This window comes from Streptomyces sp. NPDC048290 (assembly GCF_040652095.1).
Classification (GTDB): Bacteria; Actinomycetota; Actinomycetes; order Streptomycetales; family Streptomycetaceae; genus Streptomyces.
Map to the genome: position 1 here is coordinate 55,023 of NZ_JBEZLM010000002.1, position 54,486 is coordinate 109,508.

Below are 54,486 nucleotides of genomic sequence, written 5' to 3' on the forward strand. Positions count from 1 at the left end.
AAGGGTTCCCCGGAGTGGTGGATCGCCAACGTCAAGCCCGGACGCGTGATGTTCGAGCTGTCGTACCCCAACGAGAAGATCGCCCGTGAGGCGCTGACCCGTGCGGCCCACAAGCTGCCGATGAAGTGCCGGATCGTCAAGCGCGAGGCAGGTGAAGCGTGATGTCGGTCGGTACCAAGGCGTCCGAGCTGCGCGAGCTGGGCAACGAGGAGCTTCTCGCGAAGCTCCGCGAGGCCAAGGAAGAGCTGTTCAACCTCCGCTTCCAGGCGGCGACCGGTCAGCTTGAGAACCACGGCCGTCTGAAGGCGGTCCGCAAGGACATCGCGCGGATCTACACCCTGATGCGCGAGCGTGAGCTGGGCATCGAAACGGTGGAGAGCGCCTGATGAGCGAGAACAACGTGACTGAGAACACCGCCCCTGAGGCGCGTGGCTTCCGCAAGACCCGTGAGGGTCTCGTCGTCAGCGACAAGATGGACAAGACCGTCGTCGTCGCCGTCGAGGACCGCGTCAAGCACGCGCTGTACGGCAAGGTCATCCGCCGTACGAACAAGCTCAAGGCGCACGACGAGCAGAACGCGGCCGGCGTCGGCGACCGGGTCCTCCTGATGGAGACCCGTCCGCTGTCGGCGACCAAGCGCTGGCGCATCGTCGAGATCCTCGAAAAGGCCAAGTAATCCCTGCGGGGTACATCCCGCAGGACAGTTCCGCCAGGCTCGGCAGGGACCGTGAAGCACTCGCGGTCCCTGCCGGGAACCGGCAGACGATCAGGAGATAGACGTGATCCAGCAGGAGTCGCGACTGCGTGTCGCCGACAACACGGGCGCGAAGGAGATCCTTTGCATCCGTGTCCTCGGTGGCTCCGGTCGCCGCTACGCGGGCATCGGTGACGTCATCGTCGCCACCGTCAAGGACGCGATCCCCGGCGGCAACGTGAAGAAGGGTGACGTCATCAAGGCGGTCATCGTTCGCACCGTCAAGGAGCGCCGCCGTCCGGACGGCTCGTACATCCGCTTCGACGAGAACGCCGCCGTCATTCTGAAGAACGACGGCGACCCTCGCGGCACCCGTATCTTCGGCCCGGTGGGCCGTGAGCTGCGCGAGAAGAAGTTCATGAAGATCATCTCGCTCGCGCCGGAGGTGCTGTAAGCATGAAGATCAAGAAGGGCGACCTGGTCCAGGTCATCACCGGCAAGGACAAGGGCAAGCAGGGCAAGGTCATCGCCGCTTACCCGCGCGACGAGCGTGTCCTGGTCGAGGGTGTCAACCGGGTCAAGAAGCACACCAAGGCCGGTCCCACGGCTCGTGGGTCCCAGGCCGGCGGCATCGTGACGACCGAGGCGCCGATCCACATCTCCAACGTCCAGCTGGTCGTGGAGAAGGACGGCAAGAAGGTCGTGACCCGCGTCGGCTACCGCTTCGACGACGAGGGCAACAAGATCCGCGTTGCCAAGCGGACGGGTGAGGACATCTGATGGCTACCACCACCACTCCGCGTCTCAAGACGAAGTACCGCGAGGAGATCGCGGGCAAGCTGCGTGACGAGTTCAAGTACGAGAACGTCATGCAGGTCCCCGGCCTCGTCAAGATCGTGGTCAACATGGGTGTCGGCGACGCCGCCCGTGACTCGAAGCTGATCGAGGGGGCCATCAAGGACCTCACCACGATCACCGGTCAGAAGCCGGCCGTCACCAAGGCCCGTAAGTCCATCGCGCAGTTCAAGCTGCGTGAGGGTCAGCCGATCGGTGCCCACGTCACGCTCCGTGGCGACCGCATGTGGGAGTTCCTGGACCGCACCCTGTCGCTCGCGCTGCCGCGCATCCGCGACTTCCGCGGTCTGTCCCCCAAGCAGTTCGACGGCCGTGGCAACTACACCTTCGGTCTCACCGAGCAGGTCATGTTCCACGAGATCGACCAGGACAAGATCGACCGCGTCCGGGGTATGGACATCACCGTGGTCACCACGGCGACCAACGACGCTGAGGGCCGCGCGCTCCTTCGTCACCTCGGCTTCCCCTTCAAGGAGGCGTGAGCGAGATGGCGAAGAAGGCTCTGATCGCTAAGGCTGCTCGCAAGCCCAAGTTCGGGGTGCGTGGCTACACCCGCTGCCAGCGCTGTGGCCGCCCCCACTCCGTGTACCGCAAGTTCGGCCTGTGCCGTGTGTGCCTTCGTGAGATGGCTCACCGCGGCGAGCTGCCGGGCGTGACCAAGAGCTCCTGGTAATCCCCGCCTTTTAGGGATACCTGGACCTCTCGGTAAGCAACCGGGACGGCAGAGGCCCTCCATTCCATGGCTTAGGCTGGGAGGGCTGGGCCTCTGCCGCCTCAGCACACACGCGGACAGCTGTCCGCTGGTAGTACTTGCTTACTACGCCGTAGGTCCCCGCGCCGCACCCGTCCCGTCTCCGAAGTACGGGGAGAGGGATGGCGCATATAGGAAACCCCGGCGAGAAAGGCCACAGGCCACTTCATGACCATGACTGATCCGATCGCAGACATGCTGACGCGTCTGCGGAATGCGAACTCGGCGTACCACGACTCGGTGTCGATGCCGCACTCCAAGATCAAGTCTCACATCGCGGAGATCCTCCAGCAGGAGGGCTTCATCACGGGCTGGAAGGTCGAGGACGCCGAGGTCGGCAAGAACCTCGTCCTGGAGCTGAAGTTCGGCCCCAACCGTGAGCGCTCCATCGCGGGGATCAAGCGCATCTCCAAGCCCGGTCTCCGGGTGTACGCGAAGTCCACCAACCTGCCGAAGGTGCTGGGCGGCCTCGGCGTGGCGATCATCTCCACGTCGCACGGGCTCCTCACCGACAAGCAGGCCGGCAAGAAGGGCGTGGGTGGGGAAGTCCTCGCCTACGTCTGGTAGCAGAAGGGAACGGAGGAAACAGCTATGTCGCGCATCGGCAAGCTCCCCATCGCGGTTCCCGCCGGCGTGGACGTCACCATCGACGGCCGTACGGTCAAGGTCAAGGGCCCCAAGGGCGAGCTGACCCACACCGTCGCCGCGCCGATCGATGTCGCCAAGGGCGAGGACGGCACCCTCTCGGTGACCCGCCCCAACGACGAGCGGCAGAACAAGGCCCTGCACGGCCTGTCCCGCACGCTGGTGGCGAACATGATCACCGGCGTGACCCAGGGTTACGTGAAGAAGCTCGAAATCAGTGGTGTCGGTTACCGCGTGACCGCCAAGGGCTCGAACCTCGAGTTCGCGCTCGGTTACAGCCACCCGATCGTCGTCGAGGCCCCCGAGGGCATCGCCTTCAAGGTCGAGGCCCCCACCCGGTTCTCGGTCGAGGGCATCGACAAGCAGAAGGTCGGCGAGGTCGCGGCCAACATCCGCAAGCTGCGCAAGCCCGACCCGTACAAGGCCAAGGGCGTCAAGTACGAGGGCGAAGTCATCCGCCGCAAGGTCGGAAAGGCGGGTAAGTAAGCCATGGCATACGGGCAGAAGATCCTCAAGGGCGACGCCTACAAGCGCGCCGCGATCAAGCGCCGTCACATCCGGATCCGCAAGCGGATCAACGGTACGGCGGAGCGTCCCCGTCTGGTCGTGACCCGCTCCAACCGCCACATCGTGGCGCAGGTGATCGACGACCTGAAGGGCCACACCGTGGCGTCGGCGTCCACGCTGGACACGTCGATCCGCGGGGGCGAGGGCGACAAGTCCGCGCAGGCCAAGCAGGTCGGCGCCCTGGTCGCCGAGCGTGCCAAGGCCGCCGGTGTCGAGGCTGTCGTGTTCGACCGTGGTGGCAACCAGTACGCCGGGCGCATCGCCGCCCTGGCGGACGCCGCCCGCGAAGCCGGGCTCAAGTTCTGAGCCGCTTGTAGCTAGCGGAAAGAGAGAGGTAATCCAATGGCTGGACCCCAGCGCCGCGGAAGCGGTGCCGGTGGCGGCGAGCGGCGGGACCGGAAGGGCCGTGACGGCGGCGCTGCTGCCGCCGAGAAGACCGCGTACGTTGAGCGCGTCGTCGCGATCAACCGCGTCGCCAAGGTTGTGAAGGGTGGTCGTCGCTTCAGCTTCACCGCGCTGGTCGTGGTGGGCGACGGTGACGGCACCGTGGGTGTCGGTTACGGCAAGGCCAAGGAGGTGCCGGCCGCCATCGCCAAGGGTGTGGAGGAGGCCAAGAAGCACTTCTTCAAGGTCCCCCGTATCCAGGGCACCATCCCGCACCCCATCCAGGGTGAGAAGGCGGCCGGTGTCGTCCTGCTCAAGCCCGCGTCCCCGGGTACCGGCGTGATCGCCGGTGGTCCGGTGCGTGCCGTGCTGGAGTGCGCCGGTATCCACGACGTGCTGTCGAAGTCGCTCGGCTCCGACAACGCGATCAACATCGTGCACGCGACCGTGGCGGCCCTCAAGGGCCTCCAGCGTCCCGAGGAGATCGCGGCCCGCCGTGGTCTGCCGCTGGAGGACGTGGCCCCCGCGGCTCTGCTGCGCGCACGTGCCGGGGCGGGTGTGTGATCATGGCTCAGCTCAAGATCACGCAGGTCAAGTCCTACATCGGCAGCAAGCAGAACCACCGTGACACCCTGCGTTCCCTTGGTCTCAAGGGGATCAACACGCAGGTCGTCAAGGAGGACCGCCCCGAGTTCCGCGGCATGGTGCGCCATGTCCGTCACCTCGTGACGGTCGAGGAGGTCGACTGATCATGGCGGAGCACAACCCGCTGAAGATCCACAACCTCCGTCCCGCCCCGGGTGCCAAGACCGCCAAGACCCGCGTGGGTCGCGGTGAGGCGTCCAAGGGTAAGACGGCCGGTCGTGGTACCAAGGGCACCAAGGCCCGCTACCAGGTTCCGGAGCGCTTCGAGGGCGGCCAGATGCCGCTGCACATGCGCCTCCCGAAGCTCAAGGGCTTCAAGAACCCGTTCAAGACCGAGTACCAGGTCGTGAACCTCGACAAGCTGGCCGCGCTCTACCCCGAGGGTGGCGAGGTCACGGTCGAGGGTCTGGTGGCCAAGGGTGCTGTGCGCAAGAACAGCCTCGTCAAGGTCCTCGGCCAGGGCGAGATCTCCGTGGCGCTCCAGGTGACGGTCGACGCCGTCTCCGGCTCCGCCAAGGAGAAGATCACCGCCGCCGGCGGTACCGTCACCGAGCTCGTCTGAACACCTCAGGCACCTCGATGACTTGAGCGATCCCGACCGGGGATACCCCACAAAAGGGGTATCCCCGGTTGGTCGTTCCAAGGGCGGTGGTGTCGCCGGTAAGGTGACCTACGCTGCCCACTTTCGCGGGGTCGTCGCCTCTCTGGGGCACCCTGAGCGGCGGTTGGCCGTTACATAAGTCGTTGTCGTATTGGACTCTCAAGACCGTCACCCTTGACGCAGACGCGCGGGGGTCGCAGGAGGCACCGTGCTCACCGCGTTCGCCCGAGCGTTTAAGACGCCCGACCTGCGCAAGAAGCTGCTCTTCACGCTCGGCATCATCGTGATCTACCGGATCGGTACACACATCCCGATCCCCGGTGTCGACTATCGCAATGTGCAGACCTGTCTGGACCAGGCCAGTGCCAATCAGGGTCTGTTCGGGCTGGTCAACATGTTCAGTGGTGGCGCGCTGCTCCAGATCACGATCTTCGCGCTCGGCATCATGCCGTACATCACGGCGAGCATCATTCTCCAGCTGCTGACGGTGGTGATCCCCCGCCTGGAGGCCCTGAAGAAGGAGGGCCAGGCCGGTACGGCGAAGATCACGCAGTACACCCGCTATCTGACCGTGGCGCTCGCCGTGCTCCAGGGCACCGGCCTGGTCGCCACCGCCCGCTCCGGCGCGCTGTTCAGCGGCTGCAACGTGGCCAGCGAGATCGTTCCCGACCAGTCCATCTTCGTGACCATCACCATGGTCATCACCATGACCGCCGGTACGGCCGTCGTCATGTGGCTCGGTGAGCTGGTCACCGACCGCGGCATCGGCAACGGCATGTCGATCCTGATGTTCATCTCGATCGCCGCCACGTTCCCGTCCGCGCTGTGGGCCATCAAGCAGCAGGGCTCCCTGGCCGACGGCTGGATCGAATTCGGCACCGTCATTCTCGTCGGCCTCTTCATGGTCGGCCTGGTGGTCTTCGTCGAGCAGGCGCAGCGCCGCATCCCGGTGCAGTACGCCAAGCGCATGATCGGCCGCCGCTCCTACGGTGGTACGTCCACCTACATCCCGCTCAAGGTGAACCAGGCCGGTGTGATCCCGGTCATCTTCGCCTCGTCGCTGCTGTACATCCCGGCCTTGATCGCGCAGTTCTCCAGCGGCACCTCCGGGTGGAAGACCTGGATCGAGGCGCACCTGGTCAAGGGTGACCACCCGTATTACATCGCCGCCTACTTCTTGCTGATCGTTTTCTTCGCGTTCTTCTACGTGGCCATCACGTTCAACCCCGAAGAAGTAGCCGACAACATGAAGAAGTATGGTGGCTTCATCCCGGGCATCCGGGCTGGCCGACCGACCGCTGAGTACCTGAGCTACGTACTCAACCGGATCACCTGGCCGGGCTCGCTGTATCTGGGCCTGATCGCTCTCGTGCCGACAATGGCGTTGGCTGGTTTCGGGGCAAACCAGAACTTCCCCTTCGGCGGGACCAGCATCCTGATCATCGTGGGTGTCGGCCTGGAGACGGTGAAGCAGATCGAGAGCCAGCTCCAGCAGCGCAATTACGAAGGGTTCCTCCGCTGATGCGAATCGTCCTCGTCGGGCCGCCGGGCGCTGGTAAGGGCACGCAGGCCACGCGTCTAGCCGAGACGCTGCGAGTGCCGCACATCTCCACCGGTGACCTGTTCCGCGCCAACATCAGCAAGCAGACCGAGCTCGGGAAACTCGCGAAGTCCTACATGGACGCCGGGAACCTCGTCCCCGACGAGGTGACCATCGCGATGGCCAAGGACCGTATGGAGCAGCCGGACGCCGAGGGCGGCTTCCTGCTGGACGGCTTCCCCCGCAATGTCTCGCAGGCCGAGGCGCTGGACGAGCTGCTCACGAGCGAGGGCATCGAGCTGGACGCGGTGCTGGATCTTGAGGCGCCGGAGGAGGAGGTCGTCAAGCGGATCGCCGGTCGGCGGATCTGCCGTAACGACTCCTCGCATGTGTTCCATGTGACATACAAGAAGCCGGCTGTCGAGGGCGTCTGCGATGTCTGCGGCGGTGAGCTGTACCAGCGGGACGACGATTCCGAGGACACCGTCCGCAAGCGGCTGGAGGTCTACCACACGCAGACCGAGCCGATCATCGACTACTACAAGGCTCAGGGGCTTGTGGTGACGATCTCGGCGATGGGCGCGGTGGATGAGGTGACCGGGAGGGCGCTTGAGGCGCTCAAGCGGGAGGACGCCGAACGCTAGCCTCCGGCGGTAGTACGTGCGCTTCGGCCGCGGTCTCTTTTGGGGGCCGCGGCTGTTGTGTGCGTGGGGGTGTTTTCGCGGGGGCGTGCTTGAGGGCGGGGCTCCCTCTGCCTGCTCTCTGCGCGGGTGCGGGCGGGGGTTTTAGGGGCGCGGGGAACTGCGCGACCAGCCACGATGTGCCCGCAGCCGCCGATGCACTGGAGCTCACCTGGGCCGGGGGGCGTGTCCGCGGGCCCGCGCTGGCGGGGTGCCGCTGCGCCCACCCGTGCCGCCCTGCGGCACGACTGCCCGCAGTTGGGGCGGGGGCGGGGAACTGCGTGAGTGGGCACGACGTGCCCGCGCTCGCCCCGGCGTCGTAGCTGGCCCGGGTCGCTAGGGGGCGGTGGGGGTGGGGTGGGTCGTATCGTGGGGGCTGTTCGTTTTTTGGGCTGGGAGGCCGTTGTTCTTATGGTGCAGATCAAGAATCCCGAGCAGATCGCCAAGATGCGGGCCGCGGGGCTGGTCGTGGCCGCCATTCACGCGGCCACTCGGGAGGCGGCTGTGCCGGGCGCCTCGACCAAGGATCTGGACGAGGTGGCGCGGAAGGTGCTCGCCGAGCACAACGCGACCTCGAATTTCCTGGGGTACGGCGGGTTCCCCGCCACCATCTGCACCTCGGCGAACGATGTCGTCGTGCATGGCATCCCGTCCGAGAGCGTGGTGCTGAAGGACGGGGACATCATCTCGATCGATGCCGGGGCGATCGTCGACGGGTGGCATGGGGATGCCGCTTTCACCGCCTTCGTGGGGGACGGTCACGCTCCGGAACTGGTCGAGCTGTCCCGGGTGACCGAGGAGTCCATGTGGGCCGGGATCGCCGCCATGAAGCAGGGGGCGCGGCTGGTCGACGTGTCCCGGGCCATCGAGACGTACATCCGGCGTCAGCCCAAGCCCGGTGGCGGGCGGTACGGGATCATCGAGGACTACGGCGGCCACGGCATCGGCACCCAGATGCACATGGACCCGCATCTGCTGAACTACGTCGACCGGCGGCGCGGCAAGGGACCGAAGCTGGTCCCCGGGTTCTGCCTGGCCATCGAGCCGATGGTGTCGCTCGGCACCCCGAAGACCAAGGTGCTGGAGGACGACTGGACCGTCATCACGACGGACGGCACCTGGTCCTCGCACTGGGAGCACTCCGTCGCGCTGACGGAGGACGGACCGCTGGTGCTCACCGCTCCCGACGGGGGCAAGGCCAAGCTCGCCGAGTACGGGGTCACGGCCGCGCCCGATCCGCTGGCATAAGGATCTCCGTCTTCGGGCAGACTTCTGCGATTCGTCTTTACGGGTGTGCGTGGCGTAGACTGACTCGTCGGCTCTCGTGCGCCCGCATGTCCGTATGCGCCCCTCAGGAAACTCGGGGGAGAAGCGCAGGAGTCGATCAAGGTAGTCGATTCCGAAGGGCGAAGCGTGGCCAAGAAGCAAGGTGCCATCGAGATCGAGGGCACTGTCGTCGAGTCTCTGCCTAACGCGATGTTCAAGGTCGAGCTCCAGAACGGCCACCAGGTCCTGGCACACATCAGCGGCAAGATGCGTATGCACTACATCCGCATCCTCCCTGACGACCGGGTCGTGGTGGAGCTGTCTCCGTACGACCTGACGCGTGGCCGGATCGTCTACCGGTACAAGTAGATCTTGCCCACGCCCCGTGAGCTTTCGCGGGGCCGCCGGCAACTGACCCGGAGAACCTCAATCCCATGAAGGTCAAGCCGAGCGTCAAGAAGATCTGCGACAAGTGCAGGGTGATCCGCCGTCACGGCCGGGTCATGGTCATCTGCGAGAACCCGCGCCACAAGCAGCGCCAGGGCTGATCTCAGCGACCATCCCCTCTGCCTTCATCGCAGAGACTTCGCGCGACGCGAGCTGAATATGTTCATACGCAGGACCCGAGCCGTCACAGACGGCTTGGTACCCCCGGCTCGGAGGCCGGGGACCCAGTCCGTACCAAATTCCCGGTCCCTTGGTGGAGCGGGGAGGACGGCGGGTGGGAGCCGGTTCTGCGGAAGACCTCCGACGATCACCAGGAGCCATTGAATGGCACGCGTTTCCGGTGTTGACATCCCGCGCGAAAAGCGCGTGGAGGTCGCCCTCACCTATGTGTTCGGCATCGGCCGGACCCTCTCGCAGGAGACGCTGGCTGCGACCGGCGTCGACCCCGACACCCGCGTCCGCGACCTGAGCGAAGAGCAGCTCGTCGCGATCCGCGAGTACGTCGACAACAACATCAAGACCGAGGGTGACCTCCGTCGCGAGATCCAGGCCGACATCCGCCGCAAGGTGGAGATCGGCTGCTACCAGGGTCTCCGTCACCGTCGCGGTCTGCCCGTCCGCGGTCAGCGCACCAGCACCAACGCCCGCACCCGCAAGGGCCCGCGTCGCGCCATCGCCGGTAAGAAGAAGCCGGGCAAGAAGTAGTCCACAGCGGACTCGCCGTCCAGCGGTCTTCGCTGTAGGACCGACCACCTCCCGTAGGAGTACAGATGCCCCCCAAGGGTCGTCAGGGCGCTGCCAAGAAGGTGCGCCGCAAGGAAAAGAAGAACGTCGCTCACGGCCACGCGCACATCAAGAGCACGTTCAACAACACGATCGTCTCCATCACGGACCCGTCGGGCAACGTGATCTCCTGGGCCTCCGCCGGCCACGTCGGCTTCAAGGGCTCCCGGAAGTCCACGCCGTTCGCCGCGCAGATGGCCGCCGAGTCGGCTGCCCGCCGCGCCCAGGAGCACGGCATGCGCAAGGTCGATGTGTTCGTGAAGGGCCCGGGGTCCGGTCGTGAGACCGCGATCCGTTCCCTCCAGGCCACCGGTCTCGAGGTCGGCTCCATCCAGGACGTCACGCCCACCCCGCACAACGGGTGCCGTCCGCCGAAGCGCCGCCGCGTCTGATCCACCGGACGCGGTCGAGGTTGTCGGGCGGTACGGCTCTTTCGGCCGTATCGCCCGTACCCTTGTAGAACATCAGGGCGTCAAATAGCGGGCGCCCCTGACTGAAGGAACGAAAACATGCTGATCGCTCAGCGTCCCTCGTTGACCGAAGAGGTCGTCGACGAATTCCGCTCCCGGTTCGTGATCGAGCCGCTGGAGCCGGGCTTCGGCTACACCCTCGGCAACTCGCTCCGCCGGACCCTTCTCTCCTCGATCCCCGGTGCGGCTGTCACCAGCATCCGGATCGACGGCGTGCTGCACGAGTTCACCACCGTGCCGGGCGTCAAGGAGGATGTCACCGACCTGATCCTCAACATCAAGCAGCTGGTCGTGAGCAGTGAGCACGACGAGCCCGTGGTGATGTACCTGCGCAAGCAGGGTCCGGGTCTGGTCACCGCCGCCGACATCGCGCCCCCGGCCGGTGTCGAGGTGCACAACCCCGACCTCGTCCTCGCCACGCTGAACGGCAAGGGCAAGCTGGAGATGGAGCTGACGGTCGAGCGTGGCCGCGGTTATGTCTCCGCCGTGCAGAACAAGCAGGTCGGCCAGGAGATCGGCCGTATCCCGGTCGACTCGATCTACTCGCCGGTGCTGAAGGTCACGTACAAGGTCGAGGCCACGCGTGTCGAGCAGCGGACCGACTTCGACAAGCTGATCGTCGATGTCGAGACCAAGCAGGCGATGCGTCCCCGTGACGCCATGGCCTCCGCCGGTAAGACGCTGGTCGAGCTGTTCGGTCTCGCCCGTGAGCTGAACATCGACGCCGAGGGCATCGACATGGGTCCGTCCCCGACGGACGCGGCCCTCGCGGCGGATCTGGCGCTGCCGATCGAGGAGCTGGAGCTCACCGTCCGGTCGTACAACTGCCTCAAGCGTGAGGGCATCCACTCCGTGGGTGAGCTGGTCGCGCGGTCCGAGGCGGATCTGCTGGACATCCGGAACTTCGGTGCGAAGTCGATCGATGAGGTGAAGGCGAAGCTCGCGGGGATGGGGCTGGCGCTGAAGGACTCGCCTCCCGGGTTCGACCCGACGGCTGCGGCGGACGCGTTCGGTGCGGACGATGACGCCGATGCCGGGTTTGTGGAGACCGAGCAGTACTAGTTTTTTGGGTGCGGGTGCGCTGTGGCTTGTCGCGCAGTTCCCCGCGCCCCTTCCGGGAGCGCGCCCCCTTCGGGGGCTGCTTCCGGATCTTCGACGGGCGACCGCCCGCTCGGATACTGACTCCGGTACCTGACACGGCCGGGGCAGAGACACAGGAGAGACATCATGCCGAAGCCCACCAAGGGTGCCCGTATGGGCGGCAGCGCCGCGCACGAGAAGCTGCTCCTCGCGAACCTCGCGAAGGCGCTGTTCGAGCACGGTCGTATCACCACCACCGAGGCGAAGGCCCGCCGGCTGCGGCCCTACGCCGAGCGTCTGGTCACCAAGGCGAAGAAGGGCGACCTTCACAACCGCCGTCAGGTGCTCCAGGTGATCACGGACAAGAGCATCGTGCACACGCTCTTCACCGAGATCGGCCCGCGCTACGAGAACCGTCCGGGTGGCTACACCCGGATCACCAAGATCGGTAACCGTCGGGGCGACAACGCGCCCATGGCGGTCATCGAGCTGGTCGAGGCGCTGACCGTGCAGCAGGCCGCTGTCGGTGAGGCCGAGGCCGCCACCGTGCGTGCCGCCAAGGACGCCGAGCAGGCTCCGGCCGCCGAGGTCGTCGAGGACGCCAAGGTCGAGGACGCCAAGGTGGACGTGACCAAGGCGGACGACGAGGCTCCGGCCGAGGAGTCCAAGGACGCGTAAGTCTCGTGCCCGGTTCCGGGCGGTGTGTGGGTCCGCTTCCCTTCGGGGGCGGGCCCACTCTCTTTTGTGCTGGCGGAGAGAAGGAGCGTCGGGTGAGTGAGGATGTGCGGCCCGGATTCGTGCGGGTGCGGCTTGATCTGTCGTACGACGGGGCCGGGTTCCGGGGGTGGGCCAAGCAGGCCGGGGGGCAGCGGACCGTGCAGGGGGAGGTCGAGGACGCCCTGCGGACCGTCACCCGGACCCGGGAGGGCGGGTACGAGCTGACGGTGGCCGGGCGGACCGATGCCGGGGTGCACGCCCGGGGGCAGGTGGCGCATGTCGATCTGCCGGTCGAGGTGTGGGCGGAGCAGCGGGAGAAGCTGCTGAAGCGGCTGGCCGGGCGGCTGCCGAAGGATGTGCGGGTCTGGCGGGTCGCGGAGGCGGCGGAGGGGTTCGACGCGCGGTTCGCGGCGCTGTGGCGGCGCTATGTGTACCGGGTGGGGGACGCGGCGGGGGGCGTCGATCCGCTGCTGCGGGGCCATGTGCTGTGGCATGACTGGCCGCTGGACGTGGCGGTGATGGACGCCGCCGCGAAGACGCTGGTGGGGGAGCATGACTTCGCCGCGTACGCGAAGAAGCGGGAGGGGGCGTCGACCGTGCGGGAGATCCTCGACTTCGGTGTGCGGCGGCGGGCGGACGGGGTGGTGGAGATCGAGGTGCGGGCCGACGCGTTCTGCCACAACCAGGTGCGGTCGATGGTGGGCGCGCTGCTGTTCGTGGGGGACGGGCACCGGGGGGTGGAGTGGCCCCGGGCGGTGCTGGACGCGGGGGTGCGGGACAGTGCGGTGCATGTGGTGCGTCCGCAGGGGCTGACCTTGGAGGAGGTCGCGTATCCCGTGGATGAGCTGCTGGCGGGGCGGCAGCGGGAGGCTCGGCGGGTGCGGGGTGCGGTCCACTCGGTGAGCAGACCAGCACCCCTCGACGTCAGTCGCCCAGAACCTTCTTGAGGGTCGGCTCCAGGTACGGGACCAGACTCTTCGCGTAGCCGGCCGTGATGTGACTGGAGTCGAAGTACACGACCTGGTCGGCGATCACGGTCGGGCAGACGTTGTCGGCACAGAATGCGGGCAGGCTGTCGATGACGACGGCGCCGTGGCGTTCGGCCACCTTCTGTTCCATGGCGCGGAGCTTCGGGAACTCGATGGCCGCGTCCTGGCCGGGGTGGCAGGCCGAGACGTCGTCGATATGGGTGGCCAGGCAGTCCGGCACGTTCCGGCCGGGCTGCGGAGTGTCCGTGAGGTAGACGATCTGCGCACCGGACTCCTCGAACTGCTGGAACGCCTCCTCGGCGCCGGCCTCGGTCGCCTCCTGGCGGATGCGGTTGGTGACCAGGACGACATCCGGCTTCAGCTCCTTGAGCTCGGCGAAGGCCGTCTCACGCCATGTGTCGCACTCGGTGTACTCACGGTTCAGCTCGGGGTTCCTGATCGAGTAGACCTCGGGGGAGCAGCCGCCCTTGGCCATGGTCACGACCTTGGTGTCGAGCCGCTTGCCGATCTCGTGGAAGGCGTCGCCCCACTGCCAGGCGTGGGAGTCGCCGATGACGACCATGGTCTTCGTGCCCTCGGTGTCGCCGATGACACAGTTGTCCCGCATGACGAACTTCTCGACCTCGGTGTTGTCGATGCAGCCGAAGTGGGTCTTGTCGTCGGGTGACTTCGGCAGGGAGCCCTGTGCGACGGCGGAGAGCTGCTTCTGACCGAGGGAGTCCCGCACCGAGTCGGGTCCGCTGTAGCCGGTGGTGCCCGAGCCGGCGGCGACCGCCGAGCCGGAGATGTTCAGCGGGAGCACGGTGAGGGCGACGGCGGTGACCGCGGCGGTGCCCGCGATGGCCGTGCCACCGGCGAAGATGCCCTTCCAGGGGCGGGCCACCAACTGGGCGTTGGTCCGGAAGCGGCGCTCCACCAGGTAGAACATGGCGTAGGCCAGCAGCAGGGAGAGTACGGCGACGCGGAAGCGGTCCTGATACGTGAGTTCATGGCCGGTGATGTCTGGCCACAGGATCAGCACCGGCCAGTGCCACAGGTACCAGCCGTAGCTGACATTGGCGATGGAGTTGAAGACCGGGTTGTCCAGCAGTCGTTCCACGCCGAGCCGGGGTGCGGCGCAGCCACCGGCGATGATCATCGAGGCGCCCAGTACGGGTCCGGCGACGGCGTAGCCCGGCAGCGGGGTCTCCGCGGTGATGAGCAGTGCGGTGCCGAGGGTGGTGACCAGGCCCAGCCAGGACACCAGCGCGGCGAAGCCGCCGTTCATCCGGGCGAGCAGCGGGGCGCTGAGCGCGAGCAGGATGCCGAAGGCGAGTTCCCAGATGCGGGTGTGGGTGCCGAAGTAGGCGAGGGGCTGGTTGGACTGGGTCTGGGTGACGGACAGATACAGGGACCCGCCGATCACGCCCAGCAGGAGGACGACGACCAGGGCGCGGTTCTTGAAGAGGGCGCGGCTCAGCCAGACGGACACGAACAGGAAGAGCGGGGCCGCGAGATAGAACTGCTCCTCGATGCCCAGCGACCAGAAGTGCTGGTACGGGGACTGGGTGCCGTCGTTGGAGAAGTAGTCCGTGCCGGTCTCGACCAGCCGCCAGTTCATCACGCTCAGGGACGCGGCGAGGCCGTCCTCCATGGTGTCGCGGAAGCGCAGCGGGCTGGCGTATATCCAGGCCAGGGCGGCGGTGGCGATGATGACCACCGTCATCCCCGGCGCCAGCCGCCGAAAACGTCGGGCCCAGAACTTGGTCAGGGAGACGCGGCCCGTCTTGTCTATCTCCGCGAAGAGCTGGCTGCCGATCAGGAAGCCGCTCAGGACGAAGCTGACGTCGACGCCGCCGTGGATGTCGAGGATGCCGCAGTGCATGGCGACGACCATCATGATGGCGATGGCTCGCAGGCCCTGGATGTCGGGCCGGTATTTGCGCAGGCGCTCGCTCGGCACGGCTGTGGTGCGGTGGCGGGACATGCTTCTCCAGTGGCTGGCTGAGGTGGCGGTCCGTCAGTGGACGGTGAGACAGGCCGCGGCCGTGCCGCTGATCCGGACTCCCTGGGCGGGGATGCGGATGCCGCAGGCGAGGCGGAGCTGGGCGGGGAGTTCGTTGTCGGCGCCGACGTGGGCGTGGCAGCCGATGACGACCTGGCGCAGGATGGTCGCGCCGCCGATGACGGAGTCGTGGTCGACCACGGACTCATGGACGCGGGCGCCCTCCGCGACGGTGACACCGCCGCCGATGATGGAGCGGTCGATCACGGTGTGCGGGCCGATCCGGGCCCCCGCGCCGATGGTGGAGCCGCCGGTGATCCGGGCGGTGGGGTCGATGTCGGCGCTGGGGTGGATCAGGGCCTCGGCGGGCGGGCCGACCAGCGGCGAGGTCGCGATGCCGGTGACCAGGTCGGCGGAGCCGTGCACGAAGGCCAGCGGGGTGCCGAGGTCGCGCCAGTACTCGGTGGTGGTGTGGCCGTGGATGCGGCTGCCGTTCCGCACCAGCTGGGGGAAGGTCTCCTGCTCGACGGAGACCTCGCGGCCGGCCGGGATGGCGTCCAGGACGGAGCGGCGGAAGACGTAGCAGCCCGCGTTGACCTGGTCGGTGACGCACTCCTCGGGGGTCTTGGGCTTCTCCAGGAAGGAGAGGACCCGGCCCTCGTGGTCGGTGGGGACCAGACCGAAGGCGCGGGGGTCGGGGACCCGGGTGAGGTGCAGGGTGACATCCGCGTCATGGTCGCGGTGGGTGGCGAGGAGGGCGCGCAGGTCGACGCCGGAGAGGATGTCGCCGTTCAGGATGAGCACGGGCGCGTCGGGGTCGGTGCCGCGCAGCAGGTTCCCGGCGTTGCGGATCGCGCCGCCGGTGCCGAGGGGGATCTCCTCGACGGCGTAGGAGATCGCGAGGTCCTGGGTGAAGTCCTTGAACTCGGTCTCGAAGAGGGACGCGAGGTAGGAGGTGGCGAACACGACGTGTTCGACCCCGGCGTCCATCAGCTTGGCGATCTGGTGCCGGATGAAGGACGAGCCCGCGACGCTCAGCAGGGGCTTGGGGGTGTGGTTGGTCAGGGGCCGCAGCCGGGTTCCCTTGCCGCCCACCAGGATGATGGCTTCTTGCATGGTGTGATGCCTCGCTCGGTCAGCTAGCGGTGTCGGTCCCGGGCCCTGCGTAGTCGGAGGAGAAACAGGACTTGATGGCCTTCTCGGTCAGGGGCCGCCCGGCGAAGTCGAGCCGGGAGGCGACCTTGTCGTCGGGCTTGGTGTTGGGGTCGTCGTCGAAGTAGATCGACCACCAGTACACGCCGGACATCTGGCGCTCCTGGACGACCTGGCAGACGGCGGTGTACCAGTTCGCCTGCACTTCGGGGTTGACGTCCCGTTTGGTGTAGAAATCGCCGGGGGCCTTGTAGGCGCCGTCCATGGCGCCGATGCCCGCCTCGGCGATGGTGATCTTGGGCAGCGGGCCGGTGGCCTTCTTGTCCAGCCACTCCTGCCAGCCGTCGACCAGGGTCTGGACGGAGGCGTCGTCGTCGACCTTGACCGGGAAGTAGGCGTCGACGCCGAGGTGGGAGACCGGCATGGAGACCGGGCCCTGCACATAGGCGTCCCAGTTGGCGTCGTACGCCACATCGCCGGAGTAGATCGTCTCCGCCCGCTCGACGACGGCGTCCCAGCGTTCGTCGCCCTCCATCGAGTTCAGCTCGGTGCCGATCACGAAGCTGGCCGTCTTCTCGCTCTCGGCCGTCTTCAGATACGGGCCGACGAACTTCTCGTAGGAGCGGAACCAGGCGTCCCGGTCGGACGGCTCGATGTTGCCGCGCCAGTCGCCGGCCGGGACGTCGAGGGACGCCTCGTCCAGCAGCGGGCGGACGGTGGTGCGCAGCCCGGCGTCATGGAAGATCTTGAGGACGGCGGCCATCCGGTCGGGCGGCGGGGTCTTCGCGCTGGCCGAGATCTCGGTGGAGGCACGGCCGCCGGTGACGAAGGGGAAGCTCACGCTGACCGAGTTGGCGTGCAGGGAGACCAGGTAGTCGGCGTGCAGCCGGGCCTGCTTCTGGACGTACGCCAGATCGTGGTCGGCGTTGTCCTCCCAGTAGAGCTGGACGCCCCACTGCGGCATACCCTCCTTCCACTCCTTGGCGACCTTGGCCGGCGGGGTGTCCGGGTCGGCCGGTCCGGCGGCGGTGCCGTCGGCGCCGCCGCCGCCGGTGGCGGGGGCCTGCTCGCCGGTGACGAGACGGGGCAGCATCGAGCCCGACTCCCAGCGCAGCGGGTGGTCGCCGAGGACGAACGGGACGGCGACCACGGCGGTGACCACGGTCACGGGCAGCACGGAGAGCAGAGGCAAGCGGGTACGACTCATGAGGCTGGCGACTTCTTCCGGGTCAGGCAGGCTTGGCGATGACGACGAACTGGTTCTCCGCGCGGCGCAGGAACTTCAGCAGCCCCTTGAAGCCGCCGAGCCCTTCCAGCAGGGAGAACAGCGGCAGCAGCCCGAGTACCGCGATGGGCTCCCACCACTTGCGCCGGCCGTGCACCGAGGCGATGGCGTTGAGCCGCAGTCCCTCCCAGTACGCCCAGATCACATAGGCGAAGCTGATGGACCACAGCACGACCACGGACTGGGTGACGGGCGAGGTGTTCATGTCGTTGATGAGCCAGGCCGCCAGCAGGATGGCGCCGATGTGCTGGAGGGGTCCGAGGATCCAGCTGGTGACACAGATGGTCATGAACCAGCGGTAGCGGAACGGCACCTCGCGGTTGAAGCAGAGTGCGACCAGGCCCCAGGCCCAGCGTTCGCGCTGCTTGACGAAGTCCTTCATATTGGCGGGGGAGGCCCCGTAGCAGCGGCCGTTGAACCAGTCGCTGCGGCCCGGGTAGAGGCGGCAGAAGGTGAGCGCGAGCCGGGCGTCCTCGACGATCTCCTTGGGACCGAAGTCCCAGCCGATCTCCGCCTCGATGGAGGCGCGGATCACCAGCAGCTCGCCATGGACCCCGGCGGCCGGGGTGCCGAGACCGGTGAAGGCGCGGAACCGGGCGATGTCGTCGGCCGGGCGGATGGCGTCGGCGAACCAGGTGAACATCGACACCGCGTTCTCGCGCGGGTAGGTCAGGATGCCCTGCGCCATGTGCTTGACCTCGTCGGGCGTGGCCCGGCGCTGGCGGTTGATGAACTGGGCGAGGGAGGCGGCGGTGTCGGGGCCGACGCCGGTGTCGTCGTCCATGTGCAGCACCCAGACGTTCTCCAGCGCCTCGCCCTCCTCGATGCGCAGCTCATGGGCGTAGTTGTTGGCGCGGGCCTTGAAGCGGGTGCCGTTCGGGGTCTGGTACGCCTTGGGCACGGTGACCACCCGGATCAGCGGGCTGGTCGCGGCCAGCGCGTCGATCTCGGCGGCGGCCTCGCACCCCTCCTCGGTGAGGATGTCGACCCGCATATACGGGAACCACTCGGGGAGAGACTCCACATAGGAGATAACGGAACGTTTCAGCGCGGGGAAGGTGTCATGCCGCCCGATGGTCGGCACCAGGGTGATCAGGAAGTCCTGCTCCACCGGTGCGGGCGGGGTCATCAGATGCGCCTTGCGCAGCCGCCGCCGGATCAGCATGAAACCCTGCACCGAGACCAGCACACCCGGCACGGGCAGCGCCCAGCAGATGGTGATCAGCCAGGCCAGCGGTGAGTCTGTCGGCCGGTACGACCACAGGCTGAAGAACAGCAGGATCAGCAGCGGGACGAAGAACGACAGAATCCCCGGCTTCCACGCAGCAGTGCGCTTGGCCAGCTTCTGGTTGGACCGCGACTGCGGCACTCCCCCGTTCACCAGTGACGATGCCATGTCGACTGCGGAACTCCCCTGAGATCGGTGGTGCGTTGAGGCAGCGACAGATCTCGGCCATGGCACACCGGAGCGTGCCATGGCGCATTCAAGCGGGTTCCCTGCCCCCCAACGCCTTCTTTGGCGCACTCGGCCCGATACCGCCCAGAAGCCCCCCCAGGCGCCCAAAGCTCAGGCCGAACAAGAGCACGATACTCGCATGTGTGCGTGGGCAATGAAACGGTTGCGGGGAATCTGTGCGAAAAATTGGGTCAGCGGAACGCTTGGGACGTGATCACGCGGGAAGAGTAGTACGTCCGTTTCACGTCCTCAGTAGGGTTTTTGAGCCACGGCTCAGAGAGGTTCTGATACGAGAGTGACTGTCCCCACACTGTCCACAGCACCCATGGTGTTTCGGCCAGTGTGTCGGGCTGGGCCGCGCTGAGCGGGACATGGAAGGACTCCGTGACCGCCCGGGGACGGCGGTAGCGCTCCAGCCCCCGGTACCACACCCCGGTCCAGGCGCCGCCGCCGAACGGCCGGGCCGGGCTGTCGCTGTAGTCGTCGACGCCGACGACATCGACGTACCGCCCGCCCGGGTAGTAGGCGCGGGGCTCATGGCCGTAGGTGCCGTCCCAGGAGTTCGGCGCCCAGACGAAGATCAGATGGTGCAGCCCGCGCCGGTGCACCAGGAAGTCGTACGTCAGCCGCCACAGCCGGTGGAAGGCCGCCGGGTCCTGGCCCGCCCACCAGAAGCCACGGCCCGGTGTGGTGTTCATCTCGTGGTATGGCCGCAGCAGCACCGGGACGCCCTGGTCGGCGAGGTGACCGAGGTGGTCGGCGAGGAACGCGAGGTCGAGCAGGAGGGCCTGGTGCTCGGTGGTGCCGGGGGTGATCACCCGCCGGAACCAGTCCGGGTCGGTGGCGCCGGGGGAGTTGCGGTGCATGGTCTGCCGGAACCCCTTGACCGGGCTGCCCGGGTAGGGCTGGTGGAAGGAGAAGCCGACCAGTCCCGAGGGTCCGCCCCCGTTCTCCGGCAGCGGTGCCGCGGCGCCGCCCGAGGAGCAGTCCCGCCGGACGGCGGCCGACTGTGGCAGCCCCGCCCACACGCCCACCGCCAGGTCCATGGCGTCATTGGTGTAGCCCCACATCCGGCGGCAGGACGGCCAGGCCCGGGAGTAGGGGCGGGCCTCGCCCACCGCCCAGCCCGGCTGGTCGTAGCCCGGCCCGAGATCCAGCTCCACGAACCCGGGCAGCCGGCCGGTGATGTCCCGCACCTTGCGGTAGTAGTAGCCCGGCGGCTTGGTCCCCGCGTAGTCGCCGTACCGCTTGTTGTACCGCTCGTTGTGCAGCTCCACATGCTGGCCGATCACCGTGCGGCTCGGTCGGCCGCGCCGGGCCGCGTTCTCCGCCCCGGCCAGCAGCGCGTACACCCTGCGGGCCTCGGCGGTGGCCTTCGGGTCGCGCTCGCGCAGGTCGGTGGGGACCAGTGCGGGTCCGTCCGGTCCGTCGGGGTCGTCGTCGGGCCAGGCCCACACCGCCAGGGGCGCCGCCGCCAGTGCCGCCGCCGACAGCAAGCCCACCCGGCCTCGCATCCGCATACGTCCGCCCCCTTTGTCCCGTCCGCTGTACCGGGGTGATTGTCACCCGGAGAGGAGCGGGGGCGACGGGCGGGCCGGTCCCCTGCGGGGGCGGCGGGCGGGACGGTTCCCTGCGGTGGCGGTGGCGGTGGCGGTGGCGGTGGCGGTGGCGGTGGCGGTCAGTCGGTCGTCGCCGCCGCCGACGCCTGGGCCTCGCCCCGGCGGCGGATCTGGCGGAAGGCGAACTCCGCCAGGTCGTCCCCGGTGGTGAAGACCGCGGTGTCCTTGGTGGTCACGTCCTTGCCGTCGGTGAACCCGGCGACCGTGAAGTAGGCGTAGCGGCCGTACGCGTTCGTCGTGGAGCGGCAGACCGCGGCGTTGCAGAACTGGTCGACCCCGCCGCCCGCCAGCGCGCTGACGATGCTGTCCGCGTCGGACTGCCCCTTGGCCCGGGTCGCCTGGGCCGCGCTGTCGAAGACGGCCACCCCGACCGTCACCGCGACCCCGTCCTTGACGTACGAGACCCGCATCAGCCGGGTGCAGTCGTTGTCGTTGAGGACCTTGGTCAGAGTGCCCTGGGCGGCCGAGGCGCAGTTGCTGGTGTCGGCCGTCGGGCCCTTCTTGTAGACGGTGTCGCCCATGGTCAGCTGGGTGCCGGGGAACAGGCTCTCCACGCTCAGCGGGGCCTTGTCCTTGGCCTTGCTGGCGATGAATTCCTCGGGGTCCAGCGGGGGCGGCGCGCTGGTCGGCTCGAACGACGGGGCCGGGCCGGAGCCGCTCGGGATGTCCGTCGTGGAGGGCAGCGGGGAGCCGGCGCGGTTCGGCGCGTCGCCGTCCCCGTTCGCGGACACCACGGCCACCGCCACCGCCGTACCGATGGCGATGGTGGCGAGGGCGCCGCCGCCGATGAACAGCAGCCGGCGTCGCTTGTTGCGTGCCTCGGACGCCTCGGCGAGGGCAGCCCAGTCGGGCGTCCCGTCGTCGCCGCCGCTGGTCCACGGCTGCTGGGAATGCGGTTTCCAGGGGTCCCACTGGGACGGGGGTCCCCCCTGCCCGTAGCTCATGGGCGGCATCTTAGACGGGCCGGGCGAACGGCCGACCCGTGTCAACGAGCCCTGTGACACCGGGCGTTCGGGCGCCCGGCCACCGTTTACCACCGGCAAATGAGACATCTGGGGGTGGTTCGGGGAGCGGAATGGCGTATTTCATCGCGCTGTGTGCTTGCGCAGTGACGATACGCGGTGGTAATAGGGCTCCGGGGAGTGAGGCGACTCTCGTTTTGACCCTCAAAAGCGGCCCAGGTATCCTGCTGGTTCGTTGTGTATTGGCTTGCTCACTCTCACGGGACGGGCCCTTACACCGGTCCACCGGGCCGATGACCAGCGAACCCCACCACGCGGTATGCGTCGCCGCAGCGGGTCCAGGCTGTCGTGATCGTTTCGGTGACCTTGTCAGGACCATTCACTCGAAGCGAAGGCTACGAACCGTGCGTACGTACAGCCCCAAGCCCGGCGATGTGACGCGCCAGTGGCACGTCATCGACGCTCAGGACGTCGTCCTGGGCCGTCTCGCCTCCACCACAGCGGCCATTCTCCGCGGCAAGCACAAGCCGATCTACGCGCCGCATGTCGACACCGGTGACTTCGTCATCATCATCAACGCCGACAAGGTGCACCTGTCCGGCAACAAGCGGACCCAGAAGATGGCGTACCGCCACTCCGGCTACCCGGGTGGTCTGCGCTCCGTCCGCTACGACGAGCTGCTCGACAAGAACCCCGAGAAAGCCATCGAGAAGGCCGTCAAGGGCATGCTCCCCAAGAACACCCTGGGCCGTCAGATGCTCACCAAGCTGAAGGTCTACCGAGGCGAGAACCACCCGCACGCTGCGCAGCAGCCGGTTCCGTTCGAGATCACCCAGGTCGCGCAGTAGTTCCGGCCACCCCCTAAGACTGAACAGAATCTGAGGAGCATCGTGGCCGAGACCACTGCCGAGCAGCCGCTCGAAGAGCTTGACATCGACAGCTACACCACCGAGTCCGAGGTCGTCGTGGAGGGTGAGTACACCTCCGAGTCCCTCGCCTCCGCCTTCGGTGACCCCCAGCCCGCCGCGGGCCTGGGCCGCCGTAAGAACGCCATCGCCCGTGTCCGGATCATCCCGGGCACCGGCAAGTGGAAGATCAACGGTCGCACCCTTGAGGACTACTTCCCCAACAAGGTGCACCAGCAGGAAGTCAACGAGCCCTTCAAGGTGCTGGAGCTCGAAGGCCGCTACGACGTCGTCGCCCGCATCGCCGGTGGCGGTGTCTCCGGCCAGGCCGGCGCCCTGCGTCTCGGTGTCGCCCGCGCCCTGAACGAGGCCGACGTCGACAACAACCGCGGCGCGCTCAAGAAGGCCGGCTTCCTGCGCCGCGACGACCGTGCGGTCGAGCGCAAGAAGGCCGGTCTGAAGAAGGCCCGCAAGGCCCCGCAGTACAGCAAGCGCTAGTCCGCAGGCTGGCTGCTCGTACTCCGAACGCCCCGACGGCACGCCACAGTGCCGCCGGGGCGTTCGTTTTCTCACAGACGCAGGCGTATAACGGCACAAGACGTTCAAAGGCTTGTGTGATCGGATGGCCAGGCATCGCAGGTATGTCTGGGAGGTGGGAGACGCGTGCGCGGGCCGCACCCGCACGGCTTCCGGTACTGACGCTTCCTCAGGAGGACAAGTGGGACGACTCTTCGGGACGGACGGCGTACGGGGCGTCGCCAACGCGGATCTGACGGCCGAGATGGCGCTCGGGCTGTCGGTCGCGGCGGCTCACGTACTGGCCGAGGCGGGCACCTTCGCGGGCCACCGGGCGACGGCCGTGGTGGGACGCGACCCGCGCGCGTCCGGGGAGTTCCTGGAGGCCGCGGTGGTCGCGGGCCTGGCCAGCGCGGGTGTGGACGTGCTGCGGGTGGGGGTGCTGCCGACCCCGGCGGTCGCCTATCTGACCGGCGCGCTCGGCGCGGATCTGGGTGTCATGCTCTCGGCGAGTCACAACGCCATGCCCGACAACGGGATCAAGTTCTTCGCCCGCGGCGGCCACAAACTCCCCGACGAGATCGAGAACCGGATCGAGTCCGTCTACGAGGAGCATCGCACCGGCGCCCCCTGGGACCGCCCGACCGGCGCGGGCGTCGGCCGGGTCCGGGAGTACGTCGAGGGCTTCGACCAGTACGTCGCCCATCTGATCGGTGTCCTGCCGAACCGGCTCGACGGGCTGAAGATCGTCCTGGACGAGGCGCACGGCGCCGCGGCCCGGGTGTCGCCGGAGGCGTTCTCGCGGGCCGGGGCCGAGGTGATCACCCTCGGTGCCGAGCCGGACGGGCTGAACATCAACGACGGCTGCGGATCGACCCACCTCGACCAGCTGCGGGCCGCGGTCGTGGAGCACGGCGCCGATCTGGGCATCGCGCACGACGGGGACGCCGACCGGTGCCTCGCCGTGGACCATACGGGTGCGGAGATCGACGGGGACCAGATCCTCGCGGTGCTGGCGCTGGCCATGCGGGAGCGGGACGCGCTGCGGTCCGACACCGTGGTGGCGACCGTGATGTCCAATCTGGGCTTCAAGCTGGCCATGGAGCGCGAGGGGATCGCGGTCGTGCAGACCGGGGTCGGGGACCGCTATGTCCTTGAGGAGATGAAGGAGCACGGGTTCGCCCTCGGCGGCGAGCAGTCCGGGCACGTCATCATCCTCGACCACGCGACGACCGGCGACGGGACGCTGACCGGGCTGATGCTGGCGGCGCGGGTGGCGCAGAGCGGGGTGTCGCTGCGCGAGCTGGCCAAGGTGATGGAGCGGCTGCCGCAGGTGCTGGTCAATGTGCCGGACGTGGACAAGGCGCGGGTCGGGTCGTCCGGGGACGTGGCGGCGGCGGTGGCCGAGGCGGAGCGGGAGCTGGGGGTGAGCGGGCGGGTGCTGTTGCGGCCGTCCGGGACGGAGCCGCTGGTGCGGGTGATGGTGGAGGCGGAGGATATCGAGCAGGCTCGGTCTGTGGCGGGGCGGTTGGCTGATGCGGTGAAGTCTGCGCTTGGGTGAGACCAGGGGCGGGTTCGTTGTGGGGGGCTGTGGTTCGTTGCGGGGTGCGGGTTGTGTGTGGCTGGTCGCGCAGTTCCTCCCCCAGAGGGGGTACCCCCAGCGCCCCTGAGGAGTTGCCCGTGCGCCCCTGAAATCGGGCCCGGCGCTTTTTAGGTGCGTTTCGTTACCCGTCTTCTGGCCCAGAAGCATTTTTGGGCCAGGAGGGTTGTTGTGCCTGCCAGGGTGATGGCCAGGAGGTTCAGGAGGAGCTGTTCCGTGGAGCCCCAGGTCTGGGCGGGGTCGCCGTAGGCGAAGGCGACCGCGGCGTTGGCGGCGGCCGGGATCGTGGTGACCGAGATGGCGACGCCGACCAGGGCGCCGGACTTCGCCGAGGTCAGGGAGAGGGTGCCGGCGGCGCCCGCCAGGACCGCGACGACGAACGAGAACCAGTCGGGGGCGTAGACGAACCCGGTCTGGGGGCGGGCGCCCTCCAGTTGTTCGCGGGTGAACAGGCCGACCGCGTCCATGAAGACGCTGAAGCCGACCGTCACCGTCATGGCCACCACGAAGCCGACCAGCAGGGCGATCAGGGAGCGGGCGGCGAGCCGCGGCTCGCGCTGCACGATCGAGGTGGAGATCCCGGCCAGCGGGCCGAACTCCGGGCCGACGGCCATCGCGCCCACGATCAGGATCGCGTTGTCCAGCACCACACCACAGGCCGCGATCATCGTGGCCAGCGTCATGAACGCCAGATAGGTGATGGAGAGCGTGGACTCCTCGTGGGTGGCGTCGGTGAGGTGCTCCCACAGGACCGCGTCGGCGGCCTCGCCGGGGGCTTCCTCCTCGGCCTTGGTGCCCCGCTTGGACAGGGACAGGTCGATGTTCTCGACCGAGATCGAGCCGGTGTCCTCGATGCCCAGTTCCTGGAGGCCGGTGAGGAGTCCGTCACCGGCCTCGCGGGCGACGTCGCACATCACGACATCGCCGCGCGGGTTGCGGGCGGCGCCCTCCATCACCACGACATGGGTGGTGCCGACGGTGTTCTCGATCAGCCGGATGACGTCGGCGGTCCGGTCGGGCGGGGTGATCAGGCGCAGATGCAACAGCATGACGCCTTTTTAACAGGCGTCCCGCCGGGGCACTCACAGCTTGCGCAGGCTGAGACGCCGCACCTTGTGGTCGGGGCCCTTGCGGATGATGAGGGTGGCCCGGCCCCGGGTGGGCGCCACGTTCTCCATCAGATTGACCTTGTTGATGGTCCGCCAGGTGGTGCGGGCGTAGTCGAGCGCCTCCTCCTCGGAGACCTGGGTGTACTTGCGGAAGTACGAGGACGGGTTCTGGAAGGCGGTCGCGCGCAGCTTCGTGAAGCGGTTGAGGTACCAGCGCTCGATGTCCTCGGCGCGGGCGTCGACGTACACACTGAAGTCGAAGTAGTCGGCGAGGCCGACGCGGGTGCGGCCGTCCTTGCCGGGCAGGGCGGGCTGGAGGACGTTCAGGCCCTCGACGATCAGGATGTCCGGGCGGCGGACGACGAGCTTCTCACCGGGGACGATGTCGTACTTGAGGTGGGAGTAGACGGGGGCGGTGACCTCGTCCTTGCCCGCCTTGATGTCGGCGACGAAACGGGTCAGGGCGCGGCGGTCGTAGGACTCGGGGAAACCTTTCCGCGCCATCAGTCCCCGGGTCTCCAGCTCCTTGGTGGGTAGCAGGAAGCCGTCCGTGGTGACCAGCTCGACGCGCGGGTGCTCGGGCCAGCGGGACAGCAGGGCCTGGAGGAGCCGGGCGACGGTGGACTTGCCTACGGCGACGGACCCGGCGACCCCTATGACGAACGGGGTGCCGGACTGGGAGCCCTGTTCGCCGAGGAAGGTGTTGAGGGCGCCGCGCAGGCCGTCGGCGGCGCGGACGTAGAGGTTGAGCAGCCGGGAGAGCGGGAGGTAGATGTCCCGGACCTCGTCCAGGTCGATGACATCGCCGAGGCCGCGCAGCCGTTCGACCTCCTCGGCGGTGAGGGGCAGCGGCGTCTTGTCGCGCAGGGCGCTCCACTCGGCGCGGGTGAGGTCGACGTAGGGAGTCGCCTCCGGGCGCGGCCGGTGGGCGCTCCGGGGGGTCGAGGAGACCGGAGAGATCACAGTCCATTGTTACGGGAGTTTGAACGGGGGGTGGGGTGGGGTGCGTCACGTGGGTGAGCGAGGGGAGGAGGGGGAGGGGGGGAGGGGGGGCTGTGGATCGGCGGGGGCGTTCGTACCACCGTGGGAATTTCTGATTTCGGGCACGGTGTGGCCCTTTGGGGAGGGATGTCGATCGTAGGGTGCGGGGTATGTGCGGAATTGTGGGTTATGTGGGGCCGCAATCGGCTCTCGATGTGGTGATGGCCGGTCTGAAGCGGCTCGAATACCGGGGATACGACTCGGCGGGCGTCGCGATTCTCGCGGACGGGGGGCTCGCGGGCGCGAAGCGGGCCGGGAAGCTGGTGAACCTGGAGAAGGAACTCGCCGAGCGGCCGTTGCCGAGCGGGGCGACGGGGATCGGGCACACCCGGTGGGCCACGCACGGCGGGCCGACGGACGGGAACGCGCATCCGCATCTCGACAACGCCGGGCGGGTGGCGGTGGTCCACAACGGGATCATCGAGAACTTCGCCGCGCTCCGTGCCGAGCTGGCGGACCGGGGGCATGTGCTCACCTCCGAGACGGACACCGAGGTGGTGGCCCATCTGCTGGCCGAGGAGTTCTCCTCCTGCGCGGATCTGGCGGAGGCGATGCGGCTGGTGTGCGGGCGGCTGGCGGGGGCGTTCACCCTGGTGGCGGTCCACGCGGACGCGCCGGACGTGGTGGTGGGGGCGCGCCGGAACTCACCGCTGGTGGTCGGGGTGGGGGAGGGGGAGACGTTTCTCGCCTCGGATGTGGCCGCGTTCATCACGCACACCCGTGCGGCGATCGAGCTGGGCCAGGACCAGGTGGTGGAGCTGCGCCGGGACGGGGTGCGGGTGACCGGCTTCGACGGCCGCCCCGCCGAGGTCCGCTCGTACCACGTCGACTGGGACGCCTCCGCCGCGGAGAAGGGCGGCTACGACTACTTCATGCTCAAGGAGATCGCCGAGCAGCCGAAGGCGGTCGCCGACACGCTGCTCGGGCGGATCGACGCGGAGGGGTCGCTGACGCTGGACGAGGTGCGGATTCCTGCGGGGGATCTGCGGGAGATCGACAAGGTCGTCATCGTGGCGTGCGGGACGGCGTTCCATGCCGGGTTGATCGCGAAGTACGCGATCGAGCACTGGACGCGGATTCCGTGCGAGGTGGAATTGGCGAGTGAGTTCCGCTACCGCGATCCGATTCTCGGCGCGCGTTCCCTGGTGATCGCCATCTCCCAGTCCGGGGAGACGATGGACACGCTGATGGCGGTACGGCACGCGCGGGAACAGGGCTCGAAGGTACTGGCGATCTGCAACACGAACGGTTCGACGATTCCGCGGGAATCGGACGCGGTGCTGTATACGCACGCGGGGCCGGAAGTGGCGGTGGCGTCGACGAAGGCGTTCCTCACGCAATTGATCGCCTGCTATCTGGTCGCGCTGTATCTCGGCCAGGTGCGGGGCACGAAATGGGGCGACGAGATCCAGGACGTCGTCCGGGACCTGTCCCGGATCTCGGGCGCGGTGGAACGCGTCCTGGAGACGATGGAGCCGGTACGGGAACTGGCGCGCACGCTGGCCGACAAGAACACGGTGCTGTTCCTGGGGCGGCACGTGGGCTATCCGGTCGCCTTGGAAGGCGCGCTGAAGCTCAAGGAACTCGCCTATATGCACGCGGAGGGCTTCGCGGCGGGCGAGCTGAAGCATGGGCCGATCGCGCTGATCGAGGACGATGTGCCGGTGGTGGTCGTCGTCCCGTCCCCGCGTGGCCGCTCCGTCCTCCACGACAAGATCGTCTCCAACATCCAGGAGATCCGCGCGCGAGGCGCCCGGACGATCGTCATCGCGGAGGAGGGCGACGAGGCGGTGACGCCGTACGCCGACCACCTGATCCGCATTCCGGTGACGCCGGTGCTGTTGCAGCCTGTGGTGGCGGCGGTGCCGTTGCAGGTGTTCGCGTGCGAGTTGGCTACGGCGAGGGGGAACGAGGTGGATCAGCCTCGGAATCTGGCGAAGTCGGTGACGGTGGAGTAGGGGTCCGCCGGTTTGAGGGCGGTTATGAAGGTGGAGAAGGCTCCGGTCGGGAAGGTGAGGATGGCTCCGGCCGGGGTTTTCGAATCACGGATGGCTATATGGTCCGAGCGGGTCGCGATCTCGACACATGCATTGCCCGAGCCGCCGCCGGAGTAGGAGGACCTACGCCAGATGTCCAGTGCGGTCATGGTGTGCCTCAAAGTTCCTTCGTCAGCGTGTGGATGAAGTCGCGGGACCGATGAGGGCTGAGTGACGCATCCTCAAGTTTATGGAAAAGTGTTCGAAATTGATGGAGCTGGTCTTCGTCGTTGATGAATCCCGCCCTGAAGGGGGCGTCGCGGACGACGGTGTCGAGTTGAGGAACGGCTCCGCCCGCATAGCTCATCGCACTCCCGGCCCCGCCGAAGCCGTCCAGGTCGAATGGGATCACTCGCACGGTGATGTGGGGAGCCTCGGAGAAGCCCAGGATGCGCGAGAGTTGGCCGCGTGCAGCCGTGCGATCACTGACTCTGATGCGTAGTGCCGCTTCGTGGATGATCGCTATGTAGGGGGTTGGATCGGCTCGCTCGATGATGGTGCGGCGCTTCATGCGGTGCTGCACCCAGCGCTCGACCACGTTCTCGGAGATCGTCGGGTTGACGTAGGAGAAGAGGGCGTGAGCGTACGCCTCGGTTTGTAGCAGTCCTGGAATGTGGAGGATTTCCACGTCCTGGCGGTACTTCGCGTGGTGTTCCAGTTCGGCGAGATCCAGAAACTCTGTGTCCACTTGACCGCGATCCTCCTCCCACCAGCCCCGTGAGCGGTCCGTAGCCATGGCTACCAGCCCGCCGATCAACCCCTCGTCGGCGCAGCCGTAGATCGCCGCCATGCGTCGAAGCCGTTGCTCGCTCACCCCCGAGGTGGCCAACTCGATCTGGCTGATCTGTACCGAGTTCACTCCGAGGGACGCCGCTGCCTCCCGGGCGCTCAGGCCGGCGGCATCCCGCAGCCTGCGGAGTTCGGTCGCCAAACGCAGTTGTCGTGCCGTTGGCTCACGTTTGGTGGCCATCGCTGATCCCTCCTCCAACGCGCCTTCTTGCGCGGCTCGTTCGGAGTGAGATTACGCGATGGACTTGCGTCGCCTTAAATCTAAGCTCTACCGTTGGTGACGCAACGCCTACTCTGCGGATTCCCGGAGATGTCGGAAGTGCACCGCTCTGCCCTGCCCTAGGTGGACGCGGCGATGACACCGGCACGGCACCGATTCGGGTCCGCCACCCCCCACCCCGAACGGAGTTGCCCCATGCCCGAAATCGAACCCGAGCCATGGGAGTACTCGCTCACCCTCCCCAACGACCTCCGCGCCGTCACCGTCAGCCGCCGCACCCTCCGCCTGATCCTCACCGCACACGGACTGATCCACCTCACCGACCTCGCGGAACTCCTCGCCGCCGAACTGGTCTCCAATGCCGTCCGGCACACCAAAGGACCCGTGGTCATGGGCGTGCACTGGTCGGACGGGGTCCTGTGGATCGGAGCCTGGGACTGCGACCCCGCATCCCCACAACCCGCCTGCCCGGCGGAGCCACTCGCCGAGGACGGACGCGGCCTCGTCCTCATCTGGGCCTGCGCCGACGGCTGGGGCTGGCGCCCGGCCGAACGAAACGGCGGACCCGGCAAGGTCGTCTGGTGCGAACTGGCCGCGGCGGCGTGAACGATTTTTCGCCCCTCGAAAGGGTGAACGCACCCTGATCGCCTGGCACTTCAGCCCCTCGACCCACCAAGGTTGCACATATGGTCACATCAGCCCATGAAGGCATGCACCGGATCTTCCAGGAGCGGCCTGAGATCCTCACCCCCGTCTTCGACCTGCTGGGCATCGAATTACCCCAGAAGTCGACGGTGGAGGCGATCGTCTCCGACGCCACCGAGAACCGGCCGCTCGCCCGCTACGTCGACACCGTGCTGCGGGTCACACCCGCCGACGGCGACGCGTTTCTCCTGGCCGTCGAGTCACAGGAGAAGCGCAACCCCAAGAAGGAAGTGAGCTGGCCCTACTACGTCTCCTATCTCCAGTCCAAGTACGACCTGCCCGTCCTGCTGCTCGTCGTCTGCCGCGACCGCGCCACCGCCAAGTGGGCCACCGGCCCCTTCGCCTGCGAAGCCCGTGGCTGGACAGCCCAGCGGACCTACCCCCTGGTGGTCGGGCCGGACAACGTTCCGATGATCACCGATGAGCGCACGGCCGCCGAGAAACCGGCGATGGCGGCCTTCGCGGCGCTGACCCACGCCAACAACCCACGTGTCGAGGCCATACTGGAAGCGTTGGCCCGTGGCTCCAAGGGCCTGTCTCTTGAGGACTCCGACTTCATCGTCCAGTTCCTGGACGCCGCCCTGGGTAACTCTCCCGCCGGAGACAAATGGAGGAATTTCATGGGATTCATCAACTACTTCCCCGGCCGCGGCACCGTCATGGAGCGCGCCTACCTGGAGGGCAAGGAAGAAGGCAGGGAAGAGGGGATGGCCGAGGGCGCCGCCAAGGGTGTCCTCCGTGTCCTCGAAGTCCGGGGGCTCACCGTCTCCGACGACCTCCGCGCCCGTATCACCGCCTCCACCGACCTCCCCCTCCTCGCTCGCTGGCTCGACCTCGCCGGGACCGTCGAGACGGTGGAGGAGCTGTTCGAGACCGGGACGGACGGGTCGCCCGACGCCCCCTGACCAACCCCCCGGCGTTCACGCGGGCCGTCGTAAAGTGCCCGCGTGAGCATCATCGGAGTCGGGATCGACGTCGCCGAGATCGAGCGGTTCGGGGCGTCCTTGGCGCGGACTCCCGGGCTGGCCCGGCGGTTGTTCGTGGACAGTGAGCTGCTGTTGCCCAGTGGGGAGCGGCGCGGGGTCGCCTCGCTCGCGGCGCGGTTCGCGGCGAAGGAGGCGCTGGCCAAGGCGCTCGGCGCGCCCGCCGGGCTGCACTGGACGGACGCCGAGGTGTATGTCGAGGAGAGCGGACAGCCCCGGGTGCGGGTCAAGGGGACCGTGGCCGCCCGTGCCGCCGCGCTCGGTGTGCGGTCCTGGCATGTGTCGCTCAGTCATGACGCCGGTGTCGCGTCGGCCGTCGTCATCGCCGAGGGGTGATCCGTCCCACCCGGTGACGCGCTGCGCCGTCCGGCCGTTCACGAGAGACTCGACCGTATGCGTACTGCGTACAGCGTGGAGACCGTCAGGGCCGCCGAGCGGGAGTTGATGGCGCGGGTTCCCGAAGGGGCGCTCATGCAGCGGGCCGCCGCCGGGCTGGCCGTCGCGTGCGCGGAGTTCCTCGGGCGGGTCTACGGCAGCCGGGTCGCCCTGCTCATCGGCAGCGGGGACAACGGAGGGGACGCGCTGTACGCCGGGGCGCGGCTCGCCCGGCGTGGGGCTGGAGTCACCGCCGTACTGCTCTCGCCCGAACGGGTTCACCGGGCCGGGCTCGCCGCGCTGCGGCGCAGCGGTGGGCGGGTCGTCCATGGTGGCGACGGGGTCGCCGTCGTGGAGCGGGCTCAGCTCGTCGTGGACGGGATCGTCGGGATCGGGGGGAAAGGGGGGCTTCGGCATTCCGCCGTGCCGCTTGTCCAGGCCGCCGCTCGGTCCCGCGCCGGGGTCGTCGCCGTCGATCTGCCCAGCGGTATCGACGCCGATACCGGCGAGGTGCGTGGCAGCGCCGTCCGGGCCGATCTCACCGTCACCTTCGGGACGCACAAACCCGGGCTGCTGATCGATCCCGGGAGAGGGTACGCCGGGTCCGTGCGGCTCGTTGATATCGGGCTGGCGCAGACGCTCCCCGATGTGCCTCTTCTGGAGGCGCTTCAGCATCGGGACGTGCGGGGGCTGCTGCCGCTGCCTGGTGCCGAGAGTGACAAGTACCGGCGTGGGGTCGTCGGTGTGGCCGCCGGGTCCGGGCGGTATCCGGGGGCCGCCGTCCTCGCCGTCGCGGGCGCGTTGCGCGGCGGCGCCGGGGCCGTGCGGTATGTCGGGCCCGCCGCGGATGCTGTCATCGCGCGGTTCCCCGAGGCGCTCGTCTCCGATCGGGGGCCCGCGCACGCCGGGCGGGTGCAGGCGTGGGTCGTCGGGCCGGGCGTGGGGGAGGAGGCCGGGGCGGTCGGGGAGGTCGTCGCCGCCGATGTGCCCGTCCTCATCGACGCCGACGGGCTGCGGCTCGCCGACCCCGCCGCCGTACGGGCCCGCCGGGCGCCCACCCTGATGACCCCGCACGCCGGGGAGGCAGCGGCGCTGCTGGGCGTGGCCCGTGAGGAGGTCGAGGCGGCCCGGCTGGCGGCGGTCCGCGAACTCGCCGGGAAGTACGCGGCGACCGTGCTGCTCAAGGGGTCCACGACGCTGGTCGCCGACCCGGGCCGGGGAGCCGTCGCCGTACGGGTCAACTCCACCGGTACCGGATGGCTCGCCACCGCCGGGAGCGGGGACGTGCTGTCGGGGCTCGCCGGGTCGCTGCTCGCGGCGGGGCTCGACGCACGGGACGCCGGGAGCGTGGCCGCGTATCTGCACGGGCTCGCCGGACGGTTCGCGGCGGACGGGGCGCCGGCCGGGGCGCACGACGTGGCGGACGCCATCCCGGGGGCCTGGCGGGACGTACGGGAGTGAGCGGCCCCGCCCTTTGGTCGCCCCGATCCTGAGCCGCTCCGCCGCCGTACCCCCCTCTGAGACACTGGGACCGTCATGACTGTCTTCGCCGAGAACGCCGCCCCGCCCGACGCCCCCGCCCGCGCCCGTGCCGTCGTCGATCTGGACGCGCTGCGGGCCAATGTGCGTGCCCTGCGCGAGCGGGCGTCCGGCGCGCAGCTGATGGCTGTTGTGAAGTCGGACGCGTATGGGCACGGGGCCGTGCCGTGTGCCCGTGCCGCGCTGGACGCGGGGGCGACCTGGCTCGGCACCGCCACTCCGCAGGAGGCACTCGCTCTGCGCGCGGCCGGGCTGCCGGGGCGGATCATGTGCTGGCTCTGGACGCCCGGAGGGCCCTGGCGGGAGGCCATCGAGGCCGATCTCGATGTGTCCGTGAGCGGCATGTGGGCGCTTGAGGAGGTCGTCGCCGCGGCGCGTGCCGTGTCCCGGACCGCTCGGGTGCAGCTCAAGGCCGACACCGGGCTCGGGCGCAATGGCTGTCAGCCCGGCGAGGACTGGGCCGCGCTGGTGGACGCCGCCCTGCGCGCCCAGGCCGAGGGGCTCGTCCGGATCACCGGGCTCTGGTCCCACTTCGCCTGCGCCGACGAACCCGGGCACCCCTCCATCACCGCCCAGCTCACCCTCTTCCGCGCGATGCTCGCCGAGGCGGAGGCCCGAGGCGTGACCCCCGAGGTACGGCACATCGCCAACTCCCCGGCCACCCTCACCCTCCCCGAGACCCACTTCGACCTCGTACGCACCGGGATCGCCGTCTACGGCCTCTCGCCCAGCCCCGAGATCGGCACCCCCGCCGACTTCGGACTGCGGCCCGTGATGACGCTCACCGCGTCGGTCGCGCTGGTCAAGCAGGTGCCGGGCGGACACGGCGTCAGTTACGGGCACCACTACACCACCCCGGGCGCGACCACCCTCGGCCTCGTCCCCGTCGGATACGCCGACGGCATCCCCCGGCACGCCTCCGGCACCGGGCCCGTCCTGGTCGGCGGCAAGTGGCGGACCGTCGCCGGACGGATCGCCATGGACCAGTTCGTGGTCGACCTCGGCGGCGACGAACCCCCGCCCGGCGCCGAGGCCGTGCTGTTCGGACCGGGCGACCGGGGCGAACCCACCGCCGAGGACTGGGCCCAGGCCGCCGGGACCATCGCGTACGAGATCGTCACCCGGATCGGGACCCGGGTCCCGCGTATCCATGTACACGCGGATGGGAGCGGGGCGTGAGCGACGGGGGCGCCGGGACCAACTGGCGCAAGGCGACCGGCATCGCCGGGGCCGCCATAGGCGTGCTCGCGGCGGGCGCGGCGGCCGGGGTCGCGATAGAGCGGATGACCGTCGGACGCGGGATGCGGCAGCGGGCCCGGCTCGCGCTGGACTCCGCCGGACCCTACGGCGCCCTGCGCGGCACCCCCGGCCGGGCGTACGCCGACGACGGCACCGAGCTGTACTACGAGGTCGACGACGTCGAGAAGGAGGAGGGGGACTCCGGGCGGCGGCGCCGGCTGTTCGGCCGCAAGGCGCCCGCCCCCGTCACCGTCGTCTTCAGTCATGGCTACTGCCTCAACCAGGATTCCTGGCACTTCCAGCGGGCCGCGCTGCGCGGGGTCGTCCGCAGCGTGTACTGGGACCAGCGCAGCCACGGCCGCTCCGCGCGCGGCACCGCCCAGATCGAGCGGCGGGAGCCGGTCAGCATCGACCAGCTCGGCCGCGATCTGAAGGCGGTGCTCGACGACGCCGCCCCTGAGGGGCCGATCGTGCTGGTCGGGCACTCCATGGGCGGGATGACGATGATGGCGCTCGCCGCGCAGTTCCCCGAGCTGGTCAGGGACCGGGTGGTGGCCGTCGCCCTGGTCGGCACCTCCGCCGGGCGGCTCGGCGAGGTCACCTACGGGCTCCCGGCGGCCGGGGTCAACGCGGTACGGCGGGTGCTGCCGGGGGTGCTCAAGGCGCTCGGACAGCAGGCCGAGCTGGTGGAGCGGGGGCGGCGGGCGACCGCCGATCTGTTCGCCGGGATCATCAAGCGGTACTCGTTCGCCACCCGGGACGTCGACCCGGCCGTCGCCCGGTTCGCCGAGCGGATGATCGAGGCGACCCCCATCGACGTCGTCGCCGAGTTCTACCCGGCGTTCACCGAACACGACAAGAGCGAGGCGCTGGCCCTCTTCACCGACCTGCCGGTCCTGGTGCTGGCCGGGGTCCAGGATCTGATCACGCCCAGCGAGCACAGCGAGGCCATCGCCGACCGGCTGCCCGACGCCGAACTGGTCCTCGTCCCGGACGCCGGGCACCTGGTGATGCTGGAGCATCCCGAGGTGGTCACCGACCGTCTCGCCGACCTGCTCACCCGCGCGGGCGCCGTCCCCGCAGGGGCTACGGTGGGTGGCTATGGAAGCAGCAGCACCGCGCACCCCGGCTGACCACCGCGTCGAGCTGACCGTCACGTCCCCCGAGCGGATGCGGGAGCTGGGCCGCCGCCTCGCCGCCCTGCTGCGCGCCGGGGACCTGGTCATGCTCACCGGTGAGCTGGGCGCCGGGAAGACCACGCTGACCCGGGGGCTCGGCGAGGGTCTCGGTGTGCGTGGTGCGGTCACCTCGCCGACCTTCGTGATCGCCCGGGTGCATCCCTCGCTGGGCGACGGTCCGCCGCTGGTCCATGTCGACGCCTACCGGCTGGGCGGCGGGCTGGACGAGATGGAGGACCTCGACCTCGATGTCTCGCTGCCGGAGTCGGTGATCGTGGTGGAGTGGGGCGAGGGCAAGGTCGAGGAGCTGACCGACGACCGGCTCCATGTGCTGATCCACCGGGCCGCCGGGGACACCACGGACGAGATCCGCCGGGTCACTGTGAGAGGGGTCGGGGCGCGGTGGGGCGCGGTGGATCTGGAGCCGCTGGAGTCGCTGGGGGGCTGAGCCATGGGGCTGAGCCGTGCGGTGGGTCTGGGGTCGCCGACCGGCTGACCCGTGGGGTGGGTCTGGGGTCGCCGACCGGCTGAGCCGTGGGGTGGGTCTGGGGTCGCCGACCGGCTGAGCCGCAGCAAGCCCACCTGCCCCGTACACCTCGCCCGCCGTCCGGCGTACTTTCCGACAAGCCGTCGGGAAGATATTGCGCCGGGCCCGTTCGCCGTGGTCACATGGTATCCCGAGCGTAGTTAGGTTCACCTAACCAGTGACCGGCCGCGCTCACTGCCCGCCCCCGAACCTCAGGAGGCGTCCATGCCGGTCACGGAACCCACCCCGCAGCCCCAGCCGAGGCCCCGGCCCGCCGAGGTGGTGTCCATGGCGGAGCTGCTGGCGTCCTGCGCGGCGGCGGAGCTGATCTCCACCCCGCCGCCCGCCCCCGAACCGGCTGTCGCCCGCCCGCTCAGGCCGCAGGCCCCGTCCCCATCGCGAGCGGCGTGATGTCGATCCGCCCGTGCTGAAGCACCTCGCCCAGCGTCCAGGCGGTGGTGAGATGGCGGTAGGAGTCCGGTGGGGTCACTTCGAGCCGGGTCGGGTTCTTCTCCGCCTTCGTGGGCTCCCCGGTCGCCGGTACGACCGTCCAGTGCAGCACCGTGTACACGCTCTGGCCCGGCTTCAGGGTGAGCTGCGGGGTGCTGCCGGGGTCCCGTACGACCTGGGTGGTGACCTTGCCGCCGTGGGCGTTCAGGAGCTGGAGCCCGACATAGCCCTGGGTGCGGACGGATGTGTCGGTCTTGTTGGTGAGGATCACTGCGGCGTAGCGCTGGCCCGCGCCGGGGCTCAGGGCGTGCACGCGCACGGTCAGGGAGTCGGTGTCCGCCCAGCCGGGGCGGCTCGCCGCCAGTGAGGGGGCGGCGGCGAGGCCGGTGAGGGCCACCGCCGAGACGGTGGTGAGGGCGATCGGTATCGCCAGGCGCCGGGTGGCGCGCCTACCGTGCTGACCGCGATTGCTGCGATTGCCGCGCTTACCGCGCTTGCCGAGGAGCATGACCGTTCGTTCCCTTCCAGAGACCCGGTGCGGGTCTCTCCGAGGGGTAGGAGAACGTACGTACGGATATGGTTTCGGCCGATTCGCTCCCTTTACCGTACGGGGTGAGGAATTGACCCGCCATTGGTCATGCCTAGCCCCTTTGCGGGGGCGGAGCCGCTTCCTGGAGCCCGCTCAGCGGATCACGACCACCTTCGCGCCGATCGTCGCGAACTCCCACAGCGCGTCCCCGTCCTCCCGGGTCTCCCGGATGCCGCCCGTGCGCACCGCCGGGTCGGGCGCCGGGGTGGTGCCGTCGACCGCCGCGCTGAAGCCGATGGCGACGCCCTCGACCATGGTGAACCGCACCACGTGCTCGATCGGCGTGCCGTCGGAGCCGACCGCCCGGTTGGAGCGGGAGGTGACGGAGTAGGACCCGGGCTCCGGATCGACCATCGAGGGGGTGACCATGAACGACCGCTTGACCTTCTCGCCGGGGGCCACCAGCCACACCCGGTCGTCGTCCAGCGAGTACACGACCCGCTCCCCGCGCCCGCTGCCCCCCGGCAGCGCCGCCGGGTGCCGGGTGTCGCGCGCGGCCCTGGGGACGTCGGCGGAGGCGGACGCCTGCGGGCCCGGCAGGTGGGCGGGGGCGCTCGCCGACGCCTGGTAGGTGAGGAACCCGACCGTGCCCAGGGCCGCCGCGGTGAGCCCGAACACGATCCCCGAGCTGCTGCTTGTCACCGTCGCCCACCTCTGCGTAGTACGGAGTACGTGCCTCCGGGCGACCGTAACAGCCACCGGGCCGCCGACCGGGGCGGCGGTGCGCGCCTCGCGATCGCCGTACGCTGTTTGCGTGCTCTTGCTCGCTCTGGATACCGCCACCCCCGCCGTCACCGTCGCCCTGCACGACGGCACGGACGTCATCGCCTCGGCCGCCCAGGTCGACGCCCGCCGCCACGGCGAGCTGCTGCTGCCCACCGTGGACCGGGTGCTGGCCGAGGCCGGGCTCCGGCTGGACGCCGTCACCGCGATCGTCGTCGGCACCGGCCCCGGTCCGTACACCGGGCTTCGGGTCGGACTGATGACCGCCGACACCTTCGGCCTCGCCCTCGGCGTCCCCGTGCACGGACTGTGCACCCTCGACGGCCTGGCGTACGCCGCCGATCTGCCCGGCCCCTTCGTGGTGGCGACCGACGCCCGCCGCAAGGAGGTCTACTGGGCGCGCTACGCCGACTCCCGCACCCGGCTGACCGACCCCGCCGTCGACCGCCCCGCGGACATCGCCGAGCAGGTCGCCGGGCTGCCCGCGGTCGGCGCGGGCGCGCTGCTCTACCCGGAGACCTTCCCGGCCGTCCACGAGCCCGAGCACGTCTCCGCCGCCGCCCTCGCCGCGCTGGCCGCCGAGCGGCTCGCGGCGGGCGTGGAACTGCCCGAGCCCCGCCCGCTGTACCTGCGCCGCCCGGACGCCCAGGTCCCCAAGAACTACAAGGTGGTCACGCCGAAGTGACGACAGCGACGACACCGGCCGCCCCGACTGCACCGGGTCCCCGGCTGCGCGAGATGCGCTGGTGGGACATCGACCCGGTACTGGAGCTGGAGAAGGCACTCTTCCCGGAGGACGCGTGGTCGCGCGGGATGTTCTGGTCCGAGCTGGCGCACGCCCGGGGACCGGAGGCGACCCGCCGCTATCTGGTCGCCGAGGACGGCGGCGGACGGGTGGTCGGGTACGCCGGGCTGGTCAGCGGCGGTGAGCAGGCCGACGTGCAGACCATCGCGGTCGCCCGGGAGCTGTGGGGCAGCGGGCTCGGCGCCCGGCTGCTCACCGAGCTGCTGCGGGCCGCGACCGCCTTCGAGTGCGCCGAGGTGATGCTCGAATGCCGGGTCGACAACGTCCGCGCGCAGAAGCTGTACGAGCGGTTCGGCTTCGAGCCGATCGGCTTTAGGCGCGGCTACTACCAGCCGGGGAACGTGGACGCGCTGGTGATGCGGCTCAGCGACCCGGCGCGCTTGCTGAACGGACCGGCCGCGGGCGTCGACGCTCCGGAAGGTGCCGCCGATGTACGAGAAACCGCTGAACGCGAGACCGCTGAACGAGGAACCGAGAGCGATGGCTGACGAACCCCTGGTCCTGGGAATCGAGACCTCCTGCGACGAGACCGGTGTCGGCATCGTGCGCGGCACGACCCTGCTGGCCGACGCCGTCGCCTCCAGCGTCGACGAACACGCCCGCTTCGGCGGCGTCGTCCCCGAGGTCGCCTCGCGCGCCCACCTGGAGGCGATGGTCCCGACGATCCAGCGCGCCCTGAAGGACGCCGGGGTCACGGCGAAGGACCTGGACGGCATCGCGGTGACCGCCGGTCCCGGGCTCGCGGGCGCCCTGCTGGTCGGTGTGTCGGCGGCGAAGGCGTACGCCTACGCGCTCGGCAAGCCGCTCTACGGCGTCAACCATCTCGCCTCGCACATCTGCGTCGACCAGCTGGAACACGGACCGCTCCCGGAGCCGACCATGGCGCTGCTGGTCAGCGGCGGCCACTCCTCCCTGCTGCTCTCCTCCGACATCACCTCGGACGTCCGGCCGCTCGGCGCGACCATCGACGACGCGGCGGGCGAGGCGTTCGACAAGATCGCCCGGGTGCTGAACCTGGGCTTCCCCGGCGGCCCGGTCATCGACCGGTACGCCCGTGAGGGGGACCCGGACGCCATCGCCTTCCCGCGCGGACTCACCGGCCCGCGCGACGCGCCGTACGACTTCTCCTTCTCCGGGCTGAAGACGGCGGTGGCCCGCTGGATCGAGGCGAAGCGGGCGGCGGGGGAGGAGGTGCCGGTGCGGGACGTGTCGGCGTCCTTCCAGGAGGCGGTGGTCGACGTCCTGACCCGCAAGGCGGTGCGGGCCTGCAAGGACGAGGGCGTCGGGCATCTGATGATCGGCGGCGGAGTGGCCGCCAACTCCCGGCTGCGGGCGCTGGCACAGCATCGCTGCGAGGCGGCCGGCATCCAACTGCGGGTACCGCGCCCCAAGCTGTGCACGGACAACGGGGCGATGGTCGCGGCGCTGGGCGCGGAGATGGTGGCACGCGGCCGGTCGGCGTCCGACTGGGACCTGTCGGCGGACTCGTCGCTCCCGGTGACGGACCCGCACGTACCGGGCCACAGCCATACGCACGACCATGTGCACGAGGTCAGCAAGGAGAACCTCTACTCGTGACCGTGGCGCTGATGTGGGAGGCACGGGCGGAGCCGGGGCGGGGCGCGGACCTGCTGGAGTGGGTACGGGGGCAGCGCCCGGCCGGGCCCCAGCCGCTGCGCCGGGAGACGTTCGCCGCGCCCCAGGACCGGGTGCTGGTGGTGACCTGGTGGGACGCCCCGTACGACGCGGACCTCCCGGAACTGCCGGAACCGGCCGGGGAACTGGTGACCCGGGCGGTGCACCGCTGGCGTTTCGAGTCGGTGGACGTGGAGCACGACTGACTCCATGACCCTGCCTGAAGAGGTGACACCGTCTGACGGGGCGGCCCCGCCGGGAGCGGTGACCCCGTCTGAAGCCGTGACGCCGGACGCCCCCGCCGTCATACGCACGCCCCTGCTCACCCAGCAGTGGCTGGATCTCGCCTTCCTGCACTGGGCGGTGGAACCGTCCGCGGTGGCCCCGCTGCTGCCGCCGGGCACCACGCCGGACACCTACGAGGGGGCCACGTACGTCGGGCTGGTCGCATTCCGGATGCACCGGGTGGGCTGGTTCCGGCTGCCGGGAGTGCCGTATCTGGGGAGCTTCCCGGAGACCAATGTCCGGCTGTACTCGGTGGACGGTCACGGGCGCCGGGGGGTCGTGTTCCGCTCGATGGACGCGGCGCGGCTGATCCCGGTGGCGATGGGCCGGGCGGGGTTCCGGCTGCCGTACCTGTGGTCCCGGATGACGGTCCGGACGGACGGCGACACGGTCCGGTACACCAGCGAACGGCGCTGGCCGGGGCCGCGCGGGGCGTACTGCCGGATCGCGGTGCGGCGCGGGGAGCGGATCACCGACCCGACCGGTCTCGAACACTTCCTCACCGCGCGCTGGGGTATGCACAACGCCTTCTTCAACGGGGCCGCGTATCTGGCCAACGACCATCCGCGGTGGCCGCTGTACCGGGCGGAGTTGACGGAGTGCCGGGAGAACCTGATCGAGGCGGCGGGGCTCCCGGCGCCGCAGGGGCCGCCGGTGAGCGTGCTGTACTCGCCCGGGGTGCCGGTGCGGCTGGGGCGTCCGGGGCGGCGGACGGCGGGGATTCCCACGCCCTGAGCGTGGCCGAATCTGAGAATCACCGAAGAAAACCCTTACCGGCGGCGACCGTTGTAACAAATCGGACTTAGGTTCGTGTGTGTGACTTCACACGACAAGCGCGGGGACGCCGACGGGCAGACGGCTGACGGGGAGTCGGCCGGGACGGCTGACGGGAAGACAGCCGAGTCGGCCGAGTCGGCCGACGGGGAGACGGCCGATGGAGGGTCGGCCGAGACTCCTGACGGGGAGACGGGGGATGCCGCGCGACCGCGCCCGCGGCGGCGGACGACCCTGCTCAAGGCCGCGGGTGCCGCAGTCGCCGGAGTCATGGTCCTCGGTGCCGCCGCCGGTGGCTGGGTGTACTGGAAACTCAACGACAACATCACCAGCGTCGACATCAACAGCGCGCTGGGCGACGACCGCCCCGCCAAGCCGGTCGTCTCGCCGTCCTCCTCCTCCGCCGCCCCCCTCCCCGGCCAGGCCATGAACATCCTGGTGCTGGGCTCGGACTCGCGCACCGGCGCCGAGAACCAGCGCCTGGGCGGCGGCAGCGAGGGCAGCGCCCGCTCCGACACCGCGATGGTGTTCCACATCGACGCGGGCGGGACGTCCGGCCAGGTCGTCAGCATCCCCCGCGACACCCTCGTCACCCGTCCCGCCTGTCCGCTGCCGGACGGCGGCGAGAGCCCGGAGCGGCACGGGGTCATGTTCAACACGGCGTACGCGGTCGGCGGACCGGTGTGCGCCGTGAAGACGGTCGAGTCCTTCACCGGCGTCCGCATGGACCACTATCTGGAGATCGACTTCGCCGGGTTCGCGCGGCTGGTGGACGCGGTCGGGGGCGTCACCGTCACGCTCGACCAGGACATCGACGACGACAAGTCCCACCTCACGCTGGAGGCGGGCACCCACACCCTGGACGGCGAACAGGCCCTCGGTCTCGCCCGTACCCGCTACGGCCTGCCCGGCGGCAGCGACCTCGCCCGGATCGAACTCCAGCAGCGGTTGGTCAAGGCGCTGCTGACCCGGATATCCGACACGTCCCTGCTGACCGACCCGGCCAGGCTCTACGACGTCGCCATCACCGCCACCGCGAGCATCACCACCGACACCGGGCTGGACTCGCTTCCCGAGCTGGTCGGCTTCGCGCAGAGCCTGCGCGCGCTGGAGCCGGGCGCGATGGAGACGGTGACCCTGCCGGTGGTCCGGGCGCCGTCCGACCCCAACCGGGTGGTGGCGGACGAGCCGGAGGCGAGCGAGTTGTGGGCGTCCCTGCGCTGATCGCCCCCCGCCGGAAAATACTTCCGCGCGCGTGTCGATCGCCCGTCCTCCCGTTCGACGCACAGGGTGAGAGGCGGAAAAAAGGAACCCGCCCCCGACCCGAGAGCGAGCGTCACCATGCCGCGCTACATGTCCCTGATCCGGATCGACGAGAAGAACTCCCCCGAGGGTGGCCCGAGCAATGAGCTGATGGAGCGGATGGGGGTCCTGCTGGAGGAGATGACCAAGGCCGGGGTGATGCTGGACACCGGCGGTCTGCGCCCCACCGGCGAGGGCAGCCGGGTGCGCTGGGAGGGCGGGAAGATCTCCGTCACCGACGGCCCCTTCACCGAGACCAAGGAGGTCATCGGCGGTTACGCCCTGCTCCAGTGCAAGGACCGCGCCGAGGCCGTCGAGTGGGTCACCCGCTTCCTGAAGGTGCACGAGGACTACTGGACGGTGACCTGCGAGATCCGGGAGATCGAGGCGGGCTGACCGACCGGCCCGCAACCTGCTTGGCTCCCGGCGCCGCGCGGTGTTCGATGGGGGACTGTGAACGCACAGCCCCTGTCCGACCCGCGCGGCCCGGCCGGTCCCCGGGACGACCCGGACGGCTCCACCGCCGCCACCGGTGCCATCGAGACCGTCTTCCGGCTGGAGTCCCCGAGGATCATCGCCGCCGTCACCCGGATCGTCCGGGACATCGGCATAGCGGAGGAGATCGCCCAGGACGCCCTGGTCACCGCCCTGGAGCAGTGGCCGCGCGACGGAGTGCCGGACAACCCCGGCGCCTGGCTGACGACCACCGCCCGGCGCCGGGCGATCGACCTGGTGCGCCGCCGGGAGAACTACGCCCGCAAGCTGGCGGAGATCGGCCGCGACCTCACCGACACACCACCGCCGCCGGAGCCCGCCGACCCCGAGGACATCGACGACGACCTGCTGAGGCTGGTCTTCACCGCCTGCCACCCGGTCCTGGCGCCCGAGGCCCGGATCGCCCTCACCCTCAGGCTGCTCGGCGGGCTGACCACCGCCGAGATCGCCCGCGCCTTCCTGGTCCCGGAGCCGACCGTCGCGCAGCGGATCGTCCGCGCCAAACGCACCCTCGCCACCAGGAACATCGCCTTCGAGGTCCCCTACGGCCCCGACCGCGAGGCCCGGCTCGGCTCGGTCCTTGACGTCATCTACCTGATCTTCAACGAGGGGTACGCCGCCACCGCCGGGGACGACTGGCTGCGCCCGGCGCTGTGCGAGGACGCCCTGCGGCTGGCCCGGCAACTGGCCGCGCTGATGCCGAAGGAGTCCGAGGTGCACGGGCTGGCGGCGCTGCTGGAGTTCCAGTACGCGCGCACCGCCGCCCGCACCACGCCGGACGGCACCCCGGTCCTCCTCAAGGACCAGAACCGCCGCCGCTGGGACCGGCTGCTGATCGCCCGGGGTGTCCACGCCCTCACCCGGGCCGACGCCACCGCCACGGGTCCGCTGGGCCCGTACGCCCTCCAGGCCGCCATCGCCGCGTCCCACGCCCACGCGTACACCTACGAGGAGACCGACTGGCGGCGCATCGCCACGCTGTACGCCCTGCTGGCCGCCCGCACCCCGACGCCGGTCGTGGAACTCAACCGCGCGGTGGCCGTCTCGATGGCGGAGGGCCCGGCGCGGGCCCTGGAGATCGTCGACGCGCTCGCCGACACCCCGGCCCTCCGCGACTACCACCTGCTCCCCAGCGTCCGGGGCGACCTCCTCCAGCGCCTGGGCCGCCCGGAGGAGGCAAGAGCGGAATTCACCAGAGCGGCCACCCTGACATCCAACGAGAGAGAAAGAACCCTGCTGCTCAACAAGGCACGGGAGGTGTAAGGGCTTTTCAGCGGCGGACGTCCCCCCTCCACCGCCGGGTGCGACGAAGGCTTTTAGGGGCGCGGGGAACTGCGCGAACAGCCCCCACCCACCCGCACTCTCCCCCGTGCCTCGGCGGACGTCCCCCCATCCACCGCCGGGTACCGCCAAGGTTCCTAGGGGCGCTGGGGGTACCCCCTCTGGGGGAGGAACTGCGCGACAAGCCCCCACCCACCCGCACCCGCCACTCAACCCCACCCACCCCCCTCAGACGCGCCGCCCCAGCAACATCACGGGAGCCCCACCGGCTCGCGTGAGAAAAACCGTCGCCGCCCCCTCCCCCCGCGGCTTCACCATCCGCCGCAACTCCTCCGGCTCCACAGCCGACCCCCGCTTCTTCACCGTAAGATTCCCCACCCCCCGCTCCCGCAGCACCGCCTTCAGCCGCTTCACCCCGAACCCCATCCGATCCGTGATCTCATAAGCCGTCGCATAAGGCGTACGCACCAACTCATCCCCCGTCACATACGCGATCGTCGGATCGATCAACCCGCCCCCCACCTCCGCCGCGACCTCCGCCACCAGATGCGCCCGGATCACCGCCCCGTCGGGCTCGTACAGATACCGCCCCACCTCCCGCACCGCCGGATCGGGCAACCCCCGCCCCCGCAGCGTGAACTCCCCCGGCAGCAGCGTCGCCCGCACACCTCCCGCCCGCGGCCCCCCGAACCACAGCACCGCCTCCTTCACATCCCCCCCGTCCGAGACCCACTCCGCCTCCGCGGCCTCGGGCACGGCCTCGTGCGGAATCCCGGGCGCCACCTTCAGCACCCCGAACCGCGCCCTCCCCGCCGCCTCCACGGCCCACGACAAGGGCGGCGAGTACGCCTCGGGATCGAAGATCCGCCCCCGCCCCCCACGCCGCGCCGGGTCCACGAACACGGCGTCGTACGCCGCCACGTCGACCTCCCTGACATCCGCCTCCCGGACGTCGATCAGATCGGCCAGCCCCAGCGCCTCGGCATTGGCACGGGCGACGGCGACCGTACGGGGATCGCGGTCCACGGCGAGGACCCGCACCCCCGCGCGGGCGAGCGCGACGGCGTCCCCGCCGATCCCGCAGCACAGATCCGCCACCGAGGTCACCCCCAGCTCCCGCAGCCGCCGCGCCCGGTACGCGGCGACCGACGCCCGGGTCGACTGCTCGACCCCGTCCGGCGTGAAGTACATCCGCCCGGCGTCCTCCGCCCCGAACTTCGCCACCGCGCGCTGCCGCAGCCGCGCCTGGCCGAGTGCGGCGGAGACCAGCTCGGCGGGGTGGGTGCGGCGCAGCCGGGTGGCGAGGGCGAGTTCCCGCGCGGGATCGAAGTCCCGTACCTCGTCGAGCAGCGCACGGCCTTCGGGGGTGAGCAGGGGGGCGAGGGCGTCGGCGTCGTTCACCGGGTCATTGTGGGCCAGTCGGTGGACGGGCGCGCGCCCGGCGGCGGTGTCGCCGGGGCGGCCGGGGGCGCCGCTGGGAGAATCCGGCGCCATGGGAGAAGTAGGACAAAAAGATAAAAACAAGGCAATGAACAACACCCCACACCGACCGGCCGCCACCCCACACCGACCGGCCACCCCCGCCCGGCGACTGGCCGCCACCGCACTCGCACTCACCGCACTCGCATCCCTGGCCTCCGCCTGCGGCACCGCAGACCCGGACACGGCAGGCCGCCCGGCCCCCGGCCAACAGCACCCGGACCACCCGGACCACCCGGACCACCCGGACCCAGCGGAGCGCCAGCGCGCCGAACGCCAGGCGCAGATCGCCGCGGCCAGCCGCTGGGGCCTCAAGCAGCCCCCCCTGGTCGCGCCCGCGCCCCCCGCCCGCAAGCCGGTGATCACCACCCGGGACGGCTTCGAGGTCGACGGCCATGAGGCGGAGGACCTGCCGCCGGTCTTCACCACGATCCCGACCACCCAGAAGGTCGTCTTCCTCACCATCGACGACGGCGCCGACAAGGACCCGGAGTTCCTGCGGATGATGAGCGAGCTGAAGGTGCCGTACACGGCGTTCCTCAGCGACTACCTCGTCAAGGCGGACTACGGCCACTTCAAGGACATGCAGTCCCGGGGCGTCGGCCTGAACAACCACACCCTCGACCACCCCTATCTGCCGGGCCTGTCCTACGAGGAGCAGAAGCAGCAGATCTGCGGGATGCAGGACGTGATCGAGAAGCGCTACGGCAAGCGCCCGGTCCTGTTCCGCCCGCCGTTCGGCAACTACAACAAGGACACCCTGGTCGCGGCGAAGGCGTGCGGGATCGCGTACGCCCCGCTGTGGAACGAGGAGGTGTTCGTCGACCACTGGGAGTACCGCGAGTGGGACCGCGATCTGCACGCCGGTGACATCGTCCTCAGCCACTTCCGCGGCACCGACGACTGGGACGGCACCATGCCCGACATGATCCGGGTCTTCCTCGACAAGGTCACCGAGAAGGGCTACGCCGTGGCCCGCCTGGAGGACTACCTGTGAGGCACCGCCTGCTGGCCGCCGCGCTGCTGCTCCTGACGGTCTCGGCGGCCGGCTGCGGCCGGGGCCCGGGGCCGTCGGGGTGGGTGGAGTCGGCGGGCGGCGGCCCGGGAGCCGGCACCGGGACCCTGCCCCGGGTCCTGTCCCGCGTCCCCACCCAGGACAAGGTGGTCTTCCTGACGTACGACGACGGCGCCGAGCGCGATCCGCGGTTCGTGACGATGGTCCGGGACCGGCGGCTGCCGGTCAGCCTGTTCCTGACGGACAGCGTGGCGGGGCCGGGCTACGGCCACTTCGCCCGGCTGCGCGCGGTCGGCGCCGGCCTCCAGAACCACACCCTGGACCACGCCGCCCTGCGCGGACTCCCGTACGCCGGCCAGCGCGCCGAGATCTGCGGCCAGCAGAACAAACTCAAGTCCCGCTTCGGCATCCGCCCGGCCCTGCTGCGCCCCCCGTACGGCATGTACGACGACACGACCCTGAGGGCGGCCCGGGACTGCGGTGTCGAGGCGCTGATCCTGTGGCGGGCGACGGCGACCGACACCGACACCCACTTCACCACGGGCCCCCACCATCTGATGCCGGGCGACATCATCTCCGTCACCCCGGACGAGACCCCGGGCCCGACGCTGGTGTCCCGCACGACCAGACTCCTGAAGGAGATCCAGCAGCGCGGCCTGCGGGTGGGCCGCCTGGAGGACTACGTGTAGCCCCCCGGCCCCACCTCCGTATCCGATGTATCCGACGTATCCGATGTATCCGATGACGACGACGGCGGCAGCCGTCCCCACCGCTCAGCCGCCCTGGCCGACGCTGCCCATCGCGCCGACCCGCACCGAGGAGCCGGAGCCGTCCGTGACGGGCAGGGAGCCGCCGGGCCACTCGATCTGGTAGACCTTCGTCTCGTTCGGCGGGGTCACCACCAGCTTGCTGACCCCGACGCCGGAGCCGCCCGAGTCGTTCAGCGGGTAGAAGACGCCGAAGTAGGCGGACTCCCCGCCCCCCAGGACGGTCGGCTCCCCGGCGTCCCCGGTCCGCTCCGCGGACAGCGTGCCCGCGTCGGTCTCCAGGTCGACGCCCGCGAACCCGGAGAGCAGACAGTCGCTGCCGCTGATGTTGGCCATCTCCACGGAGACCGTGCCCTCGCCGTCGCCGTCGATGGTGGTGTCGGAGGCGGTGATCTCCAGCTCCTCCACCGTGCAGTTGGTGACCCCGGCGTTGCCCTCGGTGTCGGTGGAACCGGAGCCGGTGTCCGACCCGGTCTCGGTGGTCGTGTCCTGCGTGCCGCCCTGCTTCGAGGTGCCGGTGCCCGTCCCCGAACCGCCGGAGGAGGAACTGGCCGCGGCCTTGTCGCTCTGCCCGGCGGCGCCGTCCTCGCCCTGGCAGGCGGTCAGCGAGAGGCTCGCGACGACGGCGACGGCGGCGAGGGTCAGCTTGTGAACACGCATGATTTCGTCCTAGGTCTCGGTGGTGCCGGTGGTGCCGGTCGGCGCCGGTCGGTGTCGGTGGTCCCGAACTCCCGGCGTTTCTGCCCACCATGAGCGGCCCGGCGCCCCACGTCGTTCCGCCCGGCCCCCGCCCAAGACACCCCTGTGACACACCCGCCCGGCCCCGGCGCACCGCCCGGCCCGGCACAGCCCGCCCCCCGCCCGGCCGACCTCCGGTTTCCGGGTTCCGCCCGGCCGCCCCCGCCGTCCGCCGGTCTCTGCGACAGATCCGTGACCCGCCCGCCCTTGAACACAGGTACGCCGGTCGCCCCCTGCGCGGCCGTCACCGCACCCCCCTGGACGCCCCCTCCGGCCCCGCCGCGCGACAGCGCGATTAGCAGTCCGCTTGACCGAGTGCTAATCGCGGTCATAGTCTCGGGTCTGGCACTCCCCCCTGGAGAGTGCCAATGACGCGACGGGCAGGTCCGGCACCCGCGACGACGGATCGACCTGGTCGCCACCTCAGACAGTTAACCCCGTGAGATCTCCGAAGGGGGAGGTCGGATCGTGACGACCGCCAGCACCAAGGTTGCCATCAAGCCGCTTGAGGACCGCATCGTGGTCCAGCCGCTCGACGCCGAGCAGACCACCGCCTCCGGCCTGGTCATCCCGGACACCGCGAAGGAGAAGCCCCAGGAGGGCGTCGTCCTCGCCGTGGGTCCGGGCCGTTTCGAGAACGGCGAGCGCCTGCCGCTCGACGTCCAGGTCGGTGACGTCGTGCTCTACAGCAAGTACGGCGGCACCGAGGTGAAGTACAGCGGCGAGGAGTACCTCGTCCTCTCGGCTCGCGACGTGCTCGCGATCATCGAGAAGTAATTCATCTCCGTAGTTTCCTCAGCTGCGCCCCTGGCCCCCCGCGACCATTACTCAGCCGGGCGCCCGGGGCGCAGTGCCTTTTCCATCACAGAATTCCGAGAGGGCTCCCGCTGTCATGGCGAAGATCCTGAAGTTCGACGAGGACGCCCGTCGCGCCCTTGAGCGCGGCGTCAACAAGCTGGCCGACACGGTGAAGGTGACGATCGGCCCCAAGGGCCGCAACGTCGTCATCGACAAGAAGTTCGGCGCCCCCACCATCACCAACGACGGTGTGACCATCGCCCGCGAGGTCGAGATCGAGGACCCGTACGAGAACCTGGGCGCCCAGCTGGTGAAGGAGGTGGCGACCAAGACCAACGACATCGCGGGTGACGGCACCACCACCGCCACCGTGCTGGCCCAGGCCCTGGTACGCGAGGGTCTGAAGAACGTCGCCGCCGGTGCCTCCCCGGCCGCCCTGAAGAAGGGCATCGACGCGGCCGTCGCCGCCGTCTCCGCGGACCTGCTCGCGACCGCCCGGCCGATCGACGAGAAGTCCGACATCGCCGCCGTGGCCGCGCTGTCCGCCCAGGACCAGCAGGTCGGCGAGCTGATCGCCGAGGCGATGGACAAGGTCGGCAAGGACGGTGTCATCACCGTCGAGGAGTCCAACACCTTCGGCCTCGAGCTGGACTTCACCGAGGGCATGGCCTTCGACAAGGGCTACCTGTCCCCGTACTTCGTGACGGACCAGGAGCGGATGGAAGCGGTCCTGGAGGACCCGTACATCCTGATCCACCAGGGCAAGATCGGCGCCATCGCCGACCTGCTGCCGCTGCTGGAGAAGATCATCCAGTCCAACGCCTCCCGGCCGCTGCTGATCATCGCCGAGGACGTCGAGGGCGAGGCGCTCTCCACCCTCGTCGTCAACAAGATCCGCGGCACCTTCAACGCCACCGCGGTGAAGGCCCCCGGCTTCGGCGACCGCCGCAAGGCGATGCTCCAGGACATGGCCGTCCTCACCGGCGCCACCGTCATCTCCGAGGAGGTCGGCCTCAAGCTCGACCAGGTCGGCACCGACATCCTCGGCACCGCCCGCCGGGTCACCGTCACCAAGGACGACACCACCATCGTCGACGGCGCCGGTGACAAGTCCGAGGTCGAGGGCCGGATCGCGCAGATCAAGGCCGAGATCGAGAACACCGACTCCGACTGGGACCGCGAGAAGCTCCAGGAGCGCCTCGCGAAGCTGGCCGGCGGCGTGTGCGTGATCAAGGTCGGCGCCGCCACCGAGGTGGAGCTGAAGGAGAAGAAGCACCGTCTGGAGGACGCCATCTCCGCGACCCGCGCCGCGGTCGAGGAGGGCATCGTCTCCGGTGGTGGCTCCGCGCTCGTCCACGCCGTGAAGGTGCTGGAGGACAACCTCGGCAAGACCGGCGACGAGGCCACCGGCGTCACCGTCGTCCGCAAGGCCGCCGTCGAGCCGCTGCGCTGGATCGCGGAGAACGCGGGCCTGGAGGGCTACGTCATCACCTCCAAGGTCGCCGAGCTGGAGAAGGGCCAGGGCTTCAACGCCGCCACCGGCGAGTACGGCGACCTGGTCAAGGCCGGCGTCATCGACCCGGTCAAGGTCACCCGCTCCGCCCTGGAGAACGCCGCGTCCATCGCGTCCCTCCTGCTGACGACCGAGACCCTGGTCGTCGAGAAGAAGGAAGAGGAGGAGGCCCCCGCGGGCGGCCACTCCCACGGCCACGCGCACTGACGCCAGGCCACACCACCGGAGGCCCGGCAATCCCTGGTAGGGGGTTGCCGGGCCTCCGGTGTGTCAGTCGCCGGGTTGCACCAGGAACCGGGTCGGTTCCTCCAGCACCGCCCGTGCCCCGTCCAGGTCCGCCAGCCGCGCCGCGAGGGTGGCTTCCGCGAGCCGCTGCGGCAGGGCTTCGGCGAACTTCAGCCCCCGCACGGCGTTCGCGTCCACCGCGGGGAGCGTGAGACCCGTCTCGGCGTCGCTCAGCGCATCCCGCCAGACCTGCGGGTCCACGTCGTCCCGCAGCCGTACGAAGCGGTCGTCCAGGAGCCGGTGCGGAAGCACGACGGACGGCAGGGACGCGGCCAGTGTGGCGTTCGCCCGGTGCCCCGCCCAGGTCCACCACCGGATGTCGCTGTCGCCCCGCCGGGTGATGACGGTCCCCGCGGGATGCACCACGTCCAGGAAGGTCTCCCGTGACTCGGCGAGCTTCGCCTCGGCCCGTCGCGTCAGCCGTACGGGCGGATCACCGCCCAGCAGCACCTCCCGGACGGCCCGGGTCAGTGTGAACGACCGGACACGATCGGGTCCGAATCCGCTCCACTTGGCGCGTCCGCCCCCCTCCACCGGTTCCACGAAGCAGCGTCTGCGCCGCCAGTCGATGTAGGTCACCAGCCAGCTCCGCCCGGCGAGCAGCAGCTTGCGCGGGCCCTCCACCTCCTCCGTGAGCAGGTCCGGGTCGGTCCGGCCGATCTCGGTCCGGCCGCTGAGGACGGTGAACTCCGGTGGTGCGGTGAAGGAGGCCGTGAGATTCATGAAGTGCCGGGCGCCGAACCGGCGTTCCGCCTCCGGCCCGATGAACAGGGTGCCGCCGTCCCGCTCCAGATACCCCTGGTCCATCAGATGCCGTACGACCGGCTCGGCGCTCTCGCCGAAGCCCTCCAGGCCGCCCCACCACTCCTGCCAGAGGTTCTCCCCGATCCGGTGTTCCTGGAGACACAGCGCCAGCACCTGCTGGGCCGCCAGGTGGCGGGGTTCTGGCGGTGCGGTCACCGGCTCCACCCAGCCCTTGGACCAGGCCAGCAGCAGAGCGGAGGCGGCCAGGAAACCCCCGTCCGTGAGGGCGAGGAAGAGACAGTTGCGCTCGGTTCCCGGACGCCGCCCGGTCCGCCCCAGCCGCTGGAGGAACGAGGCGACCGTGGCGGGCGCGTCGAGCTGGATCACCCGGTCCAGGTCGCCCACGTCGATCCCGAGTTCGAGCGTGCTGGTCGACACGATCACACAGTCCCGGGCCTCCGCGAACGCCTCCTCCGCCCGGCGCCGCTCGTCCGCGGAGAGCGAGGCGTGCGAGAGGAAGGTGGTGACACCGCGCAGCCGCAGCTGCTCGCCCAGTTCCTCGACGGTACGGCGGCTCTCGCAGAAGACGAGACGCTTCTCGCCCCGGTGCAGGGCGGCGACGACGGTGGCGGCGTTGGCGACGGAACCGACGTAGTCCAGCTCGATGTCCCCGGGCGGGACAGCGATGGCGGCTCCCGCGGCGGGCAGGGCGACACCGGGAGCGATGACCTGTCCCGGCCGTTTCCCCCGCCCCGACCCCTGGAGCCAGTCCAGCAGCTCCCGTGGATTGCCGACGGTGGCGGACAGCCCGATCCGCTGCACGGGCCGCTCGGCGACCTTCTGGAGCCGCTCCAGGACGGCCAGCAGATGCCAGCCCCGGTCGTCCCCGGCGAACGCGTGCACCTCGTCCACCACCACGGTGTGCAGCCCGGAGAAGAACGCCCGGTGATCGACGTGCGCGCTGACCAGCATCGCCTCCAGCGACTCGGGCGTGGTCAGCAGCAGATCCGGCCGCTGGGCGAGAATCCGGCGCCGCTTGCTGCTCGCGATGTCGCCGTGCCACAGCTCTGCGGTACGGCCCACCCAGCCCGTGTAGCGCTCCAGCCGGGGATGCAGATTGTTGAGCAGGGCCTTCAGCGGCGTGACGTACACGATGCCGGTGCCCTTCCAGCCGTGCCGCTGGGCGCGGGTGAGCAGCGGGAAGGCGGCGGCCTCGGTCTTGCCGCCCGCGGTCGGCGCGAGCAGTACGGCGTCCTGCCCGGCCAGCAGTGGTCCGATCGCCTCCTGCTGGAGGGGCCGCAGGGAGCGCCAGCCGAGCGAGTTGACGATGTGGTGGGTGAGGATCGGGTCGAGCAGGTCCAGCGCGTCGGCGCTCATGGCAGCTCCGGCAGGTCAGAGTCCGTGGCGGCTCCGGCGGGGCCGGCGTTCATGGCAACTCCCAGGCATCCGCGCTCATGCCGACTCCCTCGCATCCCCGCTCATGGCAGTTCCAGCTCCACATCCCCCGCCCCGACGGCGGCGTTGCGCTCCACCTCGTCCAGCTCCGCCGCGTTCACCGTGAGCGTGTAGTGGGTGCGCGGATCGAACTCGGCGAAGGTGTCGACCCGGTCCAGCACATCGGCGACCAGCTTGCGCAGATACAGGCGGGGCGCGATCCCCGCCTTGCCGCCCAGGGAGCCGGTGACGGCTCGGGCCAGTTCGTCCAGGTAGGCGTCGTCGGCCCGCGCGGCGATCCGCTCGGGGTTGCGGGCGGTGATCTCGTACACCGACCGCACCTTGCGGCCGAGCTGTCCCAGGGAGTCCAGGTCGAAGCCGGGCAGGCGCAGTTGGACCGCGCGGGGGGAGTCGAAGCGCGGGTCGGTGGTGAAGTCGGTGGCGAGGCGCTGGGCGAGCGGGGCGAGGCGCTGGACGCCCTGCTGCCCGTCGTAGAAGGCGGGGGTGCCGGTGATGACGAGGAACAGCCCCGGGAACCGTCCGGCGTCGATCTCGTCCAGCAGTTGGCGCAGCGCGTTCAGCGACTTCTCCCGTACGTCGCCGCGGACCCGCTGGAGGGTCTCCACCTCGTCCAGGACGAGCAGCAGGCCGGGGTGCCCGCAGTCGCGCAGCACGGTCAGCAGGCCCTGGAGGAAGCCGAGCGCCGCGAAGTGGTCGAGGTCGCCGCGCACCCCGGCGGCCCGCTTGGCGGAGGCGGCGACCGACCGCTGACCGCCGAGCCAGGCGATGAGGGCTTCGGCGCGGGCCCCGTCCCCGGCGGCCACGGCCTCCCGGTAGCCGCGCAGGGCGGCGGAGAAGGCGGGGGTGGTGCGGGCCACCTCCGCGAGCCGCAGTTCCAGCAGGGCGTCGACCGCCTGGGCGAGCGCGGCCTCGTCGCCCTCGTCGACCTCCCCCGCGTCCAGGACCTCCTCCTCCAGGGCGTAGAACCAGGAGTCGATCACCGCGCGCAGGGCGGAGGGCGGGTGGGTGGCGGTGGCGAGC

Annotated in this window: 63 protein-coding genes (2 of these 63 running past the window's edge); 46 read left to right on the plus strand and 17 right to left on the minus strand. The window is 69.9% G+C overall.

Annotation, left to right across the window (positions count from 1 at the left end; genetic code table 11):
* The 23 genes from rplP to truA all read left to right on the plus strand — a co-directional run.
* Positions 1 to 162 carry the 3' end of a 50S ribosomal protein L16 gene (gene rplP / locus AB0D49_RS02540; protein ID WP_030967307.1) on the plus strand. Its footprint begins 258 nt before the window's first position, so 162 of the gene's 420 nt are visible here — the last part of the coding sequence; its start codon lies beyond the left edge, outside the window; its stop codon occupies positions 160 to 162.
* Entirely contained in the window at positions 162 to 386 is a 225-nt protein-coding gene (gene rpmC / locus AB0D49_RS02545; protein ID WP_355741593.1) for a 50S ribosomal protein L29, read from the plus strand. The genes rplP and rpmC overlap by 1 nt, the downstream gene beginning before the upstream one ends.
* Positions 386 to 676 carry a 30S ribosomal protein S17 gene (gene rpsQ, locus AB0D49_RS02550; protein WP_362749491.1) on the plus strand — a complete coding sequence of 97 codons (291 nt, stop codon included), beginning with the start codon at positions 386 to 388 and terminating at the stop codon, positions 674 to 676. Before rpmC ends, rpsQ begins: the two co-directional genes overlap by 1 nt.
* Before the next feature lie 103 nt (positions 677 to 779).
* The gene (gene rplN, locus AB0D49_RS02555; RefSeq protein ID WP_003992364.1) at positions 780 to 1,148 is read left to right on the plus strand and encodes a 50S ribosomal protein L14; all 369 of its coding nucleotides are present in this window, start codon (positions 780 to 782) and stop codon (positions 1,146 to 1,148) included.
* 2 nt (positions 1,149 to 1,150) lie between these two features.
* Positions 1,151 to 1,474: a 50S ribosomal protein L24 gene (gene rplX, locus AB0D49_RS02560; RefSeq protein WP_362749494.1), complete on the plus strand. Its 324-nt coding sequence runs from the start codon at positions 1,151 to 1,153 to the stop codon at positions 1,472 to 1,474.
* Positions 1,474 to 2,031 (plus strand): 50S ribosomal protein L5, encoded by a 558-nt coding sequence (gene rplE / locus AB0D49_RS02565; protein WP_355741599.1) that lies wholly within the window; start codon positions 1,474 to 1,476, stop codon positions 2,029 to 2,031. Before rplX ends, rplE begins: the two co-directional genes overlap by 1 nt.
* Positions 2,032 to 2,036: 5 nt before the next feature.
* Positions 2,037 to 2,222, plus strand: coding sequence for a type Z 30S ribosomal protein S14 (locus AB0D49_RS02570; RefSeq protein ID WP_003948630.1), 186 nt, complete (start codon positions 2,037 to 2,039; stop codon positions 2,220 to 2,222).
* Between the two features lie 246 nt (positions 2,223 to 2,468).
* Positions 2,469 to 2,867 carry a 30S ribosomal protein S8 gene (gene rpsH / locus AB0D49_RS02575; RefSeq protein WP_014674378.1) on the plus strand — a complete coding sequence of 133 codons (399 nt, stop codon included), beginning with the start codon at positions 2,469 to 2,471 and terminating at the stop codon, positions 2,865 to 2,867.
* Positions 2,868 to 2,891: 24 nt separating this feature from the next.
* Positions 2,892 to 3,431: a 50S ribosomal protein L6 gene (gene rplF, locus AB0D49_RS02580; RefSeq protein ID WP_362749498.1), complete on the plus strand. Its 540-nt coding sequence runs from the start codon at positions 2,892 to 2,894 to the stop codon at positions 3,429 to 3,431.
* Between the two features lie 3 nt (positions 3,432 to 3,434).
* Positions 3,435 to 3,818 (plus strand): 50S ribosomal protein L18, encoded by a 384-nt coding sequence (gene rplR / locus AB0D49_RS02585; RefSeq protein ID WP_355741603.1) that lies wholly within the window; start codon positions 3,435 to 3,437, stop codon positions 3,816 to 3,818.
* Between the two features lie 36 nt (positions 3,819 to 3,854).
* On the plus strand, positions 3,855 to 4,460 hold the full coding sequence (rpsE, locus tag AB0D49_RS02590) for a 30S ribosomal protein S5 (RefSeq protein ID WP_094054455.1): 606 nt from the start codon (positions 3,855 to 3,857) through the stop codon (positions 4,458 to 4,460).
* Between the two features lie 2 nt (positions 4,461 to 4,462).
* Entirely contained in the window at positions 4,463 to 4,645 is a 183-nt protein-coding gene (gene rpmD / locus AB0D49_RS02595; RefSeq protein WP_129307387.1) for a 50S ribosomal protein L30, read from the plus strand.
* Positions 4,646 to 4,647: 2 nt separating this feature from the next.
* Entirely contained in the window at positions 4,648 to 5,103 is a 456-nt protein-coding gene (rplO, locus tag AB0D49_RS02600) for a 50S ribosomal protein L15 (protein ID WP_362749504.1), read from the plus strand.
* Positions 5,104 to 5,350: 247 nt separating this feature from the next.
* On the plus strand, positions 5,351 to 6,664 hold the full coding sequence (gene secY, locus AB0D49_RS02605; protein WP_362749507.1) for a preprotein translocase subunit SecY: 1,314 nt from the start codon (positions 5,351 to 5,353) through the stop codon (positions 6,662 to 6,664).
* Positions 6,664 to 7,326 (plus strand): adenylate kinase, encoded by a 663-nt coding sequence (locus tag AB0D49_RS02610; protein WP_362749510.1) that lies wholly within the window; start codon positions 6,664 to 6,666, stop codon positions 7,324 to 7,326. The genes secY and AB0D49_RS02610 overlap by 1 nt, the downstream gene beginning before the upstream one ends.
* Before the next feature lie 447 nt (positions 7,327 to 7,773).
* Positions 7,774 to 8,610, plus strand: coding sequence for a type I methionyl aminopeptidase (gene map / locus AB0D49_RS02615; protein ID WP_362749513.1), 837 nt, complete (start codon positions 7,774 to 7,776; stop codon positions 8,608 to 8,610).
* Positions 8,611 to 8,775: 165 nt separating this feature from the next.
* Positions 8,776 to 8,997 carry a translation initiation factor IF-1 gene (gene infA / locus AB0D49_RS02620; RefSeq protein ID WP_003948620.1) on the plus strand — a complete coding sequence of 74 codons (222 nt, stop codon included), beginning with the start codon at positions 8,776 to 8,778 and terminating at the stop codon, positions 8,995 to 8,997.
* A 65-nt stretch (positions 8,998 to 9,062) separates the two neighbouring features.
* Positions 9,063 to 9,176, plus strand: a complete 114-nt coding sequence (rpmJ, locus tag AB0D49_RS02625) for a 50S ribosomal protein L36 (protein ID WP_003998809.1) — start codon at positions 9,063 to 9,065, stop codon at positions 9,174 to 9,176.
* Between the two features lie 223 nt (positions 9,177 to 9,399).
* The gene (gene rpsM, locus AB0D49_RS02630; RefSeq protein ID WP_362749516.1) at positions 9,400 to 9,780 is read left to right on the plus strand and encodes a 30S ribosomal protein S13; all 381 of its coding nucleotides are present in this window, start codon (positions 9,400 to 9,402) and stop codon (positions 9,778 to 9,780) included.
* Between the two features lie 65 nt (positions 9,781 to 9,845).
* The gene (rpsK, locus tag AB0D49_RS02635; protein ID WP_003956432.1) at positions 9,846 to 10,250 is read left to right on the plus strand and encodes a 30S ribosomal protein S11; all 405 of its coding nucleotides are present in this window, start codon (positions 9,846 to 9,848) and stop codon (positions 10,248 to 10,250) included.
* Between the two features lie 117 nt (positions 10,251 to 10,367).
* Positions 10,368 to 11,390 (plus strand): DNA-directed RNA polymerase subunit alpha, encoded by a 1,023-nt coding sequence (locus AB0D49_RS02640; RefSeq protein WP_003966937.1) that lies wholly within the window; start codon positions 10,368 to 10,370, stop codon positions 11,388 to 11,390.
* A 165-nt stretch (positions 11,391 to 11,555) separates the two neighbouring features.
* A complete protein-coding gene (gene rplQ, locus AB0D49_RS02645; protein WP_362749519.1) occupies positions 11,556 to 12,086 on the plus strand; it encodes a 50S ribosomal protein L17 in 531 nt (176 codons plus the stop codon).
* Between the two features lie 92 nt (positions 12,087 to 12,178).
* Entirely contained in the window at positions 12,179 to 13,072 is an 894-nt protein-coding gene (truA, locus tag AB0D49_RS02650) for a tRNA pseudouridine(38-40) synthase TruA (protein WP_362749522.1), read from the plus strand.
* On the opposite strand, the gene AB0D49_RS02655 is transcribed toward truA, so the two are convergent.
* From AB0D49_RS02655 to AB0D49_RS02680, 6 genes are all read right to left on the minus strand, one after another.
* Entirely contained in the window at positions 13,050 to 15,080 is a 2,031-nt protein-coding gene (locus AB0D49_RS02655; RefSeq protein WP_362749525.1) for an acyltransferase family protein, read from the minus strand. The two genes, truA and AB0D49_RS02655, sit on opposite strands and share 23 nt — an antisense overlap.
* Positions 15,081 to 15,113: 33 nt before the next feature.
* On the minus strand, positions 15,114 to 16,214 hold the full coding sequence (locus tag AB0D49_RS02660; RefSeq protein ID WP_362749528.1) for an NDP-sugar synthase: 1,101 nt from the start codon (positions 16,212 to 16,214) through the stop codon (positions 15,114 to 15,116).
* Between the two features lie 19 nt (positions 16,215 to 16,233).
* Positions 16,234 to 17,457 (minus strand): hypothetical protein, encoded by a 1,224-nt coding sequence (locus AB0D49_RS02665; RefSeq protein WP_362749531.1) that lies wholly within the window; start codon positions 17,455 to 17,457, stop codon positions 16,234 to 16,236.
* A 22-nt stretch (positions 17,458 to 17,479) separates the two neighbouring features.
* Positions 17,480 to 18,931: a glycosyltransferase family 2 protein gene (locus tag AB0D49_RS02670; protein ID WP_362749534.1), complete on the minus strand. Its 1,452-nt coding sequence runs from the start codon at positions 18,929 to 18,931 to the stop codon at positions 17,480 to 17,482.
* 251 nt (positions 18,932 to 19,182) lie between these two features.
* Positions 19,183 to 20,511, minus strand: a complete 1,329-nt coding sequence (locus AB0D49_RS02675) for a glycosyl hydrolase (RefSeq protein WP_362749537.1) — start codon at positions 20,509 to 20,511, stop codon at positions 19,183 to 19,185.
* A 158-nt stretch (positions 20,512 to 20,669) separates the two neighbouring features.
* Complete coding sequence (locus tag AB0D49_RS02680; RefSeq protein WP_362749540.1) at positions 20,670 to 21,554, minus strand: hypothetical protein; 885 nt, start codon at positions 21,552 to 21,554, stop codon at positions 20,670 to 20,672.
* Between the two features lie 422 nt (positions 21,555 to 21,976).
* Between AB0D49_RS02680 and rplM the strand changes: the two genes are divergently transcribed.
* From rplM to glmM, 3 genes are all read left to right on the plus strand, one after another.
* A complete protein-coding gene (gene rplM / locus AB0D49_RS02685; RefSeq protein WP_362749543.1) occupies positions 21,977 to 22,420 on the plus strand; it encodes a 50S ribosomal protein L13 in 444 nt (147 codons plus the stop codon).
* 42 nt (positions 22,421 to 22,462) lie between these two features.
* Positions 22,463 to 22,975: a 30S ribosomal protein S9 gene (rpsI, locus tag AB0D49_RS02690; RefSeq protein ID WP_362749546.1), complete on the plus strand. Its 513-nt coding sequence runs from the start codon at positions 22,463 to 22,465 to the stop codon at positions 22,973 to 22,975.
* A gap of 220 nt (positions 22,976 to 23,195) precedes the next feature.
* Positions 23,196 to 24,554, plus strand: a complete 1,359-nt coding sequence (gene glmM / locus AB0D49_RS02695; protein WP_362749549.1) for a phosphoglucosamine mutase — start codon at positions 23,196 to 23,198, stop codon at positions 24,552 to 24,554.
* 149 nt (positions 24,555 to 24,703) lie between these two features.
* Here glmM and AB0D49_RS02700 read toward each other — a convergent pair whose 3' ends face one another.
* A complete protein-coding gene (locus tag AB0D49_RS02700) occupies positions 24,704 to 25,639 on the minus strand; it encodes a DUF389 domain-containing protein (protein WP_362750713.1) in 936 nt (311 codons plus the stop codon).
* 36 nt (positions 25,640 to 25,675) lie between these two features.
* Positions 25,676 to 26,665 (minus strand): type I pantothenate kinase, encoded by a 990-nt coding sequence (gene coaA, locus AB0D49_RS02705; protein ID WP_362749552.1) that lies wholly within the window; start codon positions 26,663 to 26,665, stop codon positions 25,676 to 25,678.
* A gap of 188 nt (positions 26,666 to 26,853) precedes the next feature.
* Here coaA and glmS point away from each other — a divergent pair, with 188 nt between their 5' ends.
* A complete protein-coding gene (glmS, locus tag AB0D49_RS02710) occupies positions 26,854 to 28,701 on the plus strand; it encodes a glutamine--fructose-6-phosphate transaminase (isomerizing) (protein WP_362749555.1) in 1,848 nt (615 codons plus the stop codon).
* Here glmS and AB0D49_RS02715 read toward each other — a convergent pair.
* Positions 28,662 to 28,889, minus strand: a complete 228-nt coding sequence (locus tag AB0D49_RS02715) for a DUF397 domain-containing protein (RefSeq protein ID WP_362749558.1) — start codon at positions 28,887 to 28,889, stop codon at positions 28,662 to 28,664. The genes glmS and AB0D49_RS02715 overlap by 40 nt on opposite strands.
* Before the next feature lie 8 nt (positions 28,890 to 28,897).
* Positions 28,898 to 29,749, minus strand: a complete 852-nt coding sequence (locus AB0D49_RS02720; protein WP_362749561.1) for a helix-turn-helix transcriptional regulator — start codon at positions 29,747 to 29,749, stop codon at positions 28,898 to 28,900.
* Between the two features lie 234 nt (positions 29,750 to 29,983).
* Here AB0D49_RS02720 and AB0D49_RS02725 point away from each other — a divergent pair, with 234 nt between their 5' ends.
* The 7 genes from AB0D49_RS02725 to tsaE all read left to right on the plus strand — a co-directional run bounded on the left by AB0D49_RS02725 (position 29,984) and on the right by tsaE (position 36,255).
* Positions 29,984 to 30,394, plus strand: coding sequence for an ATP-binding protein (locus tag AB0D49_RS02725; RefSeq protein ID WP_362749564.1), 411 nt, complete (start codon positions 29,984 to 29,986; stop codon positions 30,392 to 30,394).
* 80 nt (positions 30,395 to 30,474) lie between these two features.
* A complete protein-coding gene (locus AB0D49_RS02730) occupies positions 30,475 to 31,398 on the plus strand; it encodes a hypothetical protein (RefSeq protein WP_362749567.1) in 924 nt (307 codons plus the stop codon).
* Positions 31,399 to 31,440: 42 nt separating this feature from the next.
* A complete protein-coding gene (locus tag AB0D49_RS02735; RefSeq protein ID WP_362749570.1) occupies positions 31,441 to 31,812 on the plus strand; it encodes a holo-ACP synthase in 372 nt (123 codons plus the stop codon).
* 57 nt (positions 31,813 to 31,869) lie between these two features.
* On the plus strand, positions 31,870 to 33,312 hold the full coding sequence (locus AB0D49_RS02740; protein WP_362749573.1) for an NAD(P)H-hydrate dehydratase: 1,443 nt from the start codon (positions 31,870 to 31,872) through the stop codon (positions 33,310 to 33,312).
* Positions 33,313 to 33,387: 75 nt separating this feature from the next.
* Positions 33,388 to 34,569: an alanine racemase gene (gene alr / locus AB0D49_RS02745; RefSeq protein WP_362749576.1), complete on the plus strand. Its 1,182-nt coding sequence runs from the start codon at positions 33,388 to 33,390 to the stop codon at positions 34,567 to 34,569.
* A complete protein-coding gene (locus AB0D49_RS02750; RefSeq protein ID WP_362749578.1) occupies positions 34,566 to 35,762 on the plus strand; it encodes an alpha/beta hydrolase in 1,197 nt (398 codons plus the stop codon). The genes alr and AB0D49_RS02750 overlap by 4 nt, the downstream gene beginning before the upstream one ends.
* Positions 35,731 to 36,255, plus strand: a complete 525-nt coding sequence (gene tsaE / locus AB0D49_RS02755) for a tRNA (adenosine(37)-N6)-threonylcarbamoyltransferase complex ATPase subunit type 1 TsaE (protein ID WP_362749581.1) — start codon at positions 35,731 to 35,733, stop codon at positions 36,253 to 36,255. Before AB0D49_RS02750 ends, tsaE begins: the two co-directional genes overlap by 32 nt.
* Before the next feature lie 290 nt (positions 36,256 to 36,545).
* On the opposite strand, the gene AB0D49_RS02760 is transcribed toward tsaE, so the two are convergent.
* The 3 genes from AB0D49_RS02760 to AB0D49_RS02770 form a co-directional block, all read right to left on the minus strand.
* Positions 36,546 to 36,668, minus strand: coding sequence for a hypothetical protein (locus AB0D49_RS02760; RefSeq protein WP_362749584.1), 123 nt, complete (start codon positions 36,666 to 36,668; stop codon positions 36,546 to 36,548).
* Between the two features lie 38 nt (positions 36,669 to 36,706).
* Entirely contained in the window at positions 36,707 to 37,291 is a 585-nt protein-coding gene (locus AB0D49_RS02765; RefSeq protein ID WP_362749588.1) for a DUF4232 domain-containing protein, read from the minus strand.
* Between the two features lie 174 nt (positions 37,292 to 37,465).
* Positions 37,466 to 38,014 (minus strand): hypothetical protein, encoded by a 549-nt coding sequence (locus tag AB0D49_RS02770; RefSeq protein WP_362749591.1) that lies wholly within the window; start codon positions 38,012 to 38,014, stop codon positions 37,466 to 37,468.
* A gap of 112 nt (positions 38,015 to 38,126) precedes the next feature.
* Between AB0D49_RS02770 and tsaB the strand changes: the two genes are divergently transcribed.
* The 8 genes from tsaB to AB0D49_RS02810 all read left to right on the plus strand — a co-directional run bounded on the left by tsaB (position 38,127) and on the right by AB0D49_RS02810 (position 44,654).
* The gene (gene tsaB / locus AB0D49_RS02775) at positions 38,127 to 38,780 is read left to right on the plus strand and encodes a tRNA (adenosine(37)-N6)-threonylcarbamoyltransferase complex dimerization subunit type 1 TsaB (protein WP_362749594.1); all 654 of its coding nucleotides are present in this window, start codon (positions 38,127 to 38,129) and stop codon (positions 38,778 to 38,780) included.
* Positions 38,781 to 38,833: 53 nt separating this feature from the next.
* On the plus strand, positions 38,834 to 39,388 hold the full coding sequence (gene rimI, locus AB0D49_RS02780; RefSeq protein WP_362750716.1) for a ribosomal protein S18-alanine N-acetyltransferase: 555 nt from the start codon (positions 38,834 to 38,836) through the stop codon (positions 39,386 to 39,388).
* Positions 39,381 to 40,478, plus strand: a complete 1,098-nt coding sequence (tsaD, locus tag AB0D49_RS02785) for a tRNA (adenosine(37)-N6)-threonylcarbamoyltransferase complex transferase subunit TsaD (protein ID WP_362749597.1) — start codon at positions 39,381 to 39,383, stop codon at positions 40,476 to 40,478. Before rimI ends, tsaD begins: the two co-directional genes overlap by 8 nt.
* Positions 40,475 to 40,741, plus strand: a complete 267-nt coding sequence (locus AB0D49_RS02790; protein ID WP_362749600.1) for a hypothetical protein — start codon at positions 40,475 to 40,477, stop codon at positions 40,739 to 40,741. Before tsaD ends, AB0D49_RS02790 begins: the two co-directional genes overlap by 4 nt.
* A gap of 58 nt (positions 40,742 to 40,799) precedes the next feature.
* Positions 40,800 to 41,555, plus strand: coding sequence for a DUF2071 domain-containing protein (locus tag AB0D49_RS02795; RefSeq protein ID WP_362749603.1), 756 nt, complete (start codon positions 40,800 to 40,802; stop codon positions 41,553 to 41,555).
* A gap of 309 nt (positions 41,556 to 41,864) precedes the next feature.
* Complete coding sequence (locus tag AB0D49_RS02800; RefSeq protein WP_362750720.1) at positions 41,865 to 42,818, plus strand: LCP family protein; 954 nt, start codon at positions 41,865 to 41,867, stop codon at positions 42,816 to 42,818.
* 117 nt (positions 42,819 to 42,935) lie between these two features.
* Positions 42,936 to 43,292 (plus strand): YciI family protein, encoded by a 357-nt coding sequence (locus AB0D49_RS02805; protein WP_362749606.1) that lies wholly within the window; start codon positions 42,936 to 42,938, stop codon positions 43,290 to 43,292.
* 141 nt (positions 43,293 to 43,433) lie between these two features.
* On the plus strand, positions 43,434 to 44,654 hold the full coding sequence (locus AB0D49_RS02810) for a sigma-70 family RNA polymerase sigma factor (protein ID WP_362750723.1): 1,221 nt from the start codon (positions 43,434 to 43,436) through the stop codon (positions 44,652 to 44,654).
* Positions 44,655 to 44,900: 246 nt separating this feature from the next.
* Here the strand turns inward: AB0D49_RS02810 and AB0D49_RS02815 are convergent, their stop codons facing one another.
* Complete coding sequence (locus tag AB0D49_RS02815; RefSeq protein WP_362750726.1) at positions 44,901 to 46,073, minus strand: methyltransferase domain-containing protein; 1,173 nt, start codon at positions 46,071 to 46,073, stop codon at positions 44,901 to 44,903.
* A 127-nt stretch (positions 46,074 to 46,200) separates the two neighbouring features.
* Between AB0D49_RS02815 and AB0D49_RS02820 the strand changes: the two genes are divergently transcribed.
* A complete protein-coding gene (locus tag AB0D49_RS02820) occupies positions 46,201 to 47,148 on the plus strand; it encodes a polysaccharide deacetylase family protein (protein ID WP_362749609.1) in 948 nt (315 codons plus the stop codon).
* 83 nt (positions 47,149 to 47,231) lie between these two features.
* Positions 47,232 to 47,855, plus strand: a complete 624-nt coding sequence (locus AB0D49_RS02825) for a polysaccharide deacetylase family protein (RefSeq protein ID WP_362750729.1) — start codon at positions 47,232 to 47,234, stop codon at positions 47,853 to 47,855.
* 84 nt (positions 47,856 to 47,939) lie between these two features.
* On the opposite strand, the gene AB0D49_RS02830 is transcribed toward AB0D49_RS02825, so the two are convergent.
* Entirely contained in the window at positions 47,940 to 48,593 is a 654-nt protein-coding gene (locus tag AB0D49_RS02830; protein ID WP_362749612.1) for a DUF4232 domain-containing protein, read from the minus strand.
* Positions 48,594 to 49,139: 546 nt separating this feature from the next.
* Between AB0D49_RS02830 and groES the strand changes: the two genes are divergently transcribed.
* Positions 49,140 to 49,448, plus strand: coding sequence for a co-chaperone GroES (gene groES, locus AB0D49_RS02835; protein WP_362749615.1), 309 nt, complete (start codon positions 49,140 to 49,142; stop codon positions 49,446 to 49,448).
* A 115-nt stretch (positions 49,449 to 49,563) separates the two neighbouring features.
* Positions 49,564 to 51,189: a chaperonin GroEL gene (gene groL / locus AB0D49_RS02840; protein WP_362749618.1), complete on the plus strand. Its 1,626-nt coding sequence runs from the start codon at positions 49,564 to 49,566 to the stop codon at positions 51,187 to 51,189.
* Positions 51,190 to 51,252: 63 nt separating this feature from the next.
* Here the strand turns inward: groL and AB0D49_RS02845 are convergent, their stop codons facing one another.
* A complete protein-coding gene (locus tag AB0D49_RS02845) occupies positions 51,253 to 53,388 on the minus strand; it encodes a DEAD/DEAH box helicase (protein WP_362749621.1) in 2,136 nt (711 codons plus the stop codon).
* Between the two features lie 101 nt (positions 53,389 to 53,489).
* Positions 53,490 to 54,486, minus strand: partial view of a BREX system ATP-binding protein BrxD gene (gene brxD / locus AB0D49_RS02850; RefSeq protein WP_362749624.1) — the 3' portion only. Its footprint extends 353 nt past the window's final position; only the last 997 of its 1,350 coding nucleotides appear in the window; its start codon lies beyond the right edge, outside the window; the stop codon is at positions 53,490 to 53,492.

Excerpts from the sequence above, each read along its gene's own strand:
- rpmC (WP_355741593.1), top strand. The coding sequence starts at position 162 with ATGTCGGTCGGTACCAAGGCGTCCGAGCTGCGCGAGCTGGGCAACGAG.
- rpsQ (WP_362749491.1), top strand. The coding sequence starts at position 386 with ATGAGCGAGAACAACGTGACTGAGAACACCGCCCCTGAGGCGCGTGGC.
- rplX (WP_362749494.1), top strand. The coding sequence starts at position 1,151 with ATGAAGATCAAGAAGGGCGACCTGGTCCAGGTCATCACCGGCAAGGAC.
- rplE (WP_355741599.1), top strand. The coding sequence starts at position 1,474 with ATGGCTACCACCACCACTCCGCGTCTCAAGACGAAGTACCGCGAGGAG.
- AB0D49_RS02570 (WP_003948630.1), top strand. The coding sequence starts at position 2,037 with ATGGCGAAGAAGGCTCTGATCGCTAAGGCTGCTCGCAAGCCCAAGTTC.
- rpsH (WP_014674378.1), top strand. The coding sequence starts at position 2,469 with ATGACCATGACTGATCCGATCGCAGACATGCTGACGCGTCTGCGGAAT.
- rplF (WP_362749498.1), top strand. The coding sequence starts at position 2,892 with ATGTCGCGCATCGGCAAGCTCCCCATCGCGGTTCCCGCCGGCGTGGAC.
- rplR (WP_355741603.1), top strand. The coding sequence starts at position 3,435 with ATGGCATACGGGCAGAAGATCCTCAAGGGCGACGCCTACAAGCGCGCC.
- rpsE (WP_094054455.1), top strand. The coding sequence starts at position 3,855 with ATGGCTGGACCCCAGCGCCGCGGAAGCGGTGCCGGTGGCGGCGAGCGG.
- rpmD (WP_129307387.1), top strand. The coding sequence starts at position 4,463 with ATGGCTCAGCTCAAGATCACGCAGGTCAAGTCCTACATCGGCAGCAAG.
- rplO (WP_362749504.1), top strand. The coding sequence starts at position 4,648 with ATGGCGGAGCACAACCCGCTGAAGATCCACAACCTCCGTCCCGCCCCG.
- AB0D49_RS02610 (WP_362749510.1), top strand. The coding sequence starts at position 6,664 with ATGCGAATCGTCCTCGTCGGGCCGCCGGGCGCTGGTAAGGGCACGCAG.
- map (WP_362749513.1), top strand. The coding sequence starts at position 7,774 with ATGGTGCAGATCAAGAATCCCGAGCAGATCGCCAAGATGCGGGCCGCG.
- rpmJ (WP_003998809.1), top strand. The coding sequence starts at position 9,063 with ATGAAGGTCAAGCCGAGCGTCAAGAAGATCTGCGACAAGTGCAGGGTG.
- rpsM (WP_362749516.1), top strand. The coding sequence starts at position 9,400 with ATGGCACGCGTTTCCGGTGTTGACATCCCGCGCGAAAAGCGCGTGGAG.
- rpsK (WP_003956432.1), top strand. The coding sequence starts at position 9,846 with ATGCCCCCCAAGGGTCGTCAGGGCGCTGCCAAGAAGGTGCGCCGCAAG.
- AB0D49_RS02640 (WP_003966937.1), top strand. The coding sequence starts at position 10,368 with ATGCTGATCGCTCAGCGTCCCTCGTTGACCGAAGAGGTCGTCGACGAA.
- rplQ (WP_362749519.1), top strand. The coding sequence starts at position 11,556 with ATGCCGAAGCCCACCAAGGGTGCCCGTATGGGCGGCAGCGCCGCGCAC.
- AB0D49_RS02655 (WP_362749525.1), bottom strand. The coding sequence starts at position 15,080 with ATGTCCCGCCACCGCACCACAGCCGTGCCGAGCGAGCGCCTGCGCAAA.
- AB0D49_RS02660 (WP_362749528.1), bottom strand. The coding sequence starts at position 16,214 with ATGCAAGAAGCCATCATCCTGGTGGGCGGCAAGGGAACCCGGCTGCGG.
- AB0D49_RS02665 (WP_362749531.1), bottom strand. The coding sequence starts at position 17,457 with ATGAGTCGTACCCGCTTGCCTCTGCTCTCCGTGCTGCCCGTGACCGTG.
- AB0D49_RS02670 (WP_362749534.1), bottom strand. The coding sequence starts at position 18,931 with ATGGCATCGTCACTGGTGAACGGGGGAGTGCCGCAGTCGCGGTCCAAC.
- AB0D49_RS02675 (WP_362749537.1), bottom strand. The coding sequence starts at position 20,511 with ATGCGGATGCGAGGCCGGGTGGGCTTGCTGTCGGCGGCGGCACTGGCG.
- AB0D49_RS02680 (WP_362749540.1), bottom strand. The coding sequence starts at position 21,554 with ATGAGCTACGGGCAGGGGGGACCCCCGTCCCAGTGGGACCCCTGGAAA.
- glmS (WP_362749555.1), top strand. The coding sequence starts at position 26,854 with ATGTGCGGAATTGTGGGTTATGTGGGGCCGCAATCGGCTCTCGATGTG.
- AB0D49_RS02715 (WP_362749558.1), bottom strand. The coding sequence starts at position 28,889 with ATGACCGCACTGGACATCTGGCGTAGGTCCTCCTACTCCGGCGGCGGC.
- AB0D49_RS02720 (WP_362749561.1), bottom strand. The coding sequence starts at position 29,749 with ATGGCCACCAAACGTGAGCCAACGGCACGACAACTGCGTTTGGCGACC.
- AB0D49_RS02725 (WP_362749564.1), top strand. The coding sequence starts at position 29,984 with ATGCCCGAAATCGAACCCGAGCCATGGGAGTACTCGCTCACCCTCCCC.
- AB0D49_RS02730 (WP_362749567.1), top strand. The coding sequence starts at position 30,475 with ATGGTCACATCAGCCCATGAAGGCATGCACCGGATCTTCCAGGAGCGG.
- AB0D49_RS02740 (WP_362749573.1), top strand. The coding sequence starts at position 31,870 with ATGCGTACTGCGTACAGCGTGGAGACCGTCAGGGCCGCCGAGCGGGAG.
- alr (WP_362749576.1), top strand. The coding sequence starts at position 33,388 with ATGACTGTCTTCGCCGAGAACGCCGCCCCGCCCGACGCCCCCGCCCGC.
- tsaE (WP_362749581.1), top strand. The coding sequence starts at position 35,731 with ATGGAAGCAGCAGCACCGCGCACCCCGGCTGACCACCGCGTCGAGCTG.
- AB0D49_RS02765 (WP_362749588.1), bottom strand. The coding sequence starts at position 37,291 with ATGCTCCTCGGCAAGCGCGGTAAGCGCGGCAATCGCAGCAATCGCGGT.
- rimI (WP_362750716.1), top strand. The coding sequence starts at position 38,834 with ATGCGCTGGTGGGACATCGACCCGGTACTGGAGCTGGAGAAGGCACTC.
- tsaD (WP_362749597.1), top strand. The coding sequence starts at position 39,381 with ATGGCTGACGAACCCCTGGTCCTGGGAATCGAGACCTCCTGCGACGAG.
- AB0D49_RS02800 (WP_362750720.1), top strand. The coding sequence starts at position 41,865 with ATGGTCCTCGGTGCCGCCGCCGGTGGCTGGGTGTACTGGAAACTCAAC.
- AB0D49_RS02805 (WP_362749606.1), top strand. The coding sequence starts at position 42,936 with ATGCCGCGCTACATGTCCCTGATCCGGATCGACGAGAAGAACTCCCCC.
- AB0D49_RS02820 (WP_362749609.1), top strand. The coding sequence starts at position 46,201 with ATGAACAACACCCCACACCGACCGGCCGCCACCCCACACCGACCGGCC.
- AB0D49_RS02830 (WP_362749612.1), bottom strand. The coding sequence starts at position 48,593 with ATGCGTGTTCACAAGCTGACCCTCGCCGCCGTCGCCGTCGTCGCGAGC.
- groL (WP_362749618.1), top strand. The coding sequence starts at position 49,564 with ATGGCGAAGATCCTGAAGTTCGACGAGGACGCCCGTCGCGCCCTTGAG.
- AB0D49_RS02845 (WP_362749621.1), bottom strand. The coding sequence starts at position 53,388 with ATGAGCGCCGACGCGCTGGACCTGCTCGACCCGATCCTCACCCACCAC.